The organism is Streptomyces sp. AN091965 (assembly GCF_022698285.1).
GTDB lineage: Bacteria > Actinomycetota > Actinomycetes > Streptomycetales > Streptomycetaceae > Streptomyces.
This window is the reverse complement of sequence record NZ_JALDMY010000001.1, coordinates 6,046,092-6,102,331: the sequence shown is the minus strand read 5'-3', so window position 1 is coordinate 6,102,331 and position 56,240 is coordinate 6,046,092. Positions and strand designations below refer to the sequence as shown.

Below are 56,240 nucleotides of genomic sequence, written 5' to 3'. Positions count from 1 at the left end.
CATCCTGGAGGAGGCCAAGGCGGCCTGCGGCCAGGCGGCGCTGCTCTCCCCCGGCGACCCGATCCCGTACGTCATCGAGCTGTCCATCGCCCGCGGACTCGCCTATCCGCGCGCGGAGTTCGAGCAGGTGTGGCTGAAGATCCTGGACCGCGCGCCGGCGCACATGGGCGCGCACCTGGCGGCCCTGCACTACTGGTGCGAGAAGTGGCACGGCACCCGTGCGGAGGCCTTCTCCTTCGCCGAGGCGGCCGCCGCCCGCGCGCCCCGCGGCTCGCTGCTCTCCGCGCTCCCCCTCTTCGCGGTGTACGAGCACCTGCCCGAGGTCAACATGGTGCGTGGTTTCCACCAGAGCGAGGTCGTGACCAAGGCCGTCGAGGGCGCCCAGTTCGCGGTGCACTCGGCCCGGCCCGACGACCCGATGCTGGCCCACGTCCGGCACCTCCTGGTCTTCTTCCTGGTCCGCGGCGAGCGCTGGGGCGAGGCCATGCACCAGCTGGTGCTCGTCGACGGCCACGTGGGGGCGCTGCCCTGGACGCTCTCCGGGGACCCCGCGGCGGACTACGCGGTGTATCGCGCCCTGGCGGTCGCGGGCTACGAGGCGAACGGCGGCAGCCCGGCGACGCTGCCGCACTAGGCCTGTCCGCTGGGTCGGCGCGGCGGAGCCGCGGATGAGCGCGGCCCCGCGCCCCTCGGGTCGCTCCCGCGCCGGCCCAGGAATTCCCCGTCGCCCCCAGGCGTTGAGCATCACGCCGACACCTGCTCCAGGAGGACCCGATGATCTTCGGCCGCACCCCCGTGCTCCCGACTCCCGAGGAGGCCCTGAAGGGCCGCGAGACCCCCGAGTTCGAGGTCCCCTCCCGGCACACCGTCCTCGGCACCGCCCTCCAGGGCCCGTACCCCGAAGGCCTGGAGGTGGCGGACTTCGCGCTCGGCTGCTTCTGGGGCGCGGAGCGCAAGTTCTGGCAGACCCCCGGCGTCTGGACGACCCTGGTCGGCTACCAGGGCGGATTCACCAAGAACCCGGCCTATGAAGAGGTCTGCTCCGGCCTGACCGGCCACACCGAAGTGGTCCGCGTCGTCTTCGACCCCGCCAAGGTCACCTACGCCGAGCTCCTGAAGGTCTTCTGGGAGTCGCACAACCCGACGCAGGGCTTCCGCCAGGGCAATGACGTGGGCACGCAGTACCGCTCGGCGGTCTACACCCACTCCCCCGTCCAGGAGGAGACCGCCGCCGCGTCCCGCGAGGCCTATCAGCAGGTCCTCACGGCCGCCGGCCTCGGTGAGATCACCACGACGGTACTGCCCGCCGAAGGCCGCGCCTTCTGGCCCGCCGAGCCCTACCACCAGCAGTACCTGGACAAGAACCCCGACGGGTACTGCGGCATCGGCGGCACCGGCGTCGAGCTGGCCAGCCCTTCCGAGACGAACTGGGGCCGGGCCTGCCCCACGGGCATCGCCCCCGCGCCGGAAGCCGCGCAGTAGGCCATGCCCTTCGCCCACGCCCCCGACGGCACCGCGCTCGCGTACGAGGTCCGGGGCTCCGGTGAGCCGCTGGTCCTGCTGAGCGGCCAGTCCAACAGCAGGCACTGGTGGGACCCGGTCGTGGCGGACTTCGCCGCCGCGTTCACCGTCGTCACACCGGACTGGCGCGGGACCGGCGGGAGCGACCGGCCGGACTCGGACTCGTACAGCACGCGCGGGTTCGCCGACGACGTCGTGGCCGTCCTCTCGGACGCCGGGATCGAGCGGGCCCACGTGTACGGCACGTCGATGGGCGGGCGGGTCGCGCAGTGGCTCGCCGCCGACTGGCCGGACCGCGTGGACCGGCTAGTCCTGGGGTGCACCTCACCGGGGGCGCCGCACGGCGTGGAGCGCGGGCCCGAGGTCCGGCGCGCGCTCACGCAGCCGGACCAGGAAGCGGCGGCCCGCGCCCTGCGCGAGCTGATGTACACACCCGCGTGGCTGGCCGCGCAGGAGGCGGCGGGGCGCACGGAGTTCCCCACGCTCGGGGATCCGACGATGCCCGCGCACGCCCGGCGGCGTCATCTGCGGGCCAGCGCCCGCCACGACGCGTGGGACGCGCTCCTTGGGATCAAGGCGCCGACGCTCGTGGTGCACGGCGACGACGACGCCTTCAACCCGGCGGCCAACGCCCCGCTGCTCGCGGAGCGGATCGCGGACGCCCAGATGCGGCTCGTCCCCGGCGCCCGGCACGCGTACTTCGAGGAGTTCGCGGACGTGGCGACGCCCCTGGTCCTCGCGTTCCTGCGCGGGGAGTGAGGGGCGGCGCGCGCCGGGCTCCCCTCACGCGCCCCCGGACCCGTACGGCTCACGCGCCCCCGGACCCATACGGCTCACGCGTCCCCGGACCCGTACGGCCTGGTGATGATCTCCAGCTTGTGGCCGTTGGGGTCGTCCCAGTAGAGCCCGCGGCCGCCGTCGTTCGTGTTGATCGCGTTCTCCCGCGTGTGGTGCGGGTCCGCCCAGTAGGTGAGGCCCCGCTCCTTGATGCGGCCGAAGATCTCGTCGAACTCCGTCTCCGAGACCATGAACGCGTAGTGCTGCGGCACGAACGGTTCGCCGTCGCCCTCGTAGTAGTCGAGCGTGACGCCGTTGGGGATCTCCACGGGGATGAACGGGCCGTACTGGGGGCCGACCTGGAGCCCCAGGATGTCGGCGAGGAACTGCGCGGACGCCTTCGTGTCCTCGGCTTGGACGATGGTGTGGTTCAGCGCGATGCTCATCGTGCGGACCTCCTCGATGCCCGGCCGGGCCGCCCCGGCCTGTGGCGTTCCTGTGGTGTTCCGACGTCTGCCGTCTGACACCCCGAACGCTACGGCCGGCCTGCCGCCACCGGCATCCGTCACCGGCCCGGCCATCGCTGCGCCATGCGTCCTAGTCCCCCGGAACCAGAGGGCCCTCGCGGGGCGCCCCGGACCCACCCCTTCCCGTACTGGGGGCTCCGCCCCCAGGCCCCCGCTCCTCGAACGCCGGAGGGGCTGGATCTTCCAGCCCGTCCGGCATCAGATCGTCGCGGCGTCGATGACGAAGCGGTAGCGGACGTCGCTCCTGAGGACCCGCTCGTAGGCCTCGTTGATCTGGTCGGCGCCGATCAGCTCGATCTCCGCGCCCAGGTCGTGCGCGGCGCAGAAGTCGAGCATCTCCTGGGTCTCGGCGATGCCGCCGATGGCGGAGCCCGCGAGGGTCTTGCGCTGGAGCATCAGCGAGAAGACGTTGAGGGACACGGGCTCCTCGGGGGCGCCCACGTTCACCAGGGCGCCGTCGGTCTTCAGCAGGCCCAGGTACTTGTCGAAGGGCAGCGGCGCCGACACCGTGGAGACGATCAGGTCGAAGGAGCCCGCGAGCTGCTCGAACGTGGCGTCGTCGCTGGTGGCGTAGTAGTGGGCGGCGCCCAGGCGCAGCCCGTCGTCCTTCTTGCGCAGGGTCTGCGACAGGACGGTCACCTCCGCGCCCATCGCGTGCGCGATCCTGACGGCCATGTGGCCGAGGCCGCCGAGCCCGACCACCGCGACCTTCTTGCCGGGGCCCGCGTTCCAGTGCGCGAGCGGGGAGTACGTGGTGATGCCCGCGCACAGCAGCGGCGCGGCCACGTCCAGGGACAGGCCGTCGGGGATGCGCAGCGTGAAGGCCTCGTCGACGACGATCTGCCGGGAGTAGCCGCCGTAGGTGGGCTCGCCGTTCTTGTCGAGCGCGTTGTACGTCTGGATGTTGCCCTTGGCGCAGTACTGCTCCAGGCCCGCCCGGCAGGCGTCGCACTCGCGGCAGGAGTCGACCATGCAGCCGACGCCGACGCGGTCGCCCACCGCGAACGTGGTGACGCCGGGGCCGACCTCGGCGACGACGCCCGCGATCTCGTGGCCCGGCACCATCGGGAAGATGCCCTCGCCCCAGCCGTCACGGGCCTGGTGGATGTCGGAGTGACAGATTCCGGCGTACTTGATGTCGATCAGTACGTCGTGCTCGCCGACGGGGCGGCGCGGCACGGTGGTGCGCTCCAGGGGCGCGGAGGCCGCGGGGGCGGCGTAGGCCGGGACCTGGTGGGTCCCGGTGGTGCGGGTGGTGGTCTGCGGAGCTGTCTGTGCGGTCATGCCACCGAGCCTGGCAGCGGCGCGGCCGCTCACCCAGACCTCCGCTGTGCCTACGCACGGTGTGCGTACCACTGCTGGTATCAGGCTCAGGAGCGTACGAACGGCCGGGCGCCGGAATACTGGAAGGCATGGACGTGAACGCCGCCGCCCCCGAGGGCCTGGACCGCCGTGCCGAGCTGAGCGAGTTCCTGCGCACCCGCAGGGCCCGCCTGCAGCCCCAGGACGTCGGCCTGACCGGCTACGGCAGGCACCGCCGGGTCCCGGGGCTGCGCCGCGAGGAGCTGGCGCAGCTCGCGGGCGTCTCGGTGGCGTACTACACGCGCCTGGAGCAGGGCAACGGCCGCAACGTGTCGGCCGAGGTCCTCGACTCCATCGCCCGCGCCCTGCGGCTGAACAGCGCGGAGCACGCGCACCTCACGCACCTCGCGAAGCCCACGGCGCACAAGAAGAAGCGGGTCGCGCCGACGCAGGCGCTGCGGCCCGCGGTGCAGCAGCTGCTCGACGCGATGGACACCGTCCCGGCGTACGTGGGGGGTCGCCGCTCCGACATCCTCGGCTGGAACCGCATGGCCGTCGCCGTGTTCGGCGACTGGGGCGCGCTGCCGCGCGAGCAGCGGAACTGGGCCCGGCTCGTCTTCCTCGACCCGGGCACGCGCGAGCTGTTCGCGGACACGTGGGACCAGAAGGCGTCCGACATGGTCAGCTTCCTGCGGATGGACGCGGGCTGCTATCCGAACGACCCGCAGCTGTCGGCGCTCGTCGGGGAGCTCTCCGTGAAGAGCGACACGTTCCGGCGGCTGTGGGCGGCCCACGACGTGCGGGAGAAGGGGCACGGCGTCAAGCAGCTGCGGCATCCGCTGGTCGGCGGGCTGACGCTGTCGTACGAGACGATGCGGCTCGCCGACGACACGGAGCAGTCCCTGATCACGTACCACGCCGAGCCCGGCTCCCCCTCCGCCGAGGCCCTCCGCCTCCTGGCCAGCTGGAGTGCGGAGTCCCCGGCGGGGGTTCGCTGACGGTGTTCCCGGCGCTGCGCGCCTCGTCCTCAAACGCCGGACGGGCTGAATCGCCCTCCCCTGCGCGCCGTCCTCAGGGCTGGTACGGCAGTGCCGCGCCCCAGGTCCAGGTCGGGACCGGCTGGTCGGTGGGGCGGGTGGCTTCGGGGCCCGAGAAGTAGACGGCCAGGCGCGTGCCCCACTCCACGTACGCCACGAACGCCGAGCGGAACTCCGCGTCGGTCGGCAGGCCCGCCTCGTCCGCCGCGTCCTGCATGAGGTTCACCCAGCGGCGCCGCTGCGGCTCGGTGATGCCCTTGCCGAGGTGCTTGGAGACCATGTGGGCGTGCGCGCCCGAGCCGTCGGGCCCGCCGTGGTCGCGGGAGTACGCCGCCGGGCCGCCGAAGACCTCGCCGAGCCACTGCGCGACGTGCGCCGCGTGCTCGGGCGCGAGGCCCGCGAAGACCGGGGCGAGGAGGTCGTCGGCGAGGACCTTCTCGTAGAAGACCTCCGTGAGCTTCCCGAAGCGCTCCGCGCCGCCCGCCCACGCGTACAGCGTCGGCGTCGAGGCGCCGGAGCCGCGCACCGAGGTCGGCGTGTAGTGCCGCATCTCCTCGATGTTCTCGACGTACGGGCGGATGTGCGCGAAGAAGTCCCTGAAGTGCTCCGAGGACCGGAAGCCCTCCAGGTGGTCCTTGGTGGAGGTCCAGGTGATGCGCAGGACGAAGTGCTCGAAGTCCTCCTCGCAGCGGGCGAGTTCGTAGTCGACGCACTGCGGGGCCGCGGCCAGGGGCACGGCGGCGCGCGTGTACGCGGACAGGAACTCGGCGGCGCGCTCGGCGGGCACGCGGTAGCGGATGTACTCGACGGTGGGGGCGGGGCTCGCGCTCATGGCGTGTCGGCTTCCTCTTCCGGGACGTCAAGGGCGGCGGCCGCGCCCCAGTCCCAGAGGGCCTGGAGCACCGGACCCAGCTCCCTGCCGTGCGGGGTGAGTCGATAGGTGACGGTGGGCGGCCAGCCGGGCGTCCGCGTGCGCCGGACCACGCCGGCGGCGGTGAGCTGTGCCAGCCGCTCCGCAAGTACCTTGTCGGACAACTCCGGTAGCGCGACGGCGAGTTCGCTATACGCGTACACGTCAACCGCGAGCAGCTCGCGCACCACGAGCGTGGTCCAGCGGCCCCGCAGCGCCGCGAGCGTGACCTCCACGGGACAGCCGGGGCTCGGCGCCACCACCCGGGCGCGCGGGTCGTCGGGGAGCCCTGGCCGCCCCTCGCGAACGCCCTGACCTGCCTGACTTACCGTTCGGTGAGCCACGAGGGCGCCTCCTACCGTGCTGTGCATGACCGAACCGAGCACCCCCATCCTGCCCCCGACGCCCCTGCCGACGCGCGCCGAGGACGTCCCCGCCGCGTTCGCCGCGCGGTTCAACAGCGGTGATCCGGAAGCGGTCCGCGCGCTGTACGAGCCGGGGGCCGCGTTCGTACCGGAGTCCGGCGTGCCGGTGCACGGGGACGCCGCGATCGCCGCACAGAACGCCCCGTTCCTGGCTCTCGGCCTGCCCATCTCCGTGCGCACCCGGCAGGCGCACATCGCTGGTGACGGCGATATCGCACTGCTCGTCGTGGACTGGGAGATCGGCGGCGAGGTGCGCGCGACGGCCACGGACGTAGCACGACGCGGCGCCGACGGATACTGGCGATATGTGATCGACAGTCCGTTCGGCGCCGCGCCTCGGAGCGACTAGCTCACGTACTCACGAAGGGGCCGCCCCCGCCGCACGCGGGGACCGGCTCACTTGCCGTAGTACGCGTTGTAGATCGACAGCGTCGACTTGTTGCCCTTCTTGTCGCTGATCTTGGCGTGGAAGGAGATGCCCTTGCCCGCGGCCGGGTTCTTCACCGAGATCTTGCCGTTCTTGACCTCGACGGGCTTCCAGTTGCGGCCGTAGTCGTAACTGACCCAGACCGTGAGGGACTTGAGGTTCGCTCCGGCGGCCGCGCCCTGCACGGTCACCGGCACGGACTGCTTCTTGTCCGCGGGCACCCGGCTGTCGAGGCCGACGGCCGCGTTGAAGCGCACGCCGGAGACGGGCAGCTTGGTGACGGCCGTGGTCTTCTTCGAGCGGAACGAGTAGCTCGCGTCGATCCGCGTGGAGGCCGCAGCCACGGCCACGCTGCGCTTGACCGAGGTCGAGAGCTGGTACTGCGCGTCGCCCGCGGGCACCTTGAAGGCCTCGCCGGTCAGCGGGTCGGTGTTCTCACCGATCTGCGTGCCGTTGTGCTTCAGGGTGGTCTTCACGGACGTGTACCGGGAGCTGCCCGCGTGTGTCTGGCCGTCGGCGAACAGCGGCAGGAAGCCGGAGATCTCGTTGCCCTTGCGGGAGACGCCGAACTCGCCGCCGATCCGCGGCCCGAAGACGGCCGTGTTGAACTTCTTCTCGTACGTCTTGCCCGCCGTGAAGGTCTGCGGAGCGCCGAGCGAGTACGAGGCGTCGGAGACCGGACCGCCGTCGTCGCCCGGGGCCCCCAGCTGCTCGAACTCCAGGGTCCACTTGACCTTGTCGATCGCGGAGACGTACAGGGTGCGCGTGCCCGGGGCCTTCTGCGGCACGCCGAGCGCCACGCTCAGACCGCTGCCCGGCAGATAGCCGAAGGCGGCGACCGTGGCCTGCTTCCCGCTGGACGCGGCGCCGAGGCCGACCTTCACCGTGGCGAGGTCGGACTCCTTGTAGTGCTTGGTGTAGCCGGTGGCGAACTGCTTGACCTTGCCGCCCGACACGACGTCGTACTCGGCCTTCTCGCCCTTGGAGAAGCGCGCGTCCCAGCTCTGCCGCAGTGAGCCGTCGCTGACGGCCGGGCCGAGGTGCGCGGTGCGGAAGCCCGCGTAGGAGTCGAGGAACCAGCCCGAGGCGAAGTCGACGGCGCCGTTCTTGATGCCGTAGAGCGGCAGCGCGAGCTCGGACTTGGCGTCGGCGGCGGGCACCGTGACGTCGACGGGCTTCGCCGTGCGCGCGTCCACCGTCACCGTGGTGTCCTTGGTGACGTTCAGCTTCGGCTGGACGACCCAGTCGATGCCCTTGGTGGCGTCCTGCGGGTCGACGAAGACGCTGGCGTCCAGGGCGTAACCGCCCTTGGGCACGCGGACCTTGGCCGTGCCGGACGGGTCGTGGACCGGGAAGTCCTGGTTGGCGGTGGACCCGGAGGTGCCGAACAGGGCGGAGCTGTAGGCCGTGGCGGGCTGCCCGTCGCGGCCCACGTGCTTCACCGTCACGTCGTACGACTCGACCTCGCGGTTCACCGCGGCGGCCGTGCGCACGGACTGGCCGCCGCCGCTCGCGGTCACGTACGCGGAGTACGCGCCGTCGAGGGTGCCGCCCAGCTTGGTGTCGCTGGTCAGGTCGACCGAGGCGGTGCCGCCCACGGGGACGGTGACCTTCTTGGCGCCGAGCTTGTAGAAGCCGGAGGGCGCCGGGTTGCCCTTGGGGTCGGCCGTGGTGAGGGCCAGGTCGAGGGTGACCGCGGCGCTGCCGAGGTTGCGGTACGTGACCTTCTTGGTGACCGGCTTGTCGTCGGTGTGCGGCCACGCCTGGGTGCCGAAGCTCACCGACACCGGGTCGGCGATCACGGACTGCTTGATGGCGTTGTCGACGGCGATCCGGCCCGAACCCTGCTGGAACGGCGTGTACTTGCCGGGCTTGGTGGACGCGGTGAGCGCGCCCTTCAGCTCGGTGTACGTCCACTTCGGGTGCTGCTGCTTGAGCAGCGCGGCGGCGCCCGCGGCGTGCGGCGTCGCCATCGAGGTGCCGGAGATCGTCAGATAGCCCTCCGGCTTCTGCCCGACCTCCTTCTCGATCTGGCTGCCCGGGGCCGCGGCGGCGGTGATGTCCACGCCCGGCGCCGTCACGTCGGGCTTGATCGCTCCGTCGCCGATGCGCGGGCCCTGACTGGAGAACTCCGCGAGCTTGTCCTTGTCGTCGACCGCGCCGACGGTCAGGGCCGCGTCCGCGCTGCCCGGCGAGCCGACCGAGGCGGGCGCCCCGTCGTTGCCCGCGGCGATCGCGAAGAGGATGCCCTTGTCCTCGGAGACCTTGTTGACGGCGGCCTCCAGCGGGTCGACGCCGGGCGTGTCGCCGCCGCCGAGGCTCAGGTTCACCACGTCGGCGCCCTCGGCGGCCGCCCACTCGATGCCCGCGATGATCCCGGAGTCGTCGCCGGAGCCCTCGTCGCCGAGGACCTTGCCGTTCAGGACCTTCGCGCCCGGGGCGACGCCCTTGTAGGCGCTGTTCTTCGTGCCGGTGCCCGCGGCGATGGACGCGACGTGCGTGCCGTGGCCCACGCGGTCCTTGGCGTCGGGCGACGGGGTGAAGTTCTTCGCCCCGACGACCTGTTCCTTGAGGTCGGGGTGGGTGGCGTCGACACCGGTGTCCAGGACGGCGATCTTCACGCCCTTGCCGTCGTACCCGGCCTGCCAGGCCTTGGGGGCGCCGATCTGCTTGACGCTCTTGTCGAGGCTCGCCCTGCGGGTGCCGTCGAGCCAGACGCGGCTGATGCCGGACGCGGTGGTGCGGGCCGCGCCGCGCTCGGCGGTGAGCGCGTCCCAGAGCTTCGCGGCGTCGCGCTTCGGAGTCTGCACGGCGTCGGCGTTGAGCGTCTTCAGGGCGCGGCGGAGCTTGGTGCCGCCCGCGTCCCGGACGTCGGCCTTGGCCTCGGCGGCCGCGCCCTTGTAGGCGACGATGACCTTCAGGCCCTGCTTCTGCGACGCACGGCTGCTCTTCTTGCTCAGCTCGGTGATGTCGAAGAGCCGCTGGTCGAGCTTGCCGCTGGATATCAGGCGCTGGGCGTCGGCCGGCACGACGAGGGTGTGGCCGTCCGCGCGGGTGGTCCGCACGGGTATGTGCGCCCGCCCCTTCCCGGGGGCGAACCCGGTGACGCGCCCCTGGGAGTCGACCGTCACGCGGTCCCCCGTGAGGAGCGTGACGTGGTGTTTCACCGGTGTCTTGACGCGATCGTGCTCAGGTGCGGCGGAGCCGGAGCCCGCCTGGGCCGGGCTGGTCATGCCCGCGGCCAGCGCCACGGCCGCCGCGGCCGCGACGGTGGCCGCGCCCGCGCGCCGCGCGGTGACCGGTCGTCTCGCTTTCTTCACTTGTCTGAGCAAGTTTCCCCCTCAAAGGTGAAAGCTCTGAGTCACGCAGTATGTCGAGGAGGACGATATCCGTTCAACTATGAGACAGAAGTGAATAGTTGAGCTTGTTGGCCGGTTCAACATGGTCCCGCAACGCCGCGGACACGGAGCACGGACCCCGGCGCCGCGGCGGCGGCCCGCACCCGGACGCGCGACGGGCCCGCACCCCGGTCGGGGTGCGGGCCCGTGCGGACGGCCCGGAGGCGGTGGATCAGAGGGCGGAGCCCGCCTTCCACTGCGTCCAGCTCATGTTCCAGCCGTTCAGGCCGTTGTCCGGGGCGATCGTCTTGTCGCCGGTGTTGCGGACGTCGACGACGTCACCGGTGATCGTGTTCTCGAAGAACCAGGAGCCCGGGGTCGACTTGTCGCCCGCGCCCTTCGCGTCCTGCAGGCCGATGCAGCCGTGGCTGGTGTTCACATTGCCGAAGATCGACTGCGAGCCCCAGTAGTTGCCGTGGATGAAGGTGCCGGAGCTGGACAGGCGCATGGCGTGCGGCACGTCCTTGATGTCGTACTCGCCCTTGCCGTCGCTGTCCGTGAAGCCCACGGTCGCGCCGTTCATCCGGGTCTCCTTGAACTTCTCGGAGATCACCATCTTGCCGTTGTACGTCTTGTTGTCGGGCGACCCGGCGGAGATCGGGATGGTCTTGACGACCTTCCCGTCCCGCATGATCTTCATCTGCTTGGTCTTGGCGTCCACGACGGACACCTGATTGCGCCCGATCTTGAACTGAACCGTCTTCTGCTGGACGCCGAACACCCCGTCGGCGCCCTCGACGCCGTCCAGGGCCAGCTTCAGCGTGACGGTGGTGTTGCCCTTCCAGTAGTCCTGGGGGCGGAAGTCCAGGCGCTGGTTGCCGAACCAGTGGCCGACGATCTCCTGGCCGGAGGTCGAGGTCACCTTGACCCCGCTCTGCACGGCCTTCCTGTTGGTGATCGGCTTGTCGAAGTTGATCGACACCGGCATGCCCACGCCGACCGTGGAGCCGTCCTCGGGGGTGAAGCTGCCGATGAAGCTGTTGGCCTTCGAGACGGTCGTGAAGGACGAGTTCTCGTGCGCCTTGCGGCCCTCGGAGTCCGCGGCGGTCGCGGTGATCTTGTACGTCGTGGCGCGCTCCAGCTGGGCGCTGGGCTTCCAGGTCTTCTTGTCCGCGGATATCCGGCCGGCGACCGCGGCGCCGCCCTCGGCCTTCATCACCACGTTCGTGAGCGTGCCCTCGCTCACGGTGACCTTGGCGTCCTTGTTGATGCTCGCGTTGTCGGAGCCGTTCTTCGGCGCGATCGCGATCTTGGCCGCCGAGGTCTTCTCCGCCGCCGCCTCGTCGACCTGGCTCTGCGGCTCCTTGCCGCCGGAGCCCTTCTTGTCGCCGTCGTCACCGCTACAGGCGGAGAGCACGAGCACCCCGCCGACCAGGGCGGACACGGCCACCAGACCTCTGCGCCGCTTACTGTCCGTCATTACACGCATCTCCATCGTTGCCGAATCCGCACAAGACCCAAGGGCCCCGTAATCCCGCTTCACGCCTAACGCAGTTCCCGGTCCGTCGCGTTCCATTTCCGCCTCGAATGTGGGGAACGCCACGTCGGGCGGGACGGACGGGACCGCCGCGCGTTCAGGAGACGACGGAGCCCCGGACGGCGGTTGCCGTCCGGGGCTCCCTCTCGCTCCGGTGCCGACCGGTGCGCGGTGCCGCGGGCGCGCCCTAGGGCTCCTCGCCGTCCTCACCGTCATCATGCTCGTCCGGGTCCCAGTCCGGCGAATCGGGGTCGTAGTCGATCACTTCGCTGCTCCAGGACGCCTGGGTCAGCTCGATTCCGGGCAGCTCCTTGACCAGGTCGAAGGGGTCCACGAGATAGGCGAGAGCCTCCGCGTCGTCCTCCTTGACGGTGGACTCGGCGTGCATGCGCTCGTCGTGGGGCAGGTGGGGGTCGTCCACGATGCGCTTCAGGGCGGCGGCGGTCAGGTCGCCGGACCCGTCCACCTCGACGACCAATTCGGCACGCAGCCGTACAAAGCGTGATGTTTCGTTCACGTTCATGGGAGGGAGGGTACGGCCCGCGCCCGGCTCGGCTTCCGCACGACCCGCGCCTTTCATTAGCATCGCCCCAGACGGCCAATTCGCCAGCTCCACAAGGGGGATCCGTTTCCCGTGACCGCACTTCGCCCGCTGCTGACCGCGGCCGCCGCCGCGGCCCTGCTCAGCGCCCTGTGCTTCGTCCCCTCCGCGAAGGCGGCCCCGGCGCCCGACGCGCCCCACCACACCTCCGCCGCGCCCCGGGCGACCGCCACCGAGGACCGGCTCGCGGACACGGGCGGCGCCGACACCACCCCGTACGTGGTGGGCGGCACGGCGTTCCTGGGACTCGGGGCGGGCTTCGTGGCGTATTCGGTACGCAGGGACGGCACGACCGACTGAGCCGGGCGGGGCGCGTGCCGGACGGCGCCTCTGCCACGCCCGCGCCGCGTACGGACCGACCCGGGTGTGGCGTCCGTACGGCGGGACAGCGGGCCCCTCTGAGCAGACCCTGACGGCCGAGGCTCCAACTCGCGCTTTCGTCGGACCTCTTGGGCTCGACGGCGATCGTCCGTACCGTGGTCGATCGGCCGTGCCGACCGTCGCGCCCAGGAGGCTCCCATGCCGGAGAAGGGCTTCGTCCGCCGTGTGGGCCCCTTCCAGGCCACCGCCATCAACATGAGCCAGATGTGTGGCATCGGACCTTTCGTGACGATCCCGCTGATGGTCGCCGCGTTCGGCGGGCCGCAGGCGGTCACCGGATTCGTCGCGGGCGCGCTGCTCGCGCTCGCGGACGGCCTGGTCTGGGCCGAGCTGAGCGCCGCCATGCCGGGCTCGGGCGGCAGCTACGTCTATCTGCGCCAGGCCTTCCAGTACCGCACGGGGCGGCTGATGCCGTTCCTGTTCGTGTGGACGGCGATGCTGTTCATCCCGGTGGGCATGTCCACGGGAATCGTGGGGTTCGTCCAGTACCTGGGCTACCTCGCGCCCGGCATGGGGCGGACGACCGGCGATCTGATCGGGCTCGGGGTGATCGCGCTCGTCGTCACGCTGCTGTGGCGCGGCATCGAGCACATCGCGCGGATCACGGCCGTGATGTGGGTCGTGATGATCCTGTCGGTGGGCTGCGTGATCGTCGCCTCGCTCACGCACTTCGACGCCGATCTGGCGTTCACCTACCCGTCCGGTGCCTTCGAGCTGACCAGCGACCACTTCTGGATCGGCTTCGCGGGCGGCCTGACGATCGGCATCTACGACTACCTCGGCTACAACACCGCCGCCTACCTGGGCGCCGAGATCAAGGATCCGGGGCGCACCCTGCCCCGCGCGATCGTCTTCTCGATCCTCGGCATCATGACGATCTACCTGCTGCTCCAGATCGGCACGCTCGGCGTCATCGACTGGCACCGCATGACGGACCCCGACGACGTGGCCTCGACGTCCGTGGCGTCGGCGGTCCTGGAGGAGACCTGGGGCAAGGGCGCGGCGGACACGGTGACCGTGCTCATCCTGATCACCGCGTTCGCGTCGGTCTTCGCGGGGCTGCTCGGCGGCTCCCGGGTGCCCTACGACGCGGCCCGCGACCGCGTGTTCTTCCGGCCGTACGCGAAGCTGCACGCCCGGCACCGCTTCCCGGTGCTCGGCCTCGCGACGATGGGCGTGGTGACGTCCGGGGGCTTCCTGCTCGGCCGCCACACCGACCTCGCGACCCTGATCCAGCTCCTGACGGCCGTGATGGTCCTGGTGCAGGCGCTGGCCCAGATCCTCGCCCTGAGCGTGCTGCGCCGCCGCCAGCCGACGCTGCGCCGCCCCTACCGCATGTGGCTGTACCCGCTGCCGAGCTTCGTGGCACTCGCGGGCTGGCTGGTCATCTACGGGTACGCCGACAAGAACGCGCCGGGCCGCCACCCCATCGAGTGGTCGCTCGCCTGGGTCGCGCTCGGCTGCGTGGCGTTCGTGGTGTGGGCGCGCCGGGAGAAGGTGTGGCCGTACGGGCCGAAGGAGATCAGCGAGGACTTCCTGACGGCGAGCGCGGCGGGCACCACGGACCCGGCGGGCACCACAGGCACCACGGACCCGGCGGGCACCACAGGCACCACGGGCCCCGCCGACGACGGCCCGGCTCCGGGCGAACCGGAGCCGGTGCCGAAGCCGTGATCAGGCCAGCGGCCCCGTGACCTTCTCCGCGGCGGTGACGAGCTCGCCGCCGCGGACGAACCGCTCCGCCGCCGCCAGGTCCGGCGCGAGATAGCGGTCGGGACCCGGGCCCTCGACGCCCGCCTTGCGGACGGCCTCGATGACGGCGCGGCTCGCGGGGGCGGGGGTGAGGCCCTCGCGCAGCTCGACGGCGCGCGTGGCCGCGTACAGCTCGACGGCGAGGATCCGGGCGAGGTTGTCGACGGCGGTCCGCAGCTTGCGCGCGGCCGACCAGCCCATGGAGACGTGGTCCTCCTGCATGGCGGAGGACGGGATCGAGTCGGCGGAGGCCGGCACGGCGAGCCGCTTCATCTCGCTGACCAGGGCGGCCTGCGTGTACTGGGCGATCATCAGGCCGGAGTCGACACCGGCGTCGTCGGCGAGGAACGGCGGCAGGCCGTGCGAACGGTTCTTGTCAAGGAGCCGGTCGGTGCGCCGCTCGGCGATGGAGCCGAGGTCGGCGGCGGCGACGGCGAGGAAGTCCAGGACGTACGCGACGGGCGCGCCGTGGAAGTTGCCGTTGGACTCCACGCGCCCGTCCGGCAGGACGACCGGGTTGTCGACGGCGGCGGCCAGCTCGCGCTCGGCCACGGTGCGGGCGTGCGCGAGGGTGTCCCGGCCCGCGCCCGCGACCTGCGGGGCGCACCGCACCGAGTACGCGTCCTGGACGCGCGGCGCGTCGTCCTGGTGGTGCCCGGTCAGGCCCGAACCGGCGAGGACGGCCAGCATGTTGGCTGCGGCGGCCGCCTGCCCGGGGTGCGGGCGGATGGCGTGCAGCTCGGGCGCGAGGACCTTCGCCGTGCCGAGCAGGGCCTCCAGGGAGAGCGCGGCGGTGATGTCGGCGGACTTGTACAGGACGTCCAGGTCGGCGAGGGCCATCACCAGCATGCCGAGCATGCCGTCGGTGCCGTTGAGCAGCGCGAGGCCTTCCTTCTCGCGCAGCTCGACCGGGGCGATGCCGTGCTCGGCGAGCAGCTCGGCGGCGGGCCGCACCGTCCCGTCCGGGCCCTCGGCCTCGCCCTCGCCCATCAGGGTCAGGGCGCAGTGGCTGAGCGGGGCGAGGTCGCCGGAGCAGCCCAGGGAGCCGTACTCGTGGACGACCGGGGTGATGCCCGCGTTCAGGACGTCGGCCATGGTCTGCGCGACCTGCGGGCGCACCCCGGTGTGGCCGGAGCAGACCGTCTTCAGGCGCAGGAACATCAGCGCCCGCACGACCTCGCGCTCCACGCGCGGGCCCATGCCCGCCGCGTGCGAGCGGACGATGTTCCGCTGGAGCTGGGCGCGCAGGTCGTGGTCGATGTGCCGACTGGCGAGGGCGCCGAAGCCGGTGGAGACGCCGTAGACCGGCTCCGGTTTGGCGGCGAGGGCGTCGACGATCTCCCGGGCCGCGGTGAGGGCGACGACGGCGTCGTCGCCGAGCTCGATGCGGGCGTTCCGGCGGGCGACGGCCACGACGTCCGCGGCGGTGGTGCCGGACGTCCCTACGACCACAGTCTGCATATCCATATTCAGGAGCGTACGCATTGAAACTGGCGCTGTCACTGGTGAACTCCGGACGGGCGGGCCGAGCCCGCCCCGCGCCCGGGCTAGCGGCCCCGGAAGCGGCGTCGCTCGCCGCGCGCGGGGGTCGCCGCCTCGTCCGCGAGGCGTACCACGGGGTCGTCCGCGCCCTCGCGGCCCGCGACCACCGGCTTCAGCGCCCGCGCACCCTTCGCCCGGTACTGCGCCGCGTCCGCGAGCCGGAACAGGCGCCGGGCCGACCGCACCGGACCGATCGGGTCCCCCGTCGACGCGACCCCGCAGGCGACCCCCTCGCCCAGCTCCAACTCGTACGCCCGCAGACACAGTTCGTCGGCGACCCGCACCACCTCGTCCGAGGAGGGGCCGACCGACAGGAGGCAGAACTCGTCGCCGCCGAGCCGGGCCGCGAGGGCCCCCGGCAGCATCGCCCCGCACAGCGAGAGCAGCGAGCCGAAGCGCTCCAGGAGCCGGTCGCCGACCGCGTGCCCGAGCCGGTCGTTGACCTGCTTGAGCCCGTTCAGGTCGCAGACGACGAGGCTGACGACGACGCCCTCGGCCCGGTGCCGCTCCACGGCCTCGTCGAGCCGTACGTCGACCGCGCGCCGGTTGGCGAGGCCGGTGAGGGAGTCCGTGAAGGCGAGGCGCCGGGCCTCCTCCAGGCGCTCGGTCTGGGCGATCCCGGCGGCGACCACGGCCGCGAGGACGGATGCGAAGTCCGCGTCGGTCCGGTCGAAGACCGGCGCGCCCACCGGCCGCGCCACGTACAGCTCGCCCCAGGCGCGCCCGCGCAGCACGATCGGGGCCACCACGCAGCAGCCGCGCCCGCGTCTGCGCAGCGCGGCGACCCGCTGGTGGCAGTAGCCCGCGCGCCCGCCGTCCCTGGGGCCCCGCGCGGTCTCCACCCAGGCGTGCGGCTCGCCGCCGCCCGCCCAGCGCTCGTGCAGGAACTCCGTGATCTCCGGGAACTGGTGGACGGGGTAGGCCTCGCCCTCGGGGAACTCCTCCTCCCCCGCGGCCAGCTCCCCGACGTTGGCGAGGACGCGCAGGCGCCCGCGCTCGCGCTCCCACACGGACAGCGCGGCGAAGCTCCCGTCCAGGGCCCGCCGGGCGCCCTGGGCGGCCGCGCGCCAGGACCCGCGCGGGGTGTGCGCGGCGGCCATCCCTTGCGCGAGCGCCACGACAGCGCGCAACCGAACGTCGCTTCCCATCACTCCAGGTTACGGACAATCCAGGCAAAGGGAGACACGGGGCCGGGCCCCGGTGGCCCTGTGCGCTTCGCCGGATTGCCGCGACGGGCCGTCGGCCGACTGCGGGTCCTGCCGTCGCCGGTCGCGCCCGCGCGGCGGAGCCGCGGATGAGCACAGCCCCGCGCCCCTTCGGGGCGCCGGCCCCGGACGGCCCTACTCCCCGGGCCACTCCGGCTTGCGCTTCTCGTTGAACGCCGCCACGCCCTCCACCCGGTCCCCGGAGAACGCCACCGACCGCCAGGCCGCGTCCTCCACCTCCAGGCCCGCGCGCAGGTCGAGCCCGTGGCCGAGGCGCAGCGCGCGCTTGGCGGCGCGCAGCCCGACGGGCGAGTTCGCGGCGATGCGGGCGGCGAGCGCCAGGGCCTCGTCGCGGTCCTCGCCCTCGCCCGCCACCAGGTCGACGAGCCCGAGCTCCTTGGCCTCCGCCGCCTCGACGCGGCGCGCCGAGAAGATCAGCTCGGCGGCCCGCGCGGCGCCCACGCGCCGGGGCAGCAGCTGGGTGCCGCCACCGCCGGGCAGCACGCCCACGGACACCTCGGGCAGACCGACGACGGCCGTCGGGTCCGCGACGATGACGTCGCAGGACAGCGCGAGCTCGAAGCCGCCGCCGAGGGCGTAGCCGTGCACGGCGGCGACGGTGGGCATCGGCAGGTCGAGCACCCCGGTGTACGCGGCCCGACTGACGGGCCGCTGGCGCACCAGCTCCGCGTCGGTGAGGGAGTTGCGCTCCTTGAGGTCGGCGCCCACGCAGAACGCGCGCTCGTGCGTGGAGGTCAGCACCACCACGCGCACGTCCCGGTCCGCGCCGAGCGCGTCGCAGGCCTCGCTGATGGAGCGGGCCATGGCGCTGGACACGGCGTTCATGGCCTTGGGCCGGTCGAGCGCGAGCTCCGCCACGTGCCCGTGCCGGCGCACCCCCACGAACTCCCCGAACCGCAGCTCACCCATGACCCCTCCAACTCCCGGTTAACGGCCGTTACCCCGCGATCATGTCAGCAGGACCGCGCCTTGGGTACCCGTCACCGGGCGGGCGTCAGCCCCTGCGGGTGAGCAGCCAGGGCTCGACGATGCCGAGGCCGCGGACCGGCCGCTGCCACATCGGCTGGAGCGCGAAGCGGTACCCGGGCGGCTCCTCGCCGTCCTCCTCGGCGCGCTCGGCGAGCGCCGCGGCCTCCGTCTCCGACGCCGGGGCCTCCCCGGTGCGGGTCAGCTCCTCGGCGAGGGCCCCGTCGACGAGCACGGCGTCCCGGGGCGCTATCGAGGTGAGGCGGCTCGCGAGGTTCACGGTGGTGCCGAACACGTCGCCCATGCGGGTCGTCACCGTGCCGAAGGCGATGCCGACGCGCAGCTCGGGCATGGTCTCGTCGTTCGCCATGGTCTCGATGAGCCGCAGCGCGATCTCGGCAGCGATCCCGGCGTCGTCGGCGGCGAAGAGGACCTCGTCGCCGAGGGTCTTGATGAGCCGTCCGCCGTGCGCGGCGACCAGGTCGGCGGCCGTCGTCTCGAACGCCTCGACCAGCTCGCCGAGTTCCTCCTCCTCCATGCGCCGCGTCAGCCGCGTGAAGCCGACGAGGTCGGCGAAGCCGACGGCGAGCCGCCGGTCGACCATCTCCTCGTCGTCGGCCGCCTGCACGACCCGGCCCGTGGCCGCGGCGAGCTGCCGCCGCCACACATAGATGAGGAACTCCTCCAGCTCGGGCAGCAGCAGTTCGACGAGCGGATACGTGACTTCCGTACGGGTCATGCCCGGCTCGGGCGGCTCGGTGAGGCCCTCCAGGAACGAGTCGATCTGCCACTCCGCGAGCCGGGCGGTGGTCTGCCCGGTGGACCGCGCCACCTGGACCGCCATCGCCTCGCTCAGCAGGCCCGCCTCGACGAGGCCCGCGAGGCGGCGCAGCGCCAGCACGTCGGCCTCGGTGAGGGCCTTGGCCTGGCCGATGTCGGGGAAGCCCATGGCCCGCCAGAAGCGGGACGCCAGCTCCATGGAGACGCCCGCGCTACGGGCCGCCTGGAAGGGGGTGTAGCGCCGGTCGGCCCCGAGGATCAGCTGCTCCAGGCGCAGCGCCAGGGGGTCCTTGTCGTCGTCCGGGTCATCGGGCTTGCCCGGGTTCGCCGTGCGGTCGAGGGCCGCCGCGAGGTCCGGCTCCGCCGGGCGGTAGGAGTCGTCCGGCTTGTCGTCCTGGCCGCCCGCCGCGCGGGGCTCACCGTCGGGGGCTGGGTGTGCGCCCTGGCCGGAGCCGGTGTCGTCGACGGTCACGCCTGCTGCCCTTCCGATCTGCCACGGTCAGATATCGACCGGCGCCAACTTTACGGCAGGTGTGCCCCAGCTCACTCCCGACTCGGCCCGCCTCCCGCGTGGGACGCCCCGGACCCCCGGCTGGAAGATCCAGCCCGTCCGGCGTTCGAGGACGGGGCACGGAGCGCCGACAGGGGGGTCCAGGGGCGGAGCCCCCGGTCAGCCGGTGCCCCGCACGTGGACCACGTCCCCCGCCGCGATGGGCTGCCGCACCCCGGCCTCCGTGGCGAGAACCAACCGCCCGTCCCCGTCCACCGCCACGGCCTCGCCGGAGACCGCGCGGCCCCCGGGCAGCTCCGCCCGCACCGCGCGCCCGAGCGTCGCGCAGCCCGCCGCGTAGGCCTCCTGGAGGCCGCAGGCCGCCGGGTCGCCCCCGGCCGCGCGCCAGTCGCCGTACCAGCGCTCCAGGCTGCGCAGGACGGCCCGCAGGAGGGGGTCGCGGTCGGTGCTCACGGCGCCCGCGAGGGCGAGGGAGCCCGCGTGCGGCACGGGGAGCTCGGCCGCGCGCAGGGTGACGTTGATGCCGATGCCGACGACGACGCCGGTGGCGCCCGCGCGTTCGGCGAGGATGCCGCCGGCCTTGCGCTCGTCCCCGTCGACGGTCACGAGCAGGTCGTTGGGCCACTTCAGCGCGGTGTCGACCCCGGCGGAGCGGGCCAGCCCGGTGGCGACGGCGACGCCGGTGAGCAGCGGCAGCCAGCCCCACCGCTCGACGGGCACCTCGTCCGGCTTGAGCAGGACGGAGAAGAACAGGCCCGAGCGCGCGGGCGCGGTCCAGCGCCGGTCCAGGCGGCCGCGCGCCGCGCTCTGCGCCTCGGCGACGAGCACGGCGCCCTCGGGCAGCTCGTCGGCGCGCGCGGCCAGGTCGCTGTTGGTGGAGCCGGTGGACGTCACCACGTCCAGGGAGCGGTAGAGCCCGCCGTCGCGGACGAGCGCGCGGCGCAGCGCGGCCGCGTGGAGGGGCGGGCGGTCCAGGTCGCTCCAGCGGTTCCCGGCGTTCTCTGGGTCATTCGACGGCGTCATGCAAGCCACCCTAGGTGTGGTAAACGCCGCACTGCACAGGCGTATCCGCGCCGATACGCTACGAGTCAGTAGCCAGCGCCGTAAGCCCCTCACCGTCCCCTTTGAGCAGGCAGGGAGCCGCGTCCCGATGTCCGAGCCGCACGAGCCCAAGCAGCCCTCCGCGCAGCCCCAGGAGCCCCAGGAGTCCCCGGCGCCCCCCGGGGGCGATCCCGGCACCGACATCCACACGACCGCCGGGAAGCTGGCCGACCTGCGGCGCCGCATCGAGGAGGCGAAGCACGCCGGTTCGGCGCGCGCGGTCGAGAAGCAGCACGCCAAGGGGAAGTTGACGGCGCGCGAGCGGATCGAGCTGCTGCTCGACGAGGGCTCGTTCGTGGAGCTCGACGAGTTCGCCCGGCACCGCTCCACCGACTTCGGCATGGAGCACAACCGCCCGTACGGGGACGGCGTGGTGACCGGTTACGGCACGGTCGACGGCCGCCCGGTCGCCGTCTTCTCGCAGGACTTCACGGTCCTCGGCGGCTCGCTCGGCGAGGTCTTCGGCCAGAAGATCATGAAGGTGATGGACTTCGCCCTGAAGACGGGCTGTCCGGTCGTCGGGATCAACGACTCGGGCGGCGCCCGCATCCAGGAGGGCGTGATGGCCCTCGGGATGTACGGCGAGATCTTCCGCCGCAACACCCACGCGTCCGGGGTGATCCCGCAGATCAGCCTCGTCGTCGGGCCGTGCGCGGGCGGCGCCGTGTACTCCCCGGCGATCACCGACTTCACGGTGATGGTCGACCAGACCTCGCACATGTTCATCACGGGCCCGGACGTCATCAAGACCGTCACCGGCGAGGACGTCGGCTTCGAGGAGCTGGGCGGCGCCCGCACGCACAACGCGACCTCCGGCGTGGCGCACCACATGGCGGGCGACGAGAAGGACGCGATCGAGTACGTCAAGTCGCTGCTCTCCTACCTGCCGTCGAACAACCTCAGCGAGCCCCCGGTCTTCCCCGAGGAGGCGGACCTGGAGGCGACCGACGAGGACCGCGAGCTCGACGTGCTCGTGCCGGACAGCGCCAACCAGCCGTACGACATGCACACGGTCATCGAGCACGTCCTGGACGACGGGGACTTCTTCGAGACGCAGCCGCTGTTCGCGCCGAACATCCTCACCGGCTTCGGACGCGTCGAGGGCCACCCGGTGGGCATCGTCGCCAACCAGCCGATGCAGTTCGCGGGCTGCCTCGACATCGACGCGAGCGAGAAGGCCGCGCGCTTCGTGCGCACCTGCGACGCGTTCAACGTGCCCGTCCTGACCTTCGTGGACGTGCCGGGCTTCCTGCCCGGCGTCGGCCAGGAGCACGAGGGCATCATCCGCCGCGGCGCCAAGCTGATCTACGCGTACGCGGAGGCGACGGTGCCGCTGATCACCGTGATCACGCGCAAGGCCTTCGGCGGCGCGTACGACGTGATGGGTTCCAAGCACCTGGGCGCGGACCTCAACCTGGCCTGGCCGACCGCGCAGATCGCGGTGATGGGCGCGCAGGGCGCGGTGAACATCCTGCACCGCCGCACGATCGCCGCGGCCGGGGACGGGGCCGCCCAGGAGGAGACCCGGGCGCGGCTCATCCAGGAGTACGAGGACACGCTCCTGAACCCGTACACGGCCGCCGAGCGCGGCTACGTGGACGCGGTGATCATGCCCTCCGAGACCCGCTCGCACCTCGTGCGCGGCCTGCGCCAGCTGCGCACGAAGCGCGAGTCCCTGCCCCCGAAGAAGCACGGCAACATCCCGCTGTAGCCCGGCCCCCACGGCTGTGTCCCGACCCCCGAGGAGCCCATTCGTGATCAAGGTCGTACGAGGCAACCCGACCCCCGAGGAGCTGGCCGCCGCCCTGGCGGTGGTCCAGGCGCGCGCCGCGGCGGCCGCGCAGGCGCCGTCCGGCGCGCCCCGCACCCCGGACGCCTGGGCGGACCCGGCCCGGGTGGCCCGGGAGCGCCTTCCGCAGCCGGGCCCCGCGTCCTGGGGCCGCACGTACTGGCCCGTGTGACGGGCCCGGTGGGGGCGCGGCCCGCGCCCCCACCACGGCGGTTCAGCGCCCGAGCACGGACCCGAACCGCTTGTTCTGGTAGGTCAGGCCGAACGCCCTCTCGCTGAGCGCGTACGCCCCCGCGGTGCCGATCCCGCCCTTCGTGCCGCGCAGCACCCAGGCGGAGCCGTCGTTCCACCGCGCGCCGGGGAACACGTCCTCGCCGGACGCGGCGACGACGACCTCGGCCCTGCCGTCGCCGTCGGTGTCCCGCACCTGGACCGCGGAGCCGAAGCGGTCGTCGTCCTCGGCCGCGCCCGGCACGCCCGGCGTGCCCTGGTCGACGACCTGCGCGCCGGTTGCGGTGAGCCCGGCCGCGGAGCCCTTGAGGAGGTGGACCGCGCCGGTGGCGGTCCGGCCGTCCACGCCCTCGGCCGGGGCGCCGACCGCGACGTCGGCGTAGCCGTCGCCGTCGACGTCGCCGACCGAGGCGCTCGCGCCGAACGCGTCGCCGTCCTCGCCCTCGTCCGGTACGCCGGGACTGTCCTGGTCGAGCACGGTGCTGCCGCCGCTGCCGGGACCGCGCTTGCCGCCGTAGTAGACGCCGACCGCGCCGCCCTTGGCCGCGGCCTTGTCGGTGATCACTACGTCCTCGTACCCGTCCTTGTTCACGTCGCCCGAGCCGTCCAGGCCGGTGCGGGTCGCGGGCAGCGCGGCGGGCGGGCGCGTGAACGTGACGCCGGTGCGGCCGCCCTTCCAGTAGCCGACCCAGCCGTCGAGGAAGTCGCCCTCCGCGTTGGCGATGCCGGAGGCGAGCAGGTCGTCGTCGCCGTCGCCGTCGTAGTCCCCGGCCTCCAGGCGCTCCACGAGGCGGAAGGCGTCGTCGCCGTGGAGGTTCAGGCGCTGCTGCTTCGGTGCCCGGGTCCGGGTGAAGCCGTCGCCGGAGAGGCTGACCGCGCCCCAGTAGGAGTGCGTGGCGACGTGCTGCCTGCCGTCGCCGTCGAAGTCGCCGACGACGACGGACCCGCCGTAGTGCACGTCGTCCGTGCGCAGCGGGGCCATGCTCAGGCCGCCGTGGACGAGCCCGCCGCGGCCGCCCCACAGCACGGTGATGAGGCCGCGCTGGTCGTTCTCGCCCGGCACCCCGACGACCAGGTCCGCGTACCCGTCGCCGTCCAGGTCCCCGGTGTCGTACGCGGCGCCGAAGCCGTCGCGCTCCTCCGGCGCGCCCGGCACCTTCGCCGACGCCTGGCTGAGCAGCTGCTTGCGCCCGCCCGCGACGCCGTCGGCGGAGCCGTACAGGACGGCGACGTGCCCGGCCTTCTTGACGCCGTTCACGGTCGCGTCGGGGGTGGCGAGGACCACGTCACCGTAGCCGTCGCCGTTGAAGTCGGCGGCGTCCTTCGCGGCCGGCGCGGCCGCGGCCGGGCCCGCGAGCGGGACGACGAGGCCCCCGGTGGCCACCGCCGCCGTCGCCACCGCCATCAGGACCTTGGTGCGCAGTGCGCGCATATCAGAACGCTCCCTCCCACAGAACCAACGCGTAGTTGACACCGGACACCGGCACGGGGTTGTACGGGTGAACGAACGATCTGCGGAACTTAGGTACGCGTACTCAGGCGCGGGGCAGGACCGGCGCGCACCATCGGAGCCATGCTGTGGTCCGACCCGGAGAACGACCCCCCCAAGGACATGCGGGACATGCAGGTCAAGATGCGCCGCGCGGGCGTGCTCCTGGCGGTGGCCATGCTCCTCGCGCTGCTGGTCCTGGGGATCGTCTGAGCGGGCCGATCCGGGGCTACGCTGACCGCATGAGTGATCAGCCCGCCCGCCGCCTCGTCCTCGCCTCCCAGTCCCCCGCCCGCCTCGGCCTGCTGCGCCAGGCGGGGCTCGCCCCCGAGGTGATCGTCAGCGGGGTCGACGAGGACGCGGTCTCCGCCCCCACCCCGGCCGAGCTCGCCAAGGCCCTGGCCGAGGCGAAGGCGTCGGTGGTCGCCGCACGGCCGGACGTCAAGGGCGCCCTGGTCATCGGCTGCGACTCGGTCCTGGAGCTGGACGGCCAGGCCCTCGGCAAGCCCGCCGACGCCGAGGAGGCCACCGCCCGCTGGAAGGCGATGCGCGGCCGCGCGGGCGTCCTGCAGACCGGGCACTGCGTGTACGACACGGCCTCGGGCCGGCACGTCGCCGCCACCGCCTCGACGGTGGTCCGCTTCGGCGAGCCCTCGGACGAGGAGATCGCGGCGTACGTGGCGAGCGGCGAACCGCTGTACGTGGCGGGCGCGTTCACGCTCGACGGCCGCTCGGCCCCGTTCATCGACGGCATCGACGGCGACCACGGCAACGTCATCGGCCTCTCCCTGCCGCTGCTCCGCCGCCTCCTGGCCGAACTGGGCGTGGGCATCACCCAGTTGTGGGCCGAGTAGCGCGAGGCCTCGGAGGGCGCCTCACGCCGTCCGCGGGGCCCCGTCGCCGGGCGGCGGGGCGTCCGCCGCCACGGCCCGGCCCTCGTGGCGGTCGTAGGCCATCAGCGTCAGCACGACGAGCCCCAGCACCAGCATCATGAACGCGAACGCGAGCCAGCCCACCAGGCCCACCGCGAACGCGCCGAGCAGCGCGTGCACCACGGCCGCGCTGATCAGCACGGCGCGCCCGAACCCGCCCGGCGCGCGGTCGAGCACGGCGGCGCGCGCCAGCAGGAAGCCGCACAGCGCGAGATAGAGCCCGAGGACGGCGCCCGCGATCCACGTCGCCACGGTCATGGCGTGCGGTTCGAGCCCGGCGAGGGACATCTTCTGCTTGTCGACGACCAGGCCGAGGAACCAGTTGAGGAACGCGATGCCGGCCGCCTCCGCCCCCAGTACGACCGCGCCCGCCCACGCCACCGGCCTGCGCCCCACGGCGCCCACCCACCCTCCACTGCTGTTACCGCAAGTACGTACGAGCCATCGGGCACGCTACTAACGGGTAAACCGAGGGACAAGAGCTGTGCCGGAGGCAAAGATTCATTGGGCCATTCGTAGGGACTCCACAAAGAAAGCTCCCCCGCCGCAGCGCGCCCTCACAGAGACCTTGAGCACACCGGAGGGCTACGCTGCCGGGAAGGGACCCTGCGTACCACGGTGCGACAAGGGATTTCGGGGGTCGGGCGCGCCTCGGATCACGCTCCGTGTGGGCAAGCTCACCAATGGGGACGGGTCGAAAGGGCGTGTCGGCAGTCCCTAAACTCGGCTTGTTTCAAGGAGGGAGCCATCGTGCGCAAGGTGCTCATCGCCAACCGTGGCGAAATCGCTGTCCGGGTCGCCCGGGCGTGCCGGGATGCCGGGATCGCGAGCGTTGCCGTCTACGCGGACCCCGACCGGGACGCGCTGCATGTGCGGGCCGCAGACGAGGCGTTCGCCCTCGGCGGTGACACCCCGGCGACCAGTTATCTGGACATGGCGAAGGTGCTCGCCGCCGCCAAGGACTCCGGGGCGGACGCCGTCCACCCCGGCTACGGCTTCCTCTCCGAGAACGCCGAGTTCGCGCAGGCCGTCCTGGACGCGGGCCTCACCTGGATCGGGCCGCCGCCGCAGGCGATCCGGGACCTGGGTGACAAGGTCGCCGCCCGGCACATCGCGCAGCGCGCGGGCGCCCCGCTGGTCGCGGGCACCCCGGACCCGGTCTCGGGCGCCGACGAGGTCGTCGCGTTCGCCGAGGAGCACGGCCTGCCCATCGCCATCAAGGCGGCGTTCGGCGGCGGCGGCCGCGGCCTGAAGGTCGCCCGCACCCTCGAAGAGGTGCCGGAGCTGTACGACTCCGCGGTGCGCGAGGCGGTCGCCGCCTTCGGCCGCGGCGAGTGCTTCGTGGAGCGCTACCTGGACAAGCCGCGCCACGTCGAGACCCAGTGCCTCGCCGACCAGCACGGCAACGTGGTCGTGGTCTCCACCCGTGACTGCTCGCTCCAGCGCCGCCACCAGAAGCTGGTGGAAGAGGCCCCGGCCCCGTTCCTCTCGGACGCCCAGCTGGAGGAGCTGTACAGCTCCTCGAAGGCGATCCTGAAGGAGGCCGGCTACGTCGGCGCGGGCACCGTGGAGTTCCTGGTCGGCGCCGACGGCACGATCTCCTTCCTGGAGGTCAACACGCGCCTTCAGGTCGAGCACCCGGTCACCGAAGAGGTCGCGGGCATCGACCTGGTCCGCGAGATGTTCCGCATCGCCGACGGCGAGGAACTGGGCTACGGCGACCCCGAACTGCGCGGCCACTCCTTCGAGTTCCGCATCAACGGCGAGGACCCGGGCCGGGGCTTCCTGCCCGCCCCCGGCACCGTCACCAAGTTCGCGACCCCCTCCGGTCCCGGCGTGCGCCTGGACGCGGGCGTCGAGTCCGGCTCGGTCATCGGCCCGGCCTGGGACTCGCTGCTCGCCAAGCTGATCGTCACCGGGCGCACCCGCAAGGAGGCCCTGGAGCGGGCCGCCCGCGCGCTGGCCGAGTTCGAGGTCGAGGGCATGGCCACCGCCATCCCGTTCCACCGCAAGGTGGTCACCGACCCGGCGTTCGCGCCCGAACTGACGGGCTCCGACGAGCCGTTCACGGTCTTCACCCGGTGGATCGAGACCGAGTTCGTCAACGACATCCCGCCGTTCGCCCCCGTGGGCGGCGACGCCGAGGAGGAGGACGGCGACCGCGAGACGATCGTCGTCGAGGTCGGCGGCAAGCGCCTGGAGGTCTCCCTGCCCGCAGGCATGGGCATGTCCCTCGCGCGTACGGGCCTTTCGGCGGGTGCCAAGCCGAAGCGCCGCGCGGCCAAGAAGTCCGGCCCGGCGGCGTCCGGCGACACCCTGGCCTCGCCGATGCAGGGCACGATCGTCAAGGTCGCGGTCGAGGAGGGCCAGGAGGTCAAGGAGGGCGACCTCATCGTGGTCCTGGAGGCCATGAAGATGGAGCAGCCCCTCAACGCCCACCGCTCCGGCACCGTCAAGGGCCTGCAGGCGGAGGTGGGCGCGAGCCTCACCTCGGGCGCGGCCATCTGCGAGATCAAGGACTGACTCTTCCCGGTACGGGCACCCTGAGCCCGTACCGCCAGGCCTCCGCCCACCCGTCCCCTTCCGGGGCGGGTGGGCGGGGGCGTTCAGACCGTCCGCGACCGAGGAGGCCGCATGCGCGCCGATGCCCAGCGCAACCACCAGCGCCTCCTGAAGGAGGCCCGCTCCGCCTTCGCGGAGCACGGTACGGACACCTCCCTCGAAGACGTCGCCCGCCGCGCGGGCGTGGGCATCGGCACCCTGTACCGGCACTTCCCGAACCGCCACGCCCTGATGAGCGCCGTGTTCGAGGAGGCGGTCAGCGACCTGCTGAGCCGCTCGCGGGAGCTGCTCGGCGCCCCGCAGCCCTGTGCGGCCCTCGTGGCGTGGCTGCGCGCCCTGGTCGCGCACGCGAGCGAGTACCGGGGGCTCGCACGGGCCCTGATGTCGGTGTCGCGGGACGACAGCACCCCGCTGGGGCGGTGCAGCCGCCCCATGCGGGAGGCGGGCGCGGCCCTCCTCGCCCGCGCCCAGGCCGCGGGTGCGGTGCGCGCGGGCGTGTCCATCGAGGACCTGCTCCAGCTGACGAACGCGATCGCCCTGGCCGCCGAGGAGTCCCCCGACGACCCGGAGCTCGCCGACCGTCTGCTCACCCTGACCCTGCGCGGCCTCAAGGCCCAGCCCGCGGGCCCGTCCGGCGGCTGAGGACGAGGCGCGGAGCGCGCCCCGCCCCCGGACCTACCGCCGCCGGAGGTCGGCCACCCTCGCCGCCCGCTCCCCGGGCTGCTGGTCGCCCAGGACCGCCGCACTGCGCAGCTGCGGCCCCTGGCCCCCGTGCCCCCGCCGCTGGCCGGGCAGCGGCACGTCCCTGCGGGGCTGGCGGCCCGTGGGAACGGAGTCGACGCCCGGGCCCTGACCGGGGCCCGCGGCCCCGCCGGCCACGGCGATCTGCACGCCCTGGTCCGCCAGGGCCTGCAACTCGGTGGCCGCGCGGTCGTCGTGGGCGGGCGGTTCGTCGGTGACGAGGCGGGTGATGACGTCCGTCGGCACGGTCTGGAACATCGTGTCCGTGCCGAGTTTGGTGTGGTCGGCGAGGACCACGACCTCGGCCGCCGCCTGGACGAGCGCGCGGTCCACGCTCGCGGACAGCATGTTCGACGTGGACAGGCCGCGCTCGGCGGTCAGCCCACTGCCGGACAGGAAGGCGCGCGAGACCCTGAGCCCCTGGAGGGACTGCTCGGCACCACTGCCCACCAGGGCGTAGTTGGAGCCGCGCAGGGTGCCGCCGGTCATGACGACTTCCACTCTGTTGGCGTGGGCCAGGGCCTGGGCCACGAGCAGGGAGTTGGTGACCACGGTCAGGCCGGGTACCCGCGCGAGCCGGCGGGCCAGCTCCTGCGTGGTCGTACCCGCCCCGACGACGATGGCCTCGCCCTCTTCGACGAGACCCGCCGCGAGGTCGGCGATGGCCGTCTTCTCGGCGGACGCGAGATGCGATTTCTGCGGAAAGCCGGACTCCCGCGTGAATCCGCCCGGCAATACCGCACCGCCATGCCGGCGGTCGAGGAGTCCTTCTGCCTCCAGCGCGCGCACGTCCCGCCGTACGGTCACTTCGGAGGTCTGGACGACGCGGGCGAGCTCACGGAGCGACACAGCCCCGTTGGCCCGCACCATTTCGAGGATCAATTGGCGACGTTCTGCAGCGAACACGAAACTGACAGTAACCCCAACGACCGTCTGCTTTCAGCAGTTTGCGCCGAATTACAGAAGTTGTACGCACGACAGGGGTGGGAGTGGTATAGGGGTACTCTACGCGCCTATGCCGGACGCATGGACGGCAACAGGCTGTGACCTGCGAAGAGTTGATTCCGGCCGCCGGAGGGATCACTTCCGGGGGCCGCGCGCGGCCCCCGGGGACGCCGGAATCAGGCCTCGCCGCTCGTCTTCCGCGTGTGCAGCTGCCGGGCCACCTCGGCGATCGACCCCGAAAGCGAGGGGTACACGGTGAAGGCGTTAGCGATCTGCTCCACCGTCAGATTGTTGTCGACCGCGATCGAGATGGGGTGGATGAGTTCCGAAGCGCGCGGCGCGACGATCACACCGCCGACCACGATCCCGGTGCCGGGGCGGCAGAAGATCTTGACGAAGCCGTCCCGGATGCCCTGCATCTTCGCGCGCGGGTTGCGCAGGAGGGGCAGCTTGACCACCCGGGCGTCGATCTTGCCCGCGTCGACGTCGGCCTGGGTGTAGCCGACGGTGGCGATCTCCGGGTCGGTGAAGACGTTCGACGAGACGGTCTTCAGGTTCAGCGGGGTCACCGCGTCGCCCAGGAAGTGGTACATCGCGATGCGGCCCTGCATGGCGGCCACGGAGGCGAGGGCGAAGATGCCGGTGACGTCACCGGCCGCGTACACGCCGGGGGCGGAGGTCCTGGACACCCGGTCGGTCCAGATGTGCCCGGAGTCCTTCAGCTTGACCCCGGCCTCCTCCAGGCCCATGCCGCTGCTGTTGGGGATGGCGCCGACGGCCATGAGGCAGTGCGAGCCGGAGATGACGCGCCCGTCGGCGAGGGTGACCTCGACGCGGTCGCCCACGCGCTTGGCGGAGGCGGCGCGGGTACGGCCCATCACGTTCATCCCGCGGCGGCGGAAGACGTCCTCCAGGACGGCGGCGGCGTCCGGGTCCTCGCCCGGCAGCACGCGGTCGCGCGACGACACGAGGGTCACCTTGGACCCGAGCGCCTGGTAGGCACCTGCGAACTCGGCACCGGTGACGCCGGAGCCGACCACGATGAGCTCCTCGGGCAGCTCGTCGAGGTCGTACACCTGCGTCCAGTTCAGGATGCGCTCGCCGTCCGGCTGGGCGTCCGGCAGCTCGCGCGGGTGGCCGCCGGTGGCGATGAGCACGGCGTCGGCGGTGAGCCGCTCCTCGGACCCGTCGGCGGCGCGCACGACCACGGTCCGCGACCCGTCCATGGCCTGCTGGCCCTCCAGGCGCCCGCGGCCGCGCAACACGCGTGCGCCCGCCCGCGTCACGGAGGCGGTGATGTCGTGCGACTGCGCGAGCGCGAGCCGCTTCACCCGCCGGTTCACCTTGCCGAGGTCCACGCCCACGACACGCGCGGCCTGGTCGATGTGCGGGGTGTCGTCCTCGACGATGATCCCGAGCTCTTCGTACGACGAGTCGAAGGTGGTCATCACCTCGGCCGTGGCGATCAGGGTCTTCGACGGCACGCAGTCGGTGAGCACCGACGCCCCGCCCAGACCGTCGCAGTCGACGACGGTCACCTCCGCGCCGAGCTGGGCCGCGACCAGCGCCGCCTCGTATCCGCCGGGTCCGCCACCAATGATCACGATCCGAGTCACGTACTCCATTCTCCCGCACCCCCCACCACCCCGTTGACCCGGGGCCGAATCCAGCGCGTCGCCGCAGGGAATCCACAACACCCCTGGGACGGATCGAACACCGGCCCGGCGCCCCGTCCAGCCCGTCCGGCGCTTGAGGACGAGCGCGCAGCGCGATGATCAAGCCCGTCCGGCGTTTGAGGACGAGCGCGCAGCGCGAACACCCACCCGCACCCGAGAAACAGCCCCCGAACCCCCAGGAATGCCGGGAATGGGGGCGCAGCCCCCAGAACGGCAACTGCGTAGGGCGCCCACGCCAGAAAGCCGTACCCTCGACGGCATGTCGCTCTACGCCGCGTACGCCGGCAATCTCGACGCGCGGCTCATGACGCGCCGCGCCCCGCACTCGCCGCTGCGCGCGACCGGCTGGCTGAACGGCTGGCGGCTGACGTTCGGAGGCGAGCACATGGGCTGGGAGGGCGCACTGGCCACGATCGTGGAGGCCCCGCGCTCCCAGGTCTTCGTCGCCCTGTACGACGTGGCGCCGATGGACGAGGACTCCATGGACCGCTGGGAGGGCGTCGGCCTCGACATCTACCGGCGCATGCGGGTGCGGATCCACACCCTGGAGGGCGAGGAGCCCGCGTGGGTCTACGTCCTGAACGGCTACGAGGGCGGCCTGCCGTCGGCGCGCTACCTCGGCGAGCTGGCCGACGCCGCCGAGTCCGCGGGCGCCCCCCACGACTACGTGATGGAACTGCGCAAACGCCCGTGCTGACCCGCTCCTGAGGGCTCCCGGGCGATCACCTTGTCGGAAACGACAAGGCAACGATCCCGATCCCGTGAGCCTCGTCATCTACGCGCGTAGGGCGTAAGCGGCTACCCTCGTCGGCGTGAACGCTTCAGTTATTCCGGACGACATCCAGGGCGACCCGTACGCCGCCGCCGACGCCGCCGCCACGCGCCTGCGTGAGCTGACGGGCGCCGAGACCCACGACGTCGCCCTCGTGATGGGCTCCGGCTGGGCACCGGCCGTCGACGCGCTCGGCGCCCCCGAGGCCGAGTTCCCGGTCACCGAGCTGCCCGGCTTCCCGCCGCCCGCCGTCGCGGGCCACGGCGGCAAGATCCGCTCCTTCAAGGTCGGCGACAAGCGCGTCCTGGTCTTCCTGGGCCGCACGCACTACTACGAGGGCCGGGGCGTCGCCGCGGTCGCGCACGGCGTGCGCACCGCCGTCGCCGCGGGCTGCAAGACCATCGTGCTGACCAACGGCTGCGGCGGTCTGCGCGAGGGCATGCGCCCGGGCCAGCCGGTCCTGATCAGCGATCACCTGAACCTCACGGCGACGTCCCCGATCGTCGGCGCGAACTTCGTGGACCTCACGGACCTGTACTCGCCGCGCCTGCGCGCGCTGTGCAAGGAGGTCGACCCGACCCTCGAAGAGGGCGTGTACGCGCAGTTCCCCGGCCCGCACTACGAGACGCCCGCCGAGATCCGCATGGCCCGCACCATCGGGGCGGACCTCGTCGGCATGTCGACCGTCCTGGAGGCCATCGCGGCGCGCGAGGCCGGGGCCGAGGTGCTCGGCATCTCCCTGGTCACCAACCTCGCCGCGGGCATGACGGGCGAGCCCCTCAACCACGAGGAGGTCCTCCAGGCGGGCCGCGACTCGGCGACCCGCATGGGCGAGCTGCTCGGCAAGGTCCTCGACCGCCTCTGACCGCGCCGCCCCCAGGCGTACGACCCCCCTCACGGAGAGGCTGACCACACGTGCAGGACCACCAGGAGCACGACGTACTCATCGCCCGGGCCCGGACGTGGCTCGACGAGGACCCGGACGCGGACACCCGCGAGGAGCTGACCAAGCTCATCGCGGGGGCGGCGGACGGCGCGGACGTCCTGGCCGACCTCGCGGCCCGCTTCGCCGGCACGCTCCAGTTCGGCACGGCCGGGCTGCGCGGCGAGCTGGGCGCGGGCCCGATGCGGATGAACCGCTCCGTGGTGATCCGCGCCGCCGCGGGTCTGGCCGCGTACCTGAAGGGCAAGGGCCACGCCGGCGGCCTGGTCGTCATCGGCTACGACGCCCGCTACAAGTCGGCGGACTTCGCGCGGGACACGGCGGCCGTGATGACCGGGGCGGGGCTGCGCGCCGCCGTCCTGCCCCGGCCGCTGCCGACGCCGGTCCTCGCCTTCGCCATACGGCACCTGGGCGCCGTCGCGGGCGTGGAGGTCACGGCCAGCCACAACCCGCCGCGCGACAACGGCTACAAGGTCTACCTGGGCGACGGCTCGCAGATCGTGCCGCCCGCCGACGGGGAGATCGCCGCGGAGATCGCCGCGGTGGCGAGCCTGCACGACGTGGCGCGCCCGGAGTCCGGCTGGGAGGTCCTCGGCGAGGAGGTCCTCCAGGCGTATCTGGCGCGTACGGACGCAGTCCTGTCCCCGGGCTCGGCCCGGAGCGCCCGGACCGTCTACACGGCCATGCACGGCGTCGGCAAGGACACGCTCCTCGCCGCCTTCGCGCGGGCCGGCTTCCCCGAGCCGGTGCTCGTGGCCGCGCAGGCCGAGGCCGACCCGGACTTCCCGACGGTGGCCTTCCCGAACCCGGAGGAGCCGGGCGCGATGGACCTGGCGTTCGCCGCGGCCCGCGAGGCGCGGCCCGACCTGGTGATCGCCAACGACCCGGACGCGGACCGCTGCGCGGTGGCCGTGCCCACCGACGCCGAGCGGACCGCGTGGCGCATGCTGCGCGGCGACGAGGTGGGCGCGCTGCTCGCGGCCCATCTGGTGCGGCGCGGGGCCGAGGGCGTGTTCGCCGAGTCGATCGTGTCGTCGTCGCTGCTCGGCCGGATCGCGGAGCAGGCGGGCCTCGGCTACGAGGAGACCCTCACGGGCTTCAAGTGGATCGCCCGCGTCGAGGGCCTGCGGTACGGCTACGAGGAGGCGCTCGGCTACTGCGTCGACCCCGAGGGCGTCCGCGACAAGGACGGCATCACGGCGGCGCTCCTGATCACCGAGCTGGCCTCGGAGCTGAAGGAGGAGGGCCGCACGCTGCTCGACCTCCTCGACGACCTGGCGCTCGCCCACGGGCTGCACGCCACCGACCAGCTGTCGGTGCGCGTGGAGGACCTGTCGCTGATCGCGGCCGCGATGCGGCGCCTGCGCGAGCGGCCGCCGGTGCGCCTCGCCGGGCTCGCGGTGACGCGCGCCGAGGACCTGACCGAGGGCTCGGCGCAGCTGCCGCCCACGGACGGGCTGCGCTACACCCTCGACGGGGCGCGCGTGATCGTGCGCCCGAGCGGCACCGAGCCGAAGCTGAAGTGCTATCTGGAGGTCGTGGTGCCGGTCGCGGATCGCCCCGGCCTGCCCGCGGCCCACGCGCGGGCCGCGGAGCTCCTGGCCGCCCTGAAGCGGGACTTCGCGGGGGCGGCCGGAATCTGAGCGCACCTCCATGAACAGCGCTCCACCCGTACGGGTGGTTCCGCGCGGCAACTGACGCAGCGTGCAGGTGCGCTGCCGGTCAACCCAGGAAGGGTCCGACCGGTAGCGCACCTTCTCGTTCGTCACGCCCGGGAGCCGCAGTGCCGTACGGACCCCTCGCCCGTCTCTCCGGCCTCAGCGCCGGCACGCCGTCCCGCGTCCCCCCGTCGCGCCGCTCCCGGCCCGCCGCACGGCCGCCGCGCGGCCGACGCGCGCGGGCGGGCGACGCGCTGCGGCACGCGGCCCCGGCGCTCCTGGGGTACGCGGCGGTGCGCGTCTGCGGTCTGCTGGTGTTCGCCCTCTGGGCGCGCCGCGAGCACCGCGGCGTCTGGCACCTGCTCGCCGAGTCCTGGGACTGCGACTGGTACTTGAAGATCGCCGAGCACGGGTACGCGGACACGCTCGGCCACGCCTTCGACGCGAACAACCTGGCGTTCTTCCCGCTGTACCCGCTGCTGATCCGGGCGGGCGAGCACCTGGTGCCCGCGCCGCGGGGCGCGGTGGGCCTGGCGATCGCGTGCGCGGCCTCGTTCCTCGCGGCCTGGGGGATCTTCAAGGTCGGCGACCGGCTGCACGGGCGGCGGACCGGGGTGCTGCTCGTGCTGCTGTGGGCGTGCCTGCCGGTGGCCCTCGTGCAGTGGATGGGCTACACGGAGTCCCTGTTCACGGCGTTCGCGGCGTGGTGCCTGTACGCGGTCCTCACGGGGCGGTGGGTGGCGGCGGGAGCCCTTGCCTCGCTCGCGGGCCTGACCCGGCCGACGGGGATCGCACTCGCGGCCGCGGTGACCGTGACGGCCCTGCTCGCGCTGCGCCGCCGCTTCTCGGCGGCCGCGCTCGTGGGCGCCGTCCTCGCGCCCCTCGGCTGGCTCGCGTACGTCGGCTGGGTGGGGGTCAGACTCGGCCGCTGGGACGGCTACTTCGCGGTGCAGAAGTGGTGGCACAACGAGTGGGACGGCGGCGTCGGCACGCTGCGCTGGATGAAGAGCCTGTTCCTCGTGGAGCGGCCGCAGCTGTTCCTGGTGATGGTGACGCTGGTGCTGTGCGGCGCGCTGGTGCTGTTCGCGATGTCGGTGGCGGGGCGCGAACAGCCACTGCCGCTGCTCGTGTTCACGGGCCTGCTGCTCGCGATCGTGCTCGGCTCGCGGGGGGTGTACTTCCCCCGGGCGCGGTTCCTGCTGCCCGGCTTTCCGCTGCTCCTGCCGGTGGCGCTCGCGCTCTCCCGGGCCCGGGCGCGGGTGGTGGTGCCGGTCCTGATGGGCGCGTCCCTGACGTCGGCGGCCTTCGGCGGGCACATGCTCCTGGTGTGGCTGGGCCCGCCGTGAGGCGCGCGGCCTGGCCCGGGGCGAGGGGGCGCTCGACCGGGCCCGGGGGCGCACCCGGGCGCATGGGTGCCCACTGCATCCCGGCCTCGGCCGCGCTGAATCCGGTCCGGTTCCCCGGGAGCAGGCGCCCGCCCGGCTCCTCGGAGGCCGCAGGCGGACAACGATGCCGCACTATGGAAGCGCTGTCCGGCGGCTCCCCGGCCCCCCAGCGGGAGCCGACGGATCAGGCGCTCCGCTCACCCCCCTTGCGGAGCGCCGCCCGGCCGGACACGGCAGCGGCCGTGTCCGGCTCCCCCCGGCCCCCGGGGGCTCAGCCGGTCGCGAGCAGGACGGCCAGGACGACCGCTCCCGCGAGGCTCGGGGCGAGGATCTCGTACGCCCAGCGCACCAGCGGCTCGCCCTGCGCGGCCTCGGCGCCCTCGCGGCGCTCGGCGATCTCGCGCAGGTCGTCCATGGCCTGGTCGCCGGGGGTGCGCGTGCTCTCGTGCCCGGTGCCGGGGCGCGTCAGGCTCGCGGACGGGTCGTCCGAGGCGACCTGCCGCGCGTGCCGCTGCGCGGCCCGCTTGCGGCCGCGCAGGGACACCGGGATGGCCCAGAGCTGGTACTTGGTGCCGTCCTGCGTGAAGACCTCGTTGGAGTACCCGGAGCGGAGCCCCGAGATCGCGCCCCACGGCAGGACGACGGTGCGGAAGGGGTTGCGGACGCGCAGCCGGTCCTCGCTCGCGTACACGGCGGGCCGCACGGTGAAGGCGACGACGAGCGGCACCGCGAGGAGCAGCCCGGCGAGGGCCACCCAGGGGGTGCGCCCCTCGCCCCGGATCAGCGCGTCGATGCCCAGCCAGGCGCCGATGGCGAGCAGCATGACGCCTCCGGCGATGGCCGCGTGGGACCGGTAGACGCGGTCCTTGTACGCGGGGGTGGGCTCCGCCGGGGTGGGCTGCGGGTCGCTCGTCATGGGGCTGATTCTGCCTGACGCGTTCACGGGCGCCGCGCGCGGCGGGGGTATGGCGATTGGTCCAGACCTAGTACCGTCGAGGGTTGTCATGTACGCCTAACCGCCGCCCGGCGACGCGGCGGCCCGGCGCCGCACGGCCCCTCCCACACGAACCCCCCGTACGCACCCCGAGGAGTCACCCGCAACGACCCACCCCCGAGGAGAGCCATGACCCCCACCGGAAGAGGAACCAGAAGCACGCCCGGACTCTTACGCAGAGCGGCCGCAGCCCTGCACGGCAGGACCGCCGTGCTGCTCGCCGCCCTGCTACTCCCCGCGGCCCTGCTCACCGCCCTCTCCGCGGCCCCCGCCATCGCCGCGGGCACCCTCACCGCGGCCTTCAGCACCGAGGGCAGCGGCGCGTCCTGGCAGGGCAAGTACACCGTCCGCAACAGCGGCACCACCGCGTCCGCGAGCTGGACCCTGGAGTTCGACCTGCCGCCGGGCGTCACCGTCAGCGGCCACACCCACGGCGAGGCGACCGTCTCGGGCAGCCACGTCACCGTGAAGAACGCGTACTACAACGGCCGCGTCCCGGCGGGCGGCTCCACCGAGCCGTACAGCTACCAGTTCACCGCGCGCGGACCGATCGGCACGCCCACGGGCTGCACGATCAACGGCGACAAGTGCGACGGCACGCCGGACAAGCCCCCGACCGCGCCCGGCACCCCGACCGTCACCACCACCACGTCACGCACCATCTCCCTGACCTGGCCCCCGGCCGGCGCGGGCGACTACCCGGTCACGACGTACGAGGTGCTCAGCGGCACCAGTGTGGTCGCGAGCTCGGCGACGAACAGCGCGACCGTCACCGATCTGACCCCCGCCACCCGCTACTCCTTCACCGTCCGGGCCAAGGACCGGCGCGGCAACACCAGCCCGGAGAGCCCGCCGGTCAGCGCCACGACCGTCGACCCGTCGACCGACCCGACGCCGCCGACCGCGCCCGGCAATCTCCGCACCACCGGCAAGACCCAGGTCTCGGCGTCCCTCGCCTGGGAGAAGTCCACGGACAACGTGGCCGTGGCCGCGTACGACGTCTACCGCGGCAAGGAGCTCGCGAAGACCGTCCCCGCCTCGGCGACCACCGCGACCGTCGAGGGCCTGACCCCCGCCACCGCCTACAGCTTCACCGTCAAGGCGCGTGACACCGCCGACAACGAGTCGGCCGCCTCGAACGCCGTGAACGTCACGACGGACGACGCGGCGGGCCCCGGCAACCACCTCACGGTCGGCTACTACGCCCAGTGGGGCATCTACGGCCGCCAGCACTTCGTGAAGAACCTGGACACCTCCGGCCAGGCGGCCAAGCTCGACGTGATCAACTACGCCTTCGAGAACGTCGACCCGGTCAACCACACCTGCCTGGCCGGCGTGGTCAAGGGCGTCTCCGGCAAGCCGCAGGACCCGGACGAGGGCACCGGCGCGGGCGACGCCGAGGCCGACTACGGCCGCGCCTTCTCCGCCGCGCAGTCGGTGGACGGGGTCGCGGACGACGGCTGGGGCAAGCTGCGCGGCAACTTCAACCAGCTGAAGAAGCTCAAGGCCAAGCACCCGCACCTGAAGGTCGTCGTCTCGCTCGGCGGCTGGACGTTCTCGAAGTTCTTCGCCGACGCGGCGGCCACGCCCGCCTCCCGGGAGAAGTTCGTGAAGTCCTGCGTCGACACCTGGATCAAGGGCAACCTGCCGGTCTACAACGGCGCGGGCGGCCCCGGCACCGGCGCGGGCATCTTCGACGGCATCGACATCGACTGGGAGTGGCCGGGCTCCGAGGGCCACCCCGGCAACCACTACGGCCCGGCGGACAAGGCCAATCTGACGGCGCTGCTCGCCGAGTTCCGCAAGCAGCTGGACGCCACCGGCGGCAGCCACAAGCTCCTGACCGCGTTCACCCCGGCCGACCCGGCGAAGATCGAGGCGGGCTGGGACATCAAGAAGATCTTCGAGTACCTGGACTTCGCCAACGTCCAGGGCTACGACTTCCACGGCTCGGGCAGCGACGACTCCTGGGAGCCCAAGCGCACCGGCCACCAGGCCAATCTGTACCGCGACGCCCAGGACCCCTACTCCTTCGACTTCAGCATGGAGAAGGCGATCAAGACCTATCTGGACGCCGGGGTGAACCCGCGCAAGCTCACCATCGGCTTCCCGTTCTACGGCCGCGGCTGGAAGGAGGTCGCCGACGGCGGCGTCAAGGGCGAGTGGCAGTCGGCCAACGGCGCGGCCCCCGGCCAGTTCCCGGAGGAGGCGGGCACCAGGGGCTACCAGAACCTGATCACCAGCGTCCCGAACATGACCGTGTACCACGACGAACAGTCCGTCTCCACCTACGGCTACACCGGCAACAACGGCCAGTGGTGGAGCTTCGACGACACCTGGTCGATCGGCAAGAAGACCGCGTGGGTCAAGTCGAAGGGCCTGCTCGGCGGCATGGTCTGGGAGATGTCGGGCGACACCCCGACCGGCACCCTCATGACGGCACTGGACAACGGCCTGAAGTGAGCACACTCACCCCGCGGTGACGTGCGTACCGCGAACCCGCGCTGTTCGCGGTACGCACGCACGCCGGACCCGTGTCCGCGCCCGGGACCGTGTCCGCGCCGGGGCCCGGGCCGGCACCGAGAAGCCCGAGTCCGCGCCTGGACACAGGGTGCGCCGCGGCGCACCCTGGGGCGGGGCCCGCCCTCGGCGCGCTCCCCGCCGCGAGGGCACCCTGCCCCTGTACAGGCCGCTACGCGCGTAGATATGCTCCCCTCGTGACTATGCCGACGACGACATCACCCCCAGGGGCAGCCGGGGCGGCCGCGCCCACCGGCACCCCCTTCGCCGACGTCACGACGTCGGCCGCCACGCTGCACCGCTTCCTGCACGGCCTGCCCGGCGTGGACGCGGTCGGCCTCGAAGCCCGCGCCGCCTCCCTCGGGACGCGGTCGATCAAGACGACGGCCAAGGCGTACGCCATCGACCTGGCCATCTCCATGATCGACCTGACGACCCTGGAGGGCGCCGACACCGTCGGCAAGGTCCGCGCGCTCGGCGCCAAGGCCGTCCACCCGGACCCGACGGACCGCTCCACCCCGCGCACCGCCGCCGTCTGCGTCTACCCGGACATGGTGGCCGCCGCGAAGGAGGCCGTCGCGGGCTCGGACGTGAAGGTCGCCTCGGTCGCGACCGCGTTCCCCGCGGGCCGCGCCGCCCTCGCCGTGAAGCTCGCGGACGTCCGCGACGCCGTCGCCGCGGGCGCCGACGAGATCGACATGGTCATCGACCGCGGCGCGTTCCTGTCCGGCGACTACCTGAAGGTGTACGAGGAGATCGTCGCCGTCAAGGAGGCGTGCGAGCACGCCCGCCTCAAGGTCATCTTCGAGACCGGCGAGCTGTCGACGTACGACAACATCCGCCGCGCGAGCTGGCTCGGCATGATCGCGGGCGCGGACTTCATCAAGACGTCGACCGGCAAGGTCGGGGTCAACGCGACGCCCGCCAACACCCTGCTGATGCTTCAGGCCGTCCGCGACTTCCGCGCGCAGACCGGCGTCCAGGTCGGCGTGAAGCCCGCGGGCGGCATCCGCACGACGAAGGACGCCGTCAAGTTCCTGGTCCTGGTGAACGAGACCGTCGGCGCGGACTGGCTGGACAACCACTGGTTCCGCTTCGGCGCCTCCAGCCTGCTCAACGACCTGCTGATGCAGCGCCAGAAGCTGGCCACCGGCCGCTACTCCGGCCCTGACTACGTGACGGTGGACTGATCGCCATGGCATCGATTTTCGAGTACGCACCGGCTCCCGAGTCCCGCTCGGTCGTCGACATCGCCCCCTCCTACGGCCTGTTCATCGACGGCGAGTTCACCGAGGCGGCCGACGGCAAGGTCTTCAAGACGCTCTCGCCGTCCTCCGAAGAGGTCCTGTCCGAGGTCGCGCGGGCGAGCACGGAGGACGTCGACCGCGCGGTCAGGGCCGCCCGCAAGGCCTTCGAGAAGTGGTCCGCGCTGCCCGGCGCCGAGCGCGCGAAGTACCTCTTCCGCATCGCCCGCATCATCCAGGAGCGCAGCCGCGAGCTCGCCGTCCTGGAGACCCTCGACAACGGCAAGCCGATCAAGGAGACCCGCGACGCGGACCTCCCGCTGGTCGCCGCGCACTTCTTCTACTACGCGGGCTGGGCCGACAAGCTCGACCACGCGGGCTACGGCGCGAACCCCCGGCCGCTCGGCGTCGCGGGCCAGGTCATCCCCTGGAACTTCCCGCTCCTGATGCTGGCCTGGAAGATCGCCCCGGCGCTCGCGGCCGGCAACACGGTCGTCCTGAAGCCCGCCGAGACGACCCCCCTGTCCGCCCTGTTCTTCGCGGACATCTGCCGCCAGGCGGGCCTGCCCAAGGGCGTCGTCAACATCCTTCCCGGGTACGGCGACGCGGGCGCGGCCCTCGTCGCGCACCCCGACGTGAACAAGGTCGCCTTCACCGGCTCCACGGCCGTCGGCAAGGAGATCGCCCGCACGGTCGCGGGCACGGACAAGAAGCTCACCCTGGAACTGGGCGGCAAGGGCGCGAACATCGTCTTCGACGACGCGCCCCTCGACCAGGCCGTCGAGGGCATCGTCACGGGCATCTTCTTCAACCAGGGCCAGGTCTGCTGCGCGGGCTCGCGCCTCCTGGTCCAGGAGTCGGTCCAGGAGGAGCTCCTGGACTCCCTCAAGCGCAGGCTCTCGACGCTGCGCCTGGGCGACCCGCTCGACAAGAACACCGACATCGGCGCGATCAACTCCGCCGAGCAGCTGGCCCGCATCAGCGCGCTCGCCGACCAGGGCGAGGCGGAGGGCGCCGAGCGCTGGTCCCCGGCCTGCGAACTCCCCTCCTCGGGCTACTGGTTCGCCCCGACGCTGTTCACCGGCGTCACCCAGGCGCACACCATCGCCCGCGACGAGATCTTCGGCCCGGTCCTCTCGGTCCTGACCTTCCGCACGCCGGACGAGGCCGTCGCCAAGGCGAACAACACGCAGTACGGCCTGTCCGCGGGCATCTGGACGGAGAAGGGCTCGCGCATCCTCGCGGTCGCGAACAAGCTCCGCGCCGGGGTCGTCTGGGCCAACACGTTCAACAAGTTCGACCCGACCTCGCCCTTCGGCGGCTACAAGGAGTCGGGCTTCGGCCGCGAGGGCGGCCGCCACGGCCTGGAGGCATACCTCGATGTCTGAGCGACTTTCGGTGTTCAAGACCTACAAGCTGTACGTGGGCGGCAAGTTCCCGCGTTCCGAGAGCGGCCGGGTGTACGAGGTGACCGACGCAAAGGGCAAGTGGCTGGCCAACGCCCCGCAGTCGTCCCGCAAGGACGCGCGGGACGCCGTCGTGGCGGCCCGCAAGGCGTTCGGCGGCTGGTCGAACGCGACGGCGTATCTGCGCGGCCAGATCCTCTACCGCGTGGCCGAGATGCTGGAGGGCCGCCGCGAGCAGTTCGTGCGCGAGGTCGCCGACGCCGAGGGCCTGTCGAAGTCCAAGGCCGCCGCGGTGGTCGACGCGGCGATCGACCGCTGGGTCTGGTACGCGGGCTGGACCGACAAGATCGCCCAGATCGCGGGCGGGGCAAACCCGGTCGCGGGCCCGTTCTTCAACCTCTCGACGCCCGAGCCGACGGGTGTCGTCGCGGTGGTCGCGCCCCAGGAGTCGTCCTTCCTGGGCCTGGTGTCCGTGCTCGCCCCGGTGATCGCCACGGGCAACACGGCGGTCGTCATCGCCTCCGAGAAGGCCCCGCTGCCCGCCCTGTCCCTGGGTGAGGTGCTCGCCACGTCCGACGTCCCCGGCGGTGTGGTCAACATCCTCTCCGGCCGGACGGCGGAGCTCGCGGCCCCGCTGGCCGCCCACCAGGACGTGAACGCCATCGACCTGACGGGCACCGCCGCGGACCTCGCGAAGGACCTGGAGATCGCGGCGGCGGACAATCTGAAGCGCGTGCTGCGTCCACAGGCTGTGGACACGGACTTCACCGCGTCCCCGGGCACGGAGCGCCTCACCGCGTTCCTGGAGACGAAGACGGTCTGGCACCCCACGGGCTCGCTGGGCGCGTCGGGCTCCTCGTACTGACGACCCCGCGGCCCGCAAGCGCCGGACGGCCTGTCTCCAGGCCGTCCGGCGCTTTCCGTTGGGCGGACGGGCCTCACCCGGGCAGCAGCCCCGCCACCGTCCCCGTCACGGGCAGGTCGCCGAGCGCCCCGCCCTGCGTCAGCGGCCCCGTCGCCATGCCCGTGCTCACCGGCTGGAAGTCGGCGACCTGCGTGCCCACCGCGTTGTCCAGCGGATCCACGCCCGTCCCGGCCAGCGGGTCGAGCTTCAGCCGCTTCGCAGGCCCGAGCGCGGGCCCCAGGGCCGCGGTGGCCGCCTGCACGTCCAGGTTCCCCAGGCCACCGGCCTGCGAGGCGACGGGCGGCGGCGCGTGCTCCGCGGCGCTCGCACCGGCCGCGCCGACACCGAGGGCGGCCCCCGCCGCGGACACCGTGAGGCCCGCCCGCAGCAGCGCCCGCGCGGGAGCGGAGGACGACCTCGACGCGGTGCTCCGCACCGCGGACCGAGCTGGGTTTCGCGCCATCTGGACCATGTGGACCACCTAACGAACTCTCCATGCGTAACCGTGCACGCACACAGAGTAGTCACCCAAACACATTCCCACCAAAACCCGCCCCGCCGGGACGCCACCCGGACGGAATGCCGCACACTGTTCTCTCGTGAGTTCCCATGTTCCGGAACTCACCCTGAGAGCAACTCCTGAGCTGCGGAAATGCGCTTGAGACCTGCCAATCCGGTGCACACGCGTGCGGATACCGGGGAACCTCGACCCCGCAGAAGACAGCAAGGCCCTGGTTCCGGGCGGCGGCATACGCCTGCCGAACCACGAGTCACGTGACGGCACCCGGCTGCGAGCCGTGACCTTCGAGGGCGCCGTCCTCGCACGGCGCCCACCGCGCCGCGACTCCACGCCTGCGCCGCTGTCGCTGATCGTTTCCGACTGAGGTCCAGGGGTGGCTCCAGCGCACGCTCCCCGCCCTGCCTTGCCGACGCCGGAACCGCCTGGGCGCTGCCCCGACGGGCAGCTTTGGCGATAGCCCATAAGCACGGGTTATGAGCTCATAAATCGGACTCCTCTACTGCTGTGTAGAAGGTCGCGGTGATGCTGAACTCAGCCCCGCATCAGCACCAGGTAGGACGAAAAACATGAGATTGAAGCGCATGGCCGTGGCCGCCACTGCCGCTGTGATGGCTCCGGCGATCTTCGGTGTCGCACCGGTGATGGCGAGCGAGGGTCCCACCGCGCGTACGGCGGTGCCGGACCAGGATCCGGTGGAAGAGGACGAGCCCTCGGCTGCCGAGACCGAGACCGGCAAGGAGACGGAGAGGGAGAGGGAGACGAAGGCCCCTGCTGAGCAGGAGCCTGGGGCCGGGGCCCCGACCTCCGTCCCGTCGCCGTCCGCCTCTGTCTCGTCTCCCGCTCAGCGGGAAGCGGATCCGGTTACCAAGGTTCCTGTCCTGGGCTTGGAGGACGTGCCGGATTCGTTCGAGGCGGGCGGTGGGTGGGGAGAGTTCTCCGCGACCGTGGACCATTCGCGGGGAGGGGAGGAAGAGAATTACGCCCTTATTCTCGTGGTCCACGCCGAGGTGGACCGCCAGGACATCCAGCTTCAGGCCTTCCTCGAAGGCGCGTGGCACGACATGCCATTCCTTCCGGCCGGCGACGCGACCGCGTGCCTCTCGCCATATCTGAAGATCCCGATGGGCAAGCTCACCATCCCGGTCCGTGCGAAGTTCAGCGCGCAGGCCGCGCTCACACGTTTCTTCTTCACCGTGGCCGGCTCCAGCACGGTGAACGAAGACGTGAAGTCCGAGAGCTTCTCAGCCGAGTCAGAGATCGTCGCTCCACACCAAGGCGGTGAAGACCCCGGAAACGGCGAAGACCCGGGGAACGGCGAGGACCCCGGAAACGGTGAAGACCCCGGAAACGGCGAGGACCCGGGGAACGGCGAGGACCCGGGGAACGGTGAAGACCCGGGGAACGGCGAGGACCCGGGGAACGGTGAAGACCCGGGGAACGGCGAAGACCCCGGAAACGGCGAAGACCCCGGAAACGGTGAAGACCCGGGGAACGGTGAAGACCCCGGGAACGGCGAGGACCCGGGGAACGGCGAGGACCCGGGGAACGGCGAAGACCCCGGAAACGGCGAAGACCCCGGGAACGGCGAGGACCCGGGGAACGGCGAAGACCCCGGAAACGGCGAAGACCCCGGAAACGGCGAAGACCCCGGAAACGGCGAAGACCCCGGAAACGGTGACGGCGGTGACACCCCCGCTGATGACGTGGACACCGACCACGGGAGCGACGGCACCTCCAAGGCCCCCGGGGCCAACAACGACGGCGCCCTGGAAGTCAGTGACCCACACACCACGGTTCCGGGCAACGCCGCTGACACGGAAGGCAGCTTGGCCCACACCGGCGCGGGCGCCAGCAACTGGGTGCTCAGCATCGGCGGCCTGGCTGTCCTGGCGGGGACAGGTCTGATCGTCGGCACCGGCAAGCGCCGCCGCGCCAACCGTTCCTCCTGACTGATCGCTGCACCATTCCATGCCGGTCCGGTGGACGGGAGCTGGGGCGGTCGCCAGGCAGACTCCGCTGACGGCTGACGGTCTCGTGCCGGATGCCCTGAGGGCGGTACGTGCCCTCTTGCTCTCTGCCCGGCCGCCGCACCGGCACCGCTTCCCCGCCGGAAGCCGACGAATGCCCGGGGTGCCTTGGCCCGACGGCCTCCGCGCACAGAGGCCCCACAACTGAGGCTCCGGCCCCGGCGGCACACGGCTTGCCGCCGAACGTTCCGTATTCCTGAAAGGCCCCGCAAGGATGAATGAAGTGAAACACCCCGTGCTGCTGGAATGGGCTGACTGGATGCGGGAAATGGGCCAGAGTTCGGCCGCCATCGCCATGCGGGTTTCCCGGGCCCACGCGGTCATCAGTCACGCCGAGGTCTCCCCGCACGAGCTGACCAACGCGCATCTGGCGTCCTACTTCGCCAGCCGCCACGCCCCCCTCAATGCCCACACCGAGCACCGCACGCTCGAAGCGCTACGGCTGCTGGCCGCGTTCCTGGCCATCGGTGATCCCACCGCCGGGGCCGGACGTCGCGACTCTTCGGAGGGCTGCCCGCAACCGACGTGGGAGCGCCTGGACACGCGCCGCCCCAGCACCGAGGGGCCTCCGCTGCGGCTACAGGGGCGGCCGCGCATGAGCGGCGACACGACCCCGAGCTGCTGCTGCGAACCGGCATCCATCGGCACCTGTCCAGTCTGCCTGAGCGCGCGGGCGCGTGAACTGTCCCGCGTGATCGGAGCATTGATGGCCAAGGCCGAGGACATCGTCACCCAGGGGCACCCGCGCACCGGAGCCCAGCTCGCCCTGGCACTCGGAGACCTGGCGCACATCGCCGACCGCGCCAGCGTGATGCTCGCCCATGCCGCCTCGACCACCCGCATGCACAACCCTGGCGAACCGCAGGAGCTGCGATCGGCTTAGCCACGGACGACGCCTCCCTCCGCGGGGCCCCGGCTTCGAGATCGAGAACGCAGCGCTCCGACCTGATGCCTGAGGCCTCCTGAAACCGCCGACGGGGCGCGCGAAATGCCGCCTCGCTAGCGGTGATCGGTATCGGCCGCCCCAGGCGCCGCGCGGGACACTCCCCCGCGCGCTGGACCCGCCACAGCCCCCGCGGCCCCCCGCGGAGGCAGTCACCCCACCGACCGGCGTCGCGCCCGTACGCACCCGCGCCGACCAACTGCTCACCCCCACACCCGCAAGGACCCACGTGAATACCGCTCCCGCCCGCAAGCCCGTCGTGCTCATCGCGGAAGAGCTGTCGCCCGCCACCGTCGAAGCCCTCGGTCCGGACTTCGAGATCCGGTACTGCAATGGCGCGGACCGCACCGAACTGCTGCCCGCCATCGCCGACGTCGAAGCGATCCTGATCCGCTCCGCGACCAAGGTGGACGCCGAGGCCATCGGCGCGGCCCGTCGGCTGAAGGTCGTCGCCCGCGCCGGTGTCGGCCTCGACAACGTCGACGTCCCCGCCGCCACCAAGGCGGGCGTCATGGTCGTCAATGCTCCGACGTCCAACATCATCACTGCCGCCGAACTGACCTGTGGCCTGCTCATCGCCACCGCCCGTAACATCCCGCAGGCCAACACGGCGCTGAAGAACGGCGAGTGGAAGCGGAGCAAGTACACGGGCGTCGAGCTGAGCGAGAAGATCCTCGGCGTCGTCGGCCTCGGCCGGATCGGCACACTCGTCGCCCAACGCATGTCGGCCTTCGGCATGAAGGTCGTCGCCTACGACCCCTACGTGCAGCCCGCACGCGCCACGCGGATGGGGGTGAGGCTGCTGACCCTGGATGAGCTGTTCGAGGTCGCCGACTTCATCACCGTGCACCTCCCCAAGACCTCGGAGACGCTCGGCCTGATCGGCGACGAGGCACTGCACAAGGTGCAGCCGCACGTGCGCATCGTGAACGCGTCGCGCGGCGGGGTCCTGGACGAGGCGGCGCTGTACTCAGCCCTCAAGGAGGGCCGCGTCGCCGGAGCCGGTCTGGACGTGTACGCGAAGGAACCCTGCACGCACTCCCCGCTGTTCGAACTCGACCAAGTCGTCTGTCTCCCGCACCTGGGCGCCGCCACCGGCGAGGCTCAGGAGAAGGCGGGTGTCTCGGTCGCCCTCTCCGTCCGCCGCGCTCTGGCCGGTGAGTTGGTGTCCGACGCGGTCAACGTCCAAGGCGGCGTGATCTCCGAGAACGTGCGCCCCGCCCTGCCGCTCGCCGAGCGTCTCGGCCGGATGTTCACCGCGCTGGCGGGCGAGGTCGCCGTCCAGCTCGACGTCGAGGTGTACGGCGAGATCACCCGGCACGACGTCAACGTGCTCAAGCTCTGCGCGCTCAAGGGCGTGTTCGAGGAAGTCGTCGACGAGAGCGTGTCGTACGTCAACGCTCCGCTCTTCGCGCGGGAGCGCGGTGTCGGGGTCCGGCTGATGACGTCGAGCGAGTCGCCGGACCACCGCGACGTGGTGACCGTGCGCGGCACCCTTTCGAGCGGCGAGGGAATCTCGGTCGCCGGCACCCTGGCCGGCCCGAACAACGTGCAGAAGATCGTCTCGATCGGCGAGTTCGGCATGGACCTGATGGTCACCGACCACATGATCGTGCTCCGGTACGAGGACCGTCCGGGCATCGTCGGCTCGGTCGGCCGGATACTCGGCAGAGCCGGGCTCAACATCGCCGGCATGCAGGTGGCGCGCGCGGAGGAGGGCAGCGAGGCACTGGCCGTCCTGACCGTCGACGGCGCCGTCCCGCAGTCGGTACTCAGCGAAGTGGCCGCGGAGACCGAAGCGACCTTGGCGCGCTCGGTGAACCTCGCCAGCTGAGCGGCGGCGGGGGCCGCACGGTGGTGGTGACTGCCGCCACTGTCCAGTCCCCACTGCTTCCCACCGCCTTCAGCGTGAGGGACGGGGCTGTCCATGCCGTGGCGCTCCTTCCGGGAGTTCACACCCAGAAGGAGCGCCACGGCATGCGCAAGCAGGACAAGGGCCCTCTGGTGGAACACCCCGAGGGCCCTTTGGCGCGTTCCACCTGTGCGTGGCCCGTGACCAGAGGGGCTTGGAGCAGCCGACCACCACATGAACACCACAGAGGAGGGGGCCAGTTGCTCAGCGTCGCGCTGGTGGACGACGAGGAGATCGTGCGGGTCGGCATGCGCCGCATTCTCGACAGCGACCCCGTCATCCAAGTCGTCGCCGAGGCCGACAGCGGCCAGGGGGCACTCGATCTTGTGCGTCGGCATCGCCTCGACGTATTGGCCGCCAACTTCGACATGCCCGGCATGACCGGCCTCCACATGCTCAGCGGCCTGCGGGGTATGCCCGATGCGCCGCCCGTGCTGCTCCTGACCTCGTTCGCAACCCGCGAGGTCGCCTACGCGGCCCTTCGCGCCGGGGCCGGGGGCCTGGCACTCAAGCGGGATGCCCCGAGCGAACTCATCCGGCACGTCCATACGGTCGCCCAGGGGCACATGGCCGTCTCCTCCTCCATCCTCCAGCACTTCGTACGAGGCGCGCTCGCGTGCCGCGACGACGTCATCGGAGCCGACGAGCGTCGCCTCATCAGCACGCTCTCGGCACGCGAGCACGAGATCTTCCTACTGCTCGGGGAGGGGCTCACCAACGCCGACATGGCGAACCGGCTGCACACGAGCGAGGGCACCATGAAGTCCTACGTCTCCCGGGTGCTGGCCAAGGTCGAGGTGCCCAACCGCACGCGGGCGGCTCTGCTGGCAGCCCGGTTCACCCGCTGGCGCAGAGACCAGTGGTGAGTGTGTGACCCGAGCTTCGGGATCGAAATCTCCAGCGCTGCTCGACGGCTCCGCGGGCACACGCCCCGCTTCCTCAACGTGGCAGCATCTCGCGGCAGCTGCGCCAGAGAACCTTGCCGTCGCCGAAGACCGGCAGGAGGAAAGCGATGTGCGCGAGGTACCACCAGGACAAGGACCCGTCGAGCCGGGACAAGCAGAGCACGGCGGCCATCGCGACGCAGGCGGAAGGCCCTGCCAGGGCCACCACAGCCATCTGCCGGGTGGTCATGGTTCCTTGTGGGATCACCGACGTACGGCATGCGGTCCGCTCGATCGTGATGTGGGTGACCGTGGAGATCCGCTTGAGGACGAGGACATGTGCCACCTCGTGCAGGGCGAAGGAGCCCACCAGGCCCAGGGCGGCCGGTTTGGCCAGCAGCACCCAGGCCATGCGGGCCGGTACCGGGTCTCCGGAGCGTGCCGTCCAGGCCAACGCCGTGGCCTGCAGGAGGCCGCTCAGCACCAGCAGTGGCCAGACCTGGGCGGCCACCGCCCAAGCGACAGCGGTGATCTTGAGGTCAGCTGTCGGATGCTTCGAGGAGCTGCTCACGGCGCTGCTTCAACCCCCGGTAGATGGCCTGGATCATCGTGAGGACGGCGGTGAGCACGAGAAACAGGATGACGAGCGGGACCGGGTTCTCCACGCCTGTCGTGATGCCCAGGGCTCCGTCGTCCTGCTTCACCGTCTCGAAGATCATCGACCCGAAGAACGCCTTGCGTTCAACGGTGCCGTCAACGCTGCCGGTGGTGAACATGAGGGTCAGCAAGCACGCCGCTGCGGCAACCGCCGTCAGCAGTGCGGCCCCTATGGCGGACGTCACTACCCACCGTGCCTTGAACATTTCTTCTCCTCGATTCATCTGTGCGGATTCCTTGCATCGCGTACCAAACGAACGCGACGACCGCCCCGACCAGGCAGGCCACCACTGCCCAGAGCGGAAGGCTGAGCAGGCCAAGACCGATCACTGACACGCCCGCGACGCTGACGACCACGGCAAGACCCAGGAACACGGCGAACGGGTTGTCCTTCTCCGCCGGGAACACGATGCTGACGCACGTGGTCATGACCGCTCCCAGCGCGCAGGAGGCCAGCGCCGCCGGGCTGGAGGCAAACCGGCCCGGGTCGATGGCGACCGTGACCACGAGGGCGGGCACGGCGAACACACCGAGCAGGACCAGCTGCGCCTTGATGAGGCGCGTGTAGACGCGCCAGGCCGGCTCCCGCGTGCCAGGCAGCACCCGCAGGCGCTGCGTGGCAGTGAACTGGTACAGGCCGCCGAAGGACAGAGCGGCCAGGCCCCATAGGGGGTTCACTGTGGGTTTGGCCAGCAGCAGGTAGGTGAACAGGGCCAGTGCCAGCGCGGCGGCGGCCACGGTCTGCGCGCTGCGCAGCAGGCACCAGTCATAGGGCCCAAGGGCACTCCACGGTCGCATGCTTCCGGGCAGCTTCAGATAGCGGGACTGGCGTACGTGCTGGTTGGGGGCGAGTACGAACGTCAAGGCCACGAGCACAGCCGACAAGGCCGTCGTGGCGGCCAGAGCCGTCCAGGGCCCGTGTTCCCGCCAGGCCCAGGACATCGTGGTGACCCAGGTGTACTCGGGTCGCCTGGCCAGGTACGCGCTGGAGAAACTCTGGATCATCGGTGTCATCTGCACCGTGTAGAAAGCCAACAACACGAACAGGGCCAGCACGTTCAGGATGCCTGCCATCCGGCTGAGTCCCATCAGCAGCCACAGCCGCGTCAGCAGCTGGTACAGGACGGACAGCGCCAGATGGGTCAGTGCCGTGGGCAGGATCAGCGAGGCGGCGATGTAGCCGAGAGCGGACGGACCAAGGAGGACCAGCGCGCTCACGGCCAGGGAGACGAGGCCGACGGCGGCCACCGCGGCGGTCATCACGGCTTCGTACAGGAGAAAGGCCGTCGCACGTTCCCGGTTGGTGACGGGTAGCTGGTAGCTGATCTTGAGCATCCCTTCGGCGTTGACGAACAACACCTTCACCAGCAGGAACGCGATCTGCACCCACAGCAGGAGAGACACCGTCGAGGTGTCGAACAGCAGCCGCCAGACACCCGCTTCGTCGGCCAGGGGACGCAGGAAGAAGTACGCGGCGGTGCACATGGCGCCCACGAGCAGCGCGGCCACCGCGGTGACGAACACTCTGACCGGGGTGGACTTCAGTGCACCTGCCCGCAGGACCCGGCGGCGGAAGAAGACGAGAAGCATCCGGGCCAGCGCCGCGGACTGGCCCAGCCGCACCGCCGTCATCGCTCGGACGTTTCGAGGTAGTCGAACACCATGGTGGCCAGTGAGCCGTATTCGTCGACCAGATCCCTCGTCGGCTCGTCGTACACCACGTGCCCGCCGTCGAGGAAGAGGATCCTGTCGGCCAAGCGCTCCAGCACGGCGAAGTCGTGCGAGCACAGCAGGACCGAACGGCTCTCTTCGCGGAGCTTCTTGAGTTCCTTCTCGGTGAATTGCAGTGCTTCGAGATCGATGCCGTTGAGAGTCTCGTCGATGACGGTCAGCCGCGGACGGATCACAAGGGCGGACACCAGCTGGGTCTTCTTCCGCATGCCGTGCGAGAAGTCCTCGATGAGGTCGTCGTAACGGCCACCCATGGAGAACTTGCGGAACAGCTCGACGGCTTCGTCATGGTCGGCATCGAGGTCGAACAGCCTCCCCAACATGGTGATGTACTCGCGGGCGGTGAGGAACTCTGGAATGTAGTCGTTACTGGACAAGTACATGGCCAGACCCTTCGCCCTGGGCCGGGCGTGCTCATGACCGCCGATCCGGATGGACCCTGACTGAAGGCGTACGAGATCGAAGACGTTCTTGATCAGCGTCGACTTACCGGAGCCGTTGGGCCCCACGAGACCGACGATCACTCCCTCCCCGACCGTGAAGGAGACGTCCGACAGGGCATTGACGATTCCGTCATAGGAGTAGCTGACGCTTTTGACATGGAGAAGAGGCACTGGGGTGTTAGTCCTTCATCGGATCCATCGATTCAGGGCGGCGCCCGGGAACCCGGACGGGGCCAGGCTCCCGGGGCCCTGCGTAAGCAGCCGTCAGACGATCACCTGCATTCGGCGCTCACCTTCAGACCCCAGTTCCTGAAGGACCACGAACCCGTGAACTTCTTATGCTGCTTCACCACACACCAGACGACCAGTCCGGCATAGATGGTGGCCCCCAGGGCGAGGATGACCGCGGCGAATATCAGGAACCATGCGTCATAGCGAACCAGTCCCTTGTCCACCTTCGCCTTGATCGACGCGATAGCACGCTCAGGCGCCTCGGCCGCGGCCACGTACGCGCCGATCGACGCGGCCGTGAAAGTACTGACGGCCTTTACGCCCACCGCCTTTGCGCCAATCATCGGCTGTCTTGCAAGATTTGATGCGGACATAGTCGTACTCCTCTGCGAGTAATTCAAGAGCGTCAATGCGTTGACGGTGACCCATAGGGTCTCCCCATTACGCGAGTTGGGGGATCTTCGGCGCACGCAAGGCTGGGCCGCTTCTTCACCAAAGAACCTCTCGGCGGACTTTGGCACACCCTTCAGGCCGAACGGAAATGGATCCGACGAATTCCTGAGAAGACAGGACCAAGGTCCCGAAGGGTCATCAACTTTCGCTTACAACACAGCGCTGTACGCCGGATTGGCGCACGCCACGCCCAGGATTCCGACGCGCTCAGGTGATGCACCAGCGAATCCGTCACGCACACAGGGGCCGACGCGGGACGCGAACCCTCAGCGACATCCGCAGCGCAGAGCGACATTGCCAGAATTCGAACATGTGCTCCAAGCTTCTGTGCGGGCGCCAGCACTCATGCCCCGCTGACCGCCTGGTCGTACGGACCGCCAGCACGCGCCCCCGGTCGCACCAGCCGGCGAGGCCACGAGAGCGCGGCGGCGCCTCAGCGCCCCTGGCAGGCAGAGCCGATTCATGCCACCGTCACCCAAGTGGGGATAATGCCTCGCGGACGCGCCAGAGGCGGCGCCATCAGGACTCGGGGGAGGCAGTGACCCGAGACCACTGACGGCTGCTCCTGGTCGTTTCGTGGGGCGTGCGCACGTGTGCGCACGCCCCACGAAACGACCAGGACCGAGCGGCATCCAGCAGGGTCAAGTACGACGCAAATGTCCGACTGGTCGGCAAAACCGCAGGTGAGAAGGTTCATAGAATTGGGTTCCCATCCTCCGATACCCACGCGCGTCGTCCTGCTCACCGGGCCTTCAGGTTCCGGCAAGTCGTCGTTCGCCACCCGCAGCGGGCTGCCCGTGCTCTGCCTCGACGACTTCTACAAGGAAGGCACCGACCCTTCGCTGCCGCTGGTCGAGGGCAGCTCGGACATCGACTGGGACTCGCCCCGGTCCTGGGACGCGGACGTCGCGGTCGCCGCGATCGAGGAGCTGTGCCGCACGGGCCGCACCCGCGTACCGGTGTACGACATCGCGACGAGCGCGCGCGTCGGCGAGGAGGCGCTCGACATCGAGCGCACGCCGCTGTTCATCGCCGAGGGCATCTTCGCCGCCGACATCGTGGACCGCTGCCGGGAGCTCGGCGTCCTCGCGGACGCGATCTGTCTGCGCGGGCGGCCCTCGACGACGTTCCGGCGCCGGCTCCTCCGCGATCTGCGCGAGGGCCGCAAGTCCGTGCCGTTCCTGCTGCGCCGCGGCTGGCGCCTGATGCGCGCCGAACGCGCCATCGTGGCCCGCCAGACCGCCCTCGGCGCGCACGCGTGCGGCAAGGAGGAGGCCCTGGGCCGCGTCGCCGCCGCCGCGGCGGGGCGCTGCGTGAAGGCCCGCGCGGGCGCGGCGTAACCCCGCCCACCGGCACAAAAAGCGGGACCGGAAAGACCCCCCGGCCTTCCGGTCCCGCAGTGTTTCCCCCGGAGATCCCCCGATCCCCGTGGCCCCCGTGGTTCCCCTCCCTTTCCGCCGCTTCCCCCCTAGGAGCGACGGCCCCCGTGCTTTCCCCCGTGTTCCCCCCTCATCCTCAGGCGACCAACTCGCCGAAGGACTCCTCCTGGTCACGGCCGAAGCTGAGGACCTCGTCCTCGCGCATGCGGCGCAGGGAGCGCCAGATGCTGGACTTCACCGTGCCGACGCTGATGTCGAGGATGTCCGCGATCTCCGGGTCCGTACGGCCCTCGTAGTAACGCAGGACCAGCATGGTGCGCTGGAGCTCGGGCAGCCGGGCGAGCGCCTGCCACAGGACGGCGCGCAGCTCGGTGCCGCGCATCGCGTCCGTGTCGCCGACGGTCTCGGGCAGTTCCTCGGTCGGGTACTCGTTGAGCTTGCGGCGGCGCCAGGCGCTGATGTGCAGGTTCGTCATGGTGCGCCGCAGATAGCCGCCGACGGCGGCCTTGTCGCTGATCCTGTCCCAGGCGCGGTACGTCGAGAACAAGGCGCTCTGCAGCAGGTCCTCGGCCTCGAAGCGGTCGCCGGTCAGGTGGTAGGCGGTGGCGTACAGGGAGGCGCGGCGCTCCTGGACGTAAGCGGTGAACTCCGCTTCCGAGCGGGACGCCTGCTCCCCCGATGCCTCCCTGTACGCGGCTCCCCCGTCGCCGCCGCCCTTGAGCGCGTCAACCACCGTCATATAGGCCTGGCGGCCCTGCTTCGCAGCCGCGGTGTGCTGACGCCCGGTGCCGCGAGCGCACCCCCGCCCGCTCACGGCACCGGACTTCTCGTGCTTCTCAGAACTCCGCCCCAGGTCGTGCAGACGCGTGACAACTGCGCTCGAGCTGGTGCTGTGCAGCGTGTTCATCTCGCGCCCCCCGTCGTGGAGTCTGGGATTTCCGTGTGCCCAAAACTCTGCACGAGCGACTTCATGGCGGTGTCCGCCGACTGTCACAGGCCTGTCACAGGGGCCCACCGGGCACTGTTCAAGATCAGCATCGGCGTTCGCTCGTGTGGGTGCGGTGTGAGACGCCCGCCAACAGTCGAACTGCGCCCGCGCCATGGGACAGAATGACGTTCGTGCCTTCCCTGTTGCTGATCGAGGACGACGACGCCATCCGGACGGCCCTGGAGCTCTCACTGACGCGCCAGGGCCACCGGGTGGCCACTGCTGCCACCGGCGAGGACGGCCTGAAGCTCCTGAGCGAGCAGCGGCCGGACCTGATCGTGCTGGACGTGATGCTGCCCGGCATCGACGGATTCGAGGTGTGCCGCCGCATCCGGCGCACCGACCAGTTGCCGATCATCCTGCTGACCGCGCGCAGCGACGACATCGACGTGGTCGTGGGGCTCGAGTCGGGCGCCGACGACTACGTGGTCAAGCCCGTGCAGGGGCGCGTGCTCGACGCCCGGATCCGGGCGGTGCTCCGCCGCGGCGAGCGCGAGGCGAACGACGCGGCGACCTTCGGCTCCCTCGTGATCGACCGTGCGGCGATGACGGTGACCAAGAACGGCGAGGACCTGCAGCTCACGCCGACCGAGCTGCGCCTGCTCCTGGAGCTGAGCCGCCGCCCCGGCCAGGCCCTGTCCCGCCAGCAGCTCCTGCGCCTGGTGTGGGAGCACGACTACCTGGGCGACTCGCGGCTCGTGGACGCGTGTGTGCAGCGGCTGCGCGCCAAGGTCGAGGACGTGCCGTCCTCGCCGACGCTGATCCGTACGGTGCGTGGCGTGGGCTACCGGCTGGACACGCCTCAGTGACCCCACCGCACGACAAGCTCCGCGGGCTGCCCGCGGCCCGCAAGGCGATCTGGTCCGGTCTGCGCTTCACGAGTCTGCGCCTGCGGCTCGTCGTCGTCTTCGCCCTGGTGGCGCTGACGGCGGCGGTGTCCGCGTCCGGCATCGCGTACTGGCTGAACCGCGAGGCCGTCCTGACGCGGGCGCAGGACGCCGCGCTGAAGGACTTCCGGCAGCAGATGCAGACCCGCGCGGGCGCGCTGCCGCCGAACCCGACGCAGGACGCGCTGCAGGCCGCCGCCGGGCAGATGGCCAAGAGCAGCCAGCGCTACAGCGTGCTCCTGGTCGGCAAGAACGCGCAGGGCGAGATGGTCTACGGCTACTCCGACCTGGACGCGTTCACGCTCGCCAAGGTGCCGAAGGCGCTGCGTGACG

The 56,240-nt window shown here is 71.7% G+C and carries 53 protein-coding genes (2 of these 53 cut by a window edge); 29 read left to right on the top strand and 24 right to left on the bottom strand.

The window, feature by feature from the left end; all coding sequences use genetic code 11:
• The 3 genes from MQV74_RS26075 to MQV74_RS26065 all read left to right on the top strand — a co-directional run.
• Nucleotides 1–634, top strand: the 3' portion of a protein-coding gene (locus MQV74_RS26075; protein ID WP_242721885.1) for a hypothetical protein. It extends 485 nt beyond the left edge of the window; the window shows 634 of its 1,119 coding nt (coding positions 486–1,119); its start codon lies beyond the left edge, outside the window; the stop codon is at nt 632–634.
• A 140-nt stretch (nt 635–774) separates the two neighbouring features.
• Nucleotides 775–1,482: a peptide-methionine (S)-S-oxide reductase MsrA gene (gene msrA / locus MQV74_RS26070; protein ID WP_242721882.1), complete on the top strand. Its 708-nt coding sequence runs from the start codon at nt 775–777 to the stop codon at nt 1,480–1,482.
• 3 nt (nt 1,483–1,485) lie between these two features.
• Entirely contained in the window at nt 1,486–2,280 is a 795-nt protein-coding gene (locus MQV74_RS26065; protein WP_242721879.1) for an alpha/beta fold hydrolase, read from the top strand.
• A 74-nt stretch (nt 2,281–2,354) separates the two neighbouring features.
• On the opposite strand, the gene MQV74_RS26060 is transcribed toward MQV74_RS26065, so the two are convergent.
• Nucleotides 2,355–2,744 (bottom strand): VOC family protein, encoded by a 390-nt coding sequence (locus tag MQV74_RS26060; RefSeq protein WP_242721874.1) that lies wholly within the window; start codon nt 2,742–2,744, stop codon nt 2,355–2,357.
• A 279-nt stretch (nt 2,745–3,023) separates the two neighbouring features.
• Nucleotides 3,024–4,109 (bottom strand): NAD(P)-dependent alcohol dehydrogenase, encoded by a 1,086-nt coding sequence (locus tag MQV74_RS26055; RefSeq protein WP_242721871.1) that lies wholly within the window; start codon nt 4,107–4,109, stop codon nt 3,024–3,026.
• A 128-nt stretch (nt 4,110–4,237) separates the two neighbouring features.
• Between MQV74_RS26055 and MQV74_RS26050 the strand changes: the two genes are divergently transcribed.
• On the top strand, nt 4,238–5,125 hold the full coding sequence (locus MQV74_RS26050) for a helix-turn-helix domain-containing protein (RefSeq protein WP_242721868.1): 888 nt from the start codon (nt 4,238–4,240) through the stop codon (nt 5,123–5,125).
• A gap of 73 nt (nt 5,126–5,198) precedes the next feature.
• Here MQV74_RS26050 and MQV74_RS26045 read toward each other — a convergent pair whose 3' ends face one another.
• Nucleotides 5,199–5,996: a group II truncated hemoglobin gene (locus MQV74_RS26045; protein ID WP_242721865.1), complete on the bottom strand. Its 798-nt coding sequence runs from the start codon at nt 5,994–5,996 to the stop codon at nt 5,199–5,201.
• Complete coding sequence (locus MQV74_RS26040) at nt 5,993–6,310, bottom strand: winged helix-turn-helix transcriptional regulator (protein WP_242721862.1); 318 nt, start codon at nt 6,308–6,310, stop codon at nt 5,993–5,995. Before MQV74_RS26040 ends, MQV74_RS26045 begins: the two co-directional genes overlap by 4 nt.
• Nucleotides 6,311–6,443: 133 nt before the next feature.
• On the opposite strand from MQV74_RS26040, the gene MQV74_RS26035 reads away from it, so the two are divergent.
• Entirely contained in the window at nt 6,444–6,848 is a 405-nt protein-coding gene (locus MQV74_RS26035; RefSeq protein WP_242721859.1) for a YybH family protein, read from the top strand.
• A 47-nt stretch (nt 6,849–6,895) separates the two neighbouring features.
• On the opposite strand, the gene MQV74_RS26030 is transcribed toward MQV74_RS26035, so the two are convergent.
• The 3 genes from MQV74_RS26030 to MQV74_RS26020 all read right to left on the bottom strand — a co-directional run bounded on the left by MQV74_RS26030 (nt 6,896) and on the right by MQV74_RS26020 (nt 12,324).
• Nucleotides 6,896–10,246, bottom strand: coding sequence for a S8 family peptidase (locus tag MQV74_RS26030; RefSeq protein ID WP_374120689.1), 3,351 nt, complete (start codon nt 10,244–10,246; stop codon nt 6,896–6,898).
• Between the two features lie 250 nt (nt 10,247–10,496).
• The gene (locus tag MQV74_RS26025; RefSeq protein WP_242721857.1) at nt 10,497–11,744 is read right to left on the bottom strand and encodes a L,D-transpeptidase; all 1,248 of its coding nucleotides are present in this window, start codon (nt 11,742–11,744) and stop codon (nt 10,497–10,499) included.
• Between the two features lie 244 nt (nt 11,745–11,988).
• A complete protein-coding gene (locus tag MQV74_RS26020; RefSeq protein ID WP_242721854.1) occupies nt 11,989–12,324 on the bottom strand; it encodes a hypothetical protein in 336 nt (111 codons plus the stop codon).
• A 111-nt stretch (nt 12,325–12,435) separates the two neighbouring features.
• Here MQV74_RS26020 and MQV74_RS26015 point away from each other — a divergent pair, with 111 nt between their 5' ends.
• Together MQV74_RS26015 and MQV74_RS26010 are read left to right on the top strand one after the other, a co-directional pair.
• A complete protein-coding gene (locus MQV74_RS26015) occupies nt 12,436–12,702 on the top strand; it encodes an LPXTG cell wall anchor domain-containing protein (RefSeq protein WP_242721851.1) in 267 nt (88 codons plus the stop codon).
• 219 nt (nt 12,703–12,921) lie between these two features.
• Entirely contained in the window at nt 12,922–14,457 is a 1,536-nt protein-coding gene (locus MQV74_RS26010; RefSeq protein WP_242721848.1) for an APC family permease, read from the top strand.
• Here the strand turns inward: MQV74_RS26010 and hutH are convergent, their stop codons facing one another.
• From hutH to MQV74_RS25985, 5 genes are all read right to left on the bottom strand, one after another.
• On the bottom strand, nt 14,458–15,996 hold the full coding sequence (hutH, locus tag MQV74_RS26005; protein WP_242729146.1) for a histidine ammonia-lyase: 1,539 nt from the start codon (nt 15,994–15,996) through the stop codon (nt 14,458–14,460).
• Nucleotides 15,997–16,082: 86 nt separating this feature from the next.
• Nucleotides 16,083–17,225: a GGDEF domain-containing protein gene (locus MQV74_RS26000; protein WP_242721845.1), complete on the bottom strand. Its 1,143-nt coding sequence runs from the start codon at nt 17,223–17,225 to the stop codon at nt 16,083–16,085.
• A gap of 192 nt (nt 17,226–17,417) precedes the next feature.
• Nucleotides 17,418–18,212: an enoyl-CoA hydratase/isomerase family protein gene (locus tag MQV74_RS25995; RefSeq protein ID WP_242721842.1), complete on the bottom strand. Its 795-nt coding sequence runs from the start codon at nt 18,210–18,212 to the stop codon at nt 17,418–17,420.
• 85 nt (nt 18,213–18,297) lie between these two features.
• Nucleotides 18,298–19,521 (bottom strand): adenylate/guanylate cyclase domain-containing protein, encoded by a 1,224-nt coding sequence (locus MQV74_RS25990; protein ID WP_242721839.1) that lies wholly within the window; start codon nt 19,519–19,521, stop codon nt 18,298–18,300.
• A gap of 198 nt (nt 19,522–19,719) precedes the next feature.
• On the bottom strand, nt 19,720–20,583 hold the full coding sequence (locus MQV74_RS25985; protein WP_242721835.1) for a biotin--[acetyl-CoA-carboxylase] ligase: 864 nt from the start codon (nt 20,581–20,583) through the stop codon (nt 19,720–19,722).
• 127 nt (nt 20,584–20,710) lie between these two features.
• On the opposite strand from MQV74_RS25985, the gene MQV74_RS25980 reads away from it, so the two are divergent.
• Together MQV74_RS25980 and MQV74_RS25975 are read left to right on the top strand one after the other, a co-directional pair.
• On the top strand, nt 20,711–22,372 hold the full coding sequence (locus MQV74_RS25980) for an acyl-CoA carboxylase subunit beta (protein WP_242721832.1): 1,662 nt from the start codon (nt 20,711–20,713) through the stop codon (nt 22,370–22,372).
• Between the two features lie 43 nt (nt 22,373–22,415).
• A complete protein-coding gene (locus MQV74_RS25975; RefSeq protein ID WP_138961501.1) occupies nt 22,416–22,622 on the top strand; it encodes an acyl-CoA carboxylase epsilon subunit in 207 nt (68 codons plus the stop codon).
• Between the two features lie 42 nt (nt 22,623–22,664).
• On the opposite strand, the gene MQV74_RS25970 is transcribed toward MQV74_RS25975, so the two are convergent.
• Complete coding sequence (locus MQV74_RS25970) at nt 22,665–24,113, bottom strand: FG-GAP repeat protein (RefSeq protein ID WP_242721828.1); 1,449 nt, start codon at nt 24,111–24,113, stop codon at nt 22,665–22,667.
• A gap of 141 nt (nt 24,114–24,254) precedes the next feature.
• Here MQV74_RS25970 and mmpB point away from each other — a divergent pair, with 141 nt between their 5' ends.
• Nucleotides 24,255–24,383, top strand: coding sequence for a morphogenic membrane protein MmpB (gene mmpB, locus MQV74_RS40880; RefSeq protein ID WP_278194222.1), 129 nt, complete (start codon nt 24,255–24,257; stop codon nt 24,381–24,383).
• Nucleotides 24,384–24,412: 29 nt separating this feature from the next.
• On the top strand, nt 24,413–25,024 hold the full coding sequence (locus tag MQV74_RS25965; RefSeq protein WP_242721825.1) for a nucleoside triphosphate pyrophosphatase: 612 nt from the start codon (nt 24,413–24,415) through the stop codon (nt 25,022–25,024).
• Between the two features lie 21 nt (nt 25,025–25,045).
• On the opposite strand, the gene MQV74_RS25960 is transcribed toward MQV74_RS25965, so the two are convergent.
• On the bottom strand, nt 25,046–25,507 hold the full coding sequence (locus MQV74_RS25960; protein ID WP_242721821.1) for a hypothetical protein: 462 nt from the start codon (nt 25,505–25,507) through the stop codon (nt 25,046–25,048).
• Nucleotides 25,508–25,852: 345 nt separating this feature from the next.
• On the opposite strand from MQV74_RS25960, the gene MQV74_RS25955 reads away from it, so the two are divergent.
• Nucleotides 25,853–27,625, top strand: coding sequence for an acetyl/propionyl/methylcrotonyl-CoA carboxylase subunit alpha (locus MQV74_RS25955; protein ID WP_242721818.1), 1,773 nt, complete (start codon nt 25,853–25,855; stop codon nt 27,623–27,625).
• A 111-nt stretch (nt 27,626–27,736) separates the two neighbouring features.
• The gene (locus MQV74_RS25950) at nt 27,737–28,306 is read left to right on the top strand and encodes a TetR/AcrR family transcriptional regulator (RefSeq protein ID WP_242721815.1); all 570 of its coding nucleotides are present in this window, start codon (nt 27,737–27,739) and stop codon (nt 28,304–28,306) included.
• A 33-nt stretch (nt 28,307–28,339) separates the two neighbouring features.
• Here MQV74_RS25950 and MQV74_RS25945 read toward each other — a convergent pair whose 3' ends face one another.
• Together MQV74_RS25945 and MQV74_RS25940 are read right to left on the bottom strand one after the other, a co-directional pair.
• The gene (locus MQV74_RS25945; RefSeq protein ID WP_242729144.1) at nt 28,340–29,275 is read right to left on the bottom strand and encodes a DeoR/GlpR family DNA-binding transcription regulator; all 936 of its coding nucleotides are present in this window, start codon (nt 29,273–29,275) and stop codon (nt 28,340–28,342) included.
• A 251-nt stretch (nt 29,276–29,526) separates the two neighbouring features.
• On the bottom strand, nt 29,527–30,975 hold the full coding sequence (locus MQV74_RS25940) for an NAD(P)H-quinone dehydrogenase (RefSeq protein WP_242721812.1): 1,449 nt from the start codon (nt 30,973–30,975) through the stop codon (nt 29,527–29,529).
• A 310-nt stretch (nt 30,976–31,285) separates the two neighbouring features.
• Here MQV74_RS25940 and MQV74_RS25935 point away from each other — a divergent pair, with 310 nt between their 5' ends.
• From MQV74_RS25935 to MQV74_RS25920, 4 genes are all read left to right on the top strand, one after another.
• A complete protein-coding gene (locus MQV74_RS25935; protein ID WP_138961494.1) occupies nt 31,286–31,723 on the top strand; it encodes a gamma-glutamylcyclotransferase in 438 nt (145 codons plus the stop codon).
• A 115-nt stretch (nt 31,724–31,838) separates the two neighbouring features.
• A complete protein-coding gene (locus tag MQV74_RS25930) occupies nt 31,839–32,663 on the top strand; it encodes a purine-nucleoside phosphorylase (protein ID WP_138961493.1) in 825 nt (274 codons plus the stop codon).
• A gap of 50 nt (nt 32,664–32,713) precedes the next feature.
• Nucleotides 32,714–34,384, top strand: a complete 1,671-nt coding sequence (locus tag MQV74_RS25925) for a phospho-sugar mutase (protein ID WP_242721809.1) — start codon at nt 32,714–32,716, stop codon at nt 34,382–34,384.
• Between the two features lie 140 nt (nt 34,385–34,524).
• On the top strand, nt 34,525–35,745 hold the full coding sequence (locus MQV74_RS25920; protein ID WP_242721806.1) for a glycosyltransferase family 39 protein: 1,221 nt from the start codon (nt 34,525–34,527) through the stop codon (nt 35,743–35,745).
• A 310-nt stretch (nt 35,746–36,055) separates the two neighbouring features.
• Here MQV74_RS25920 and MQV74_RS25915 read toward each other — a convergent pair whose 3' ends face one another.
• On the bottom strand, nt 36,056–36,700 hold the full coding sequence (locus MQV74_RS25915) for a PH domain-containing protein (protein WP_242721803.1): 645 nt from the start codon (nt 36,698–36,700) through the stop codon (nt 36,056–36,058).
• A gap of 207 nt (nt 36,701–36,907) precedes the next feature.
• On the opposite strand from MQV74_RS25915, the gene MQV74_RS25910 reads away from it, so the two are divergent.
• From MQV74_RS25910 to MQV74_RS25895, 4 genes are all read left to right on the top strand, one after another.
• Entirely contained in the window at nt 36,908–39,241 is a 2,334-nt protein-coding gene (locus MQV74_RS25910; RefSeq protein WP_242721800.1) for a glycosyl hydrolase family 18 protein, read from the top strand.
• 254 nt (nt 39,242–39,495) lie between these two features.
• On the top strand, nt 39,496–40,488 hold the full coding sequence (gene deoC / locus MQV74_RS25905; RefSeq protein ID WP_374120688.1) for a deoxyribose-phosphate aldolase: 993 nt from the start codon (nt 39,496–39,498) through the stop codon (nt 40,486–40,488).
• Nucleotides 40,489–40,493: 5 nt separating this feature from the next.
• On the top strand, nt 40,494–41,930 hold the full coding sequence (locus MQV74_RS25900; RefSeq protein ID WP_242721797.1) for an aldehyde dehydrogenase family protein: 1,437 nt from the start codon (nt 40,494–40,496) through the stop codon (nt 41,928–41,930).
• Entirely contained in the window at nt 41,923–42,813 is an 891-nt protein-coding gene (locus MQV74_RS25895; protein ID WP_242721794.1) for an aldehyde dehydrogenase family protein, read from the top strand. The genes MQV74_RS25900 and MQV74_RS25895 overlap by 8 nt, the downstream gene beginning before the upstream one ends.
• A 73-nt stretch (nt 42,814–42,886) precedes the next feature.
• Here the strand turns inward: MQV74_RS25895 and MQV74_RS25890 are convergent, their stop codons facing one another.
• Nucleotides 42,887–43,315 carry a hypothetical protein gene (locus MQV74_RS25890; protein WP_242721791.1) on the bottom strand — a complete coding sequence of 143 codons (429 nt, stop codon included), beginning with the start codon at nt 43,313–43,315 and terminating at the stop codon, nt 42,887–42,889.
• A gap of 223 nt (nt 43,316–43,538) precedes the next feature.
• On the opposite strand from MQV74_RS25890, the gene MQV74_RS25885 reads away from it, so the two are divergent.
• From MQV74_RS25885 to MQV74_RS25865, 5 genes are all read left to right on the top strand, one after another.
• Entirely contained in the window at nt 43,539–43,736 is a 198-nt protein-coding gene (locus MQV74_RS25885) for a hypothetical protein (RefSeq protein WP_242721759.1), read from the top strand.
• Between the two features lie 217 nt (nt 43,737–43,953).
• Nucleotides 43,954–45,321 carry an LPXTG cell wall anchor domain-containing protein gene (locus MQV74_RS25880; RefSeq protein WP_242721754.1) on the top strand — a complete coding sequence of 456 codons (1,368 nt, stop codon included), beginning with the start codon at nt 43,954–43,956 and terminating at the stop codon, nt 45,319–45,321.
• 301 nt (nt 45,322–45,622) lie between these two features.
• Nucleotides 45,623–46,282 carry a hypothetical protein gene (locus MQV74_RS25875; RefSeq protein WP_242721751.1) on the top strand — a complete coding sequence of 220 codons (660 nt, stop codon included), beginning with the start codon at nt 45,623–45,625 and terminating at the stop codon, nt 46,280–46,282.
• 289 nt (nt 46,283–46,571) lie between these two features.
• Nucleotides 46,572–48,176, top strand: coding sequence for a phosphoglycerate dehydrogenase (gene serA / locus MQV74_RS25870; protein WP_242721748.1), 1,605 nt, complete (start codon nt 46,572–46,574; stop codon nt 48,174–48,176).
• 278 nt (nt 48,177–48,454) lie between these two features.
• Entirely contained in the window at nt 48,455–49,120 is a 666-nt protein-coding gene (locus MQV74_RS25865; RefSeq protein WP_242721745.1) for a response regulator, read from the top strand.
• A 73-nt stretch (nt 49,121–49,193) separates the two neighbouring features.
• Here the strand turns inward: MQV74_RS25865 and MQV74_RS25860 are convergent, their stop codons facing one another.
• From MQV74_RS25860 to MQV74_RS25840, 5 genes are all read right to left on the bottom strand, one after another.
• Nucleotides 49,194–49,709, bottom strand: coding sequence for a hypothetical protein (locus MQV74_RS25860; RefSeq protein WP_242721742.1), 516 nt, complete (start codon nt 49,707–49,709; stop codon nt 49,194–49,196).
• On the bottom strand, nt 49,678–49,914 hold the full coding sequence (locus tag MQV74_RS25855; RefSeq protein WP_242721740.1) for a hypothetical protein: 237 nt from the start codon (nt 49,912–49,914) through the stop codon (nt 49,678–49,680). Before MQV74_RS25855 ends, MQV74_RS25860 begins: the two co-directional genes overlap by 32 nt.
• Nucleotides 49,892–51,427: a hypothetical protein gene (locus MQV74_RS25850; RefSeq protein ID WP_242721737.1), complete on the bottom strand. Its 1,536-nt coding sequence runs from the start codon at nt 51,425–51,427 to the stop codon at nt 49,892–49,894. Before MQV74_RS25850 ends, MQV74_RS25855 begins: the two co-directional genes overlap by 23 nt.
• Nucleotides 51,424–52,140 (bottom strand): ABC transporter ATP-binding protein, encoded by a 717-nt coding sequence (locus MQV74_RS25845; protein ID WP_242721734.1) that lies wholly within the window; start codon nt 52,138–52,140, stop codon nt 51,424–51,426. The genes MQV74_RS25850 and MQV74_RS25845 overlap by 4 nt, the downstream gene beginning before the upstream one ends.
• A gap of 101 nt (nt 52,141–52,241) precedes the next feature.
• Entirely contained in the window at nt 52,242–52,574 is a 333-nt protein-coding gene (locus MQV74_RS25840; protein ID WP_242721731.1) for a hypothetical protein, read from the bottom strand.
• A 735-nt stretch (nt 52,575–53,309) separates the two neighbouring features.
• On the opposite strand from MQV74_RS25840, the gene MQV74_RS25835 reads away from it, so the two are divergent.
• A complete protein-coding gene (locus MQV74_RS25835; RefSeq protein ID WP_374120687.1) occupies nt 53,310–53,993 on the top strand; it encodes a uridine kinase family protein in 684 nt (227 codons plus the stop codon).
• Nucleotides 53,994–54,168: 175 nt separating this feature from the next.
• Here the strand turns inward: MQV74_RS25835 and MQV74_RS25830 are convergent, their stop codons facing one another.
• Nucleotides 54,169–54,939 (bottom strand): SigE family RNA polymerase sigma factor, encoded by a 771-nt coding sequence (locus MQV74_RS25830; protein WP_242721728.1) that lies wholly within the window; start codon nt 54,937–54,939, stop codon nt 54,169–54,171.
• A 212-nt stretch (nt 54,940–55,151) separates the two neighbouring features.
• Between MQV74_RS25830 and afsQ1 the strand changes: the two genes are divergently transcribed.
• Both afsQ1 and MQV74_RS25820 read left to right on the top strand, forming a co-directional pair.
• The gene (gene afsQ1, locus MQV74_RS25825; protein ID WP_030562528.1) at nt 55,152–55,829 is read left to right on the top strand and encodes a two-component system response regulator AfsQ1; all 678 of its coding nucleotides are present in this window, start codon (nt 55,152–55,154) and stop codon (nt 55,827–55,829) included.
• Nucleotides 55,826–56,240 carry the start of a sensor histidine kinase gene (locus MQV74_RS25820; protein WP_242721724.1) on the top strand. Its footprint extends 1,184 nt past the window's final position, so only the first 415 of its 1,599 coding nucleotides appear in the window; its start codon is at nt 55,826–55,828; its stop codon lies off the right edge, out of view. Before afsQ1 ends, MQV74_RS25820 begins: the two co-directional genes overlap by 4 nt.

Bases quoted from the DNA above. Each gene is read 5' to 3' on its own strand.
- msrA (WP_242721882.1), top strand. From the start codon at position 775: ATGATCTTCGGCCGCACCCCCGTGCTCCCGACTCCCGAGGAGGCCCTG.
- MQV74_RS26065 (WP_242721879.1), top strand. From the start codon at position 1,486: ATGCCCTTCGCCCACGCCCCCGACGGCACCGCGCTCGCGTACGAGGTC.
- MQV74_RS26060 (WP_242721874.1), bottom strand. From the start codon at position 2,744: ATGAGCATCGCGCTGAACCACACCATCGTCCAAGCCGAGGACACGAAG.
- MQV74_RS26055 (WP_242721871.1), bottom strand. From the start codon at position 4,109: ATGACCGCACAGACAGCTCCGCAGACCACCACCCGCACCACCGGGACC.
- MQV74_RS26050 (WP_242721868.1), top strand. From the start codon at position 4,238: ATGGACGTGAACGCCGCCGCCCCCGAGGGCCTGGACCGCCGTGCCGAG.
- MQV74_RS26045 (WP_242721865.1), bottom strand. From the start codon at position 5,996: ATGAGCGCGAGCCCCGCCCCCACCGTCGAGTACATCCGCTACCGCGTG.
- MQV74_RS26035 (WP_242721859.1), top strand. From the start codon at position 6,444: ATGACCGAACCGAGCACCCCCATCCTGCCCCCGACGCCCCTGCCGACG.
- MQV74_RS26025 (WP_242721857.1), bottom strand. From the start codon at position 11,744: ATGACGGACAGTAAGCGGCGCAGAGGTCTGGTGGCCGTGTCCGCCCTG.
- MQV74_RS26020 (WP_242721854.1), bottom strand. From the start codon at position 12,324: ATGAACGTGAACGAAACATCACGCTTTGTACGGCTGCGTGCCGAATTG.
- MQV74_RS26010 (WP_242721848.1), top strand. From the start codon at position 12,922: ATGCCGGAGAAGGGCTTCGTCCGCCGTGTGGGCCCCTTCCAGGCCACC.
- hutH (WP_242729146.1), bottom strand. From the start codon at position 15,996: ATGCAGACTGTGGTCGTAGGGACGTCCGGCACCACCGCCGCGGACGTC.
- MQV74_RS26000 (WP_242721845.1), bottom strand. From the start codon at position 17,225: ATGGGAAGCGACGTTCGGTTGCGCGCTGTCGTGGCGCTCGCGCAAGGG.
- MQV74_RS25995 (WP_242721842.1), bottom strand. From the start codon at position 18,212: ATGGGTGAGCTGCGGTTCGGGGAGTTCGTGGGGGTGCGCCGGCACGGG.
- MQV74_RS25985 (WP_242721835.1), bottom strand. From the start codon at position 20,583: ATGACGCCGTCGAATGACCCAGAGAACGCCGGGAACCGCTGGAGCGAC.
- MQV74_RS25980 (WP_242721832.1), top strand. From the start codon at position 20,711: ATGTCCGAGCCGCACGAGCCCAAGCAGCCCTCCGCGCAGCCCCAGGAG.
- MQV74_RS25970 (WP_242721828.1), bottom strand. From the start codon at position 24,113: ATGCGCGCACTGCGCACCAAGGTCCTGATGGCGGTGGCGACGGCGGCG.
- mmpB (WP_278194222.1), top strand. From the start codon at position 24,255: ATGCTGTGGTCCGACCCGGAGAACGACCCCCCCAAGGACATGCGGGAC.
- MQV74_RS25965 (WP_242721825.1), top strand. From the start codon at position 24,413: ATGAGTGATCAGCCCGCCCGCCGCCTCGTCCTCGCCTCCCAGTCCCCC.
- MQV74_RS25950 (WP_242721815.1), top strand. From the start codon at position 27,737: ATGCGCGCCGATGCCCAGCGCAACCACCAGCGCCTCCTGAAGGAGGCC.
- MQV74_RS25945 (WP_242729144.1), bottom strand. From the start codon at position 29,275: ATGGTGCGGGCCAACGGGGCTGTGTCGCTCCGTGAGCTCGCCCGCGTC.
- MQV74_RS25940 (WP_242721812.1), bottom strand. From the start codon at position 30,975: ATGGAGTACGTGACTCGGATCGTGATCATTGGTGGCGGACCCGGCGGA.
- MQV74_RS25935 (WP_138961494.1), top strand. From the start codon at position 31,286: ATGTCGCTCTACGCCGCGTACGCCGGCAATCTCGACGCGCGGCTCATG.
- MQV74_RS25915 (WP_242721803.1), bottom strand. From the start codon at position 36,700: ATGACGAGCGACCCGCAGCCCACCCCGGCGGAGCCCACCCCCGCGTAC.
- MQV74_RS25910 (WP_242721800.1), top strand. From the start codon at position 36,908: ATGACCCCCACCGGAAGAGGAACCAGAAGCACGCCCGGACTCTTACGC.
- MQV74_RS25900 (WP_242721797.1), top strand. From the start codon at position 40,494: ATGGCATCGATTTTCGAGTACGCACCGGCTCCCGAGTCCCGCTCGGTC.
- MQV74_RS25895 (WP_242721794.1), top strand. From the start codon at position 41,923: ATGTCTGAGCGACTTTCGGTGTTCAAGACCTACAAGCTGTACGTGGGC.
- MQV74_RS25890 (WP_242721791.1), bottom strand. From the start codon at position 43,315: ATGGCGCGAAACCCAGCTCGGTCCGCGGTGCGGAGCACCGCGTCGAGG.
- MQV74_RS25880 (WP_242721754.1), top strand. From the start codon at position 43,954: ATGGCCGTGGCCGCCACTGCCGCTGTGATGGCTCCGGCGATCTTCGGT.
- MQV74_RS25855 (WP_242721740.1), bottom strand. From the start codon at position 49,914: ATGTTCACCACCGGCAGCGTTGACGGCACCGTTGAACGCAAGGCGTTC.
- MQV74_RS25850 (WP_242721737.1), bottom strand. From the start codon at position 51,427: ATGACGGCGGTGCGGCTGGGCCAGTCCGCGGCGCTGGCCCGGATGCTT.
- MQV74_RS25840 (WP_242721731.1), bottom strand. From the start codon at position 52,574: ATGTCCGCATCAAATCTTGCAAGACAGCCGATGATTGGCGCAAAGGCG.
- MQV74_RS25835 (WP_374120687.1), top strand. From the start codon at position 53,310: ATGTCCGACTGGTCGGCAAAACCGCAGGTGAGAAGGTTCATAGAATTG.
- MQV74_RS25830 (WP_242721728.1), bottom strand. From the start codon at position 54,939: ATGAACACGCTGCACAGCACCAGCTCGAGCGCAGTTGTCACGCGTCTG.